The sequence below is a fragment of the Sphingobacterium paramultivorum genome, from assembly GCF_014109745.1.
Taxonomy (GTDB): domain Bacteria; phylum Bacteroidota; class Bacteroidia; order Sphingobacteriales; family Sphingobacteriaceae; genus Sphingobacterium; species Sphingobacterium paramultivorum.
On record NZ_CP058555.1, the window covers coordinates 1,326,444 to 1,382,974 of the forward strand.

Annotated in this window: 60 protein-coding genes and 1 pseudogene (2 of these 61 cut by a window edge); 37 read left to right on the forward strand and 24 right to left on the reverse strand. The window is 42.9% G+C overall.

Annotation, left to right across the window (positions count from 1 at the left end; all coding sequences use genetic code 11):
• Both HS960_RS05605 and HS960_RS05610 read right to left on the reverse strand, forming a co-directional pair.
• Positions 1-302 carry the 5' portion of a cyclic nucleotide-binding domain-containing protein gene (locus tag HS960_RS05605; RefSeq protein ID WP_182331695.1) on the reverse strand. Its footprint begins 238 nt before the window's first position, so 302 of the gene's 540 nt are visible here — the first part of the coding sequence; its start codon is at positions 300-302; the stop codon falls past the left edge of the window.
• A gap of 9 nt (positions 303-311) precedes the next feature.
• Positions 312-686 (reverse strand): hypothetical protein, encoded by a 375-nt coding sequence (locus tag HS960_RS05610; protein ID WP_182331697.1) that lies wholly within the window; start codon positions 684-686, stop codon positions 312-314.
• A gap of 312 nt (positions 687-998) precedes the next feature.
• On the opposite strand from HS960_RS05610, the gene HS960_RS05615 reads away from it, so the two are divergent.
• Complete coding sequence (locus HS960_RS05615) at positions 999-1,865, forward strand: hypothetical protein (protein ID WP_182331699.1); 867 nt, start codon at positions 999-1,001, stop codon at positions 1,863-1,865.
• Positions 1,866-1,910: 45 nt separating this feature from the next.
• Here HS960_RS05615 and HS960_RS05620 read toward each other — a convergent pair whose 3' ends face one another.
• A complete protein-coding gene (locus tag HS960_RS05620) occupies positions 1,911-2,111 on the reverse strand; it encodes a hypothetical protein (protein WP_120333975.1) in 201 nt (66 codons plus the stop codon).
• A gap of 382 nt (positions 2,112-2,493) precedes the next feature.
• Between HS960_RS05620 and HS960_RS05625 the strand changes: the two genes are divergently transcribed.
• From HS960_RS05625 to HS960_RS05640, 4 genes are all read left to right on the forward strand, one after another.
• Entirely contained in the window at positions 2,494-3,255 is a 762-nt protein-coding gene (locus HS960_RS05625; protein ID WP_182331701.1) for a hypothetical protein, read from the forward strand.
• A gap of 4 nt (positions 3,256-3,259) precedes the next feature.
• Positions 3,260-3,664: a DUF5675 family protein gene (locus HS960_RS05630; protein ID WP_182331703.1), complete on the forward strand. Its 405-nt coding sequence runs from the start codon at positions 3,260-3,262 to the stop codon at positions 3,662-3,664.
• A 323-nt stretch (positions 3,665-3,987) separates the two neighbouring features.
• Entirely contained in the window at positions 3,988-4,242 is a 255-nt protein-coding gene (locus tag HS960_RS05635) for a hypothetical protein (RefSeq protein ID WP_182331705.1), read from the forward strand.
• Positions 4,229-4,399, forward strand: coding sequence for a hypothetical protein (locus HS960_RS05640; protein WP_182331707.1), 171 nt, complete (start codon positions 4,229-4,231; stop codon positions 4,397-4,399). The genes HS960_RS05635 and HS960_RS05640 overlap by 14 nt, the downstream gene beginning before the upstream one ends.
• Positions 4,400-4,460: 61 nt before the next feature.
• On the opposite strand, the gene HS960_RS05645 is transcribed toward HS960_RS05640, so the two are convergent.
• Genes HS960_RS05645 through HS960_RS05655 form a run of 3 tightly spaced genes read right to left on the reverse strand, consistent with a single transcriptional unit; the run spans position 4,461 to position 6,431 of the window.
• On the reverse strand, positions 4,461-5,396 hold the full coding sequence (locus HS960_RS05645; protein ID WP_182331709.1) for a 1-phosphofructokinase family hexose kinase: 936 nt from the start codon (positions 5,394-5,396) through the stop codon (positions 4,461-4,463).
• A gap of 22 nt (positions 5,397-5,418) precedes the next feature.
• The gene (locus tag HS960_RS05650; RefSeq protein WP_182331711.1) at positions 5,419-5,985 is read right to left on the reverse strand and encodes a hypothetical protein; all 567 of its coding nucleotides are present in this window, start codon (positions 5,983-5,985) and stop codon (positions 5,419-5,421) included.
• A 56-nt stretch (positions 5,986-6,041) separates the two neighbouring features.
• Positions 6,042-6,431, reverse strand: a complete 390-nt coding sequence (locus HS960_RS05655; RefSeq protein WP_182331712.1) for a DUF1398 domain-containing protein — start codon at positions 6,429-6,431, stop codon at positions 6,042-6,044.
• A 157-nt stretch (positions 6,432-6,588) separates the two neighbouring features.
• On the opposite strand from HS960_RS05655, the gene HS960_RS05660 reads away from it, so the two are divergent.
• The 15 genes from HS960_RS05660 (at position 6,589) to HS960_RS05730 (ending at position 20,081) form a co-directional block, all read left to right on the forward strand.
• Positions 6,589-7,164 carry a Crp/Fnr family transcriptional regulator gene (locus tag HS960_RS05660; RefSeq protein ID WP_182331714.1) on the forward strand — a complete coding sequence of 192 codons (576 nt, stop codon included), beginning with the start codon at positions 6,589-6,591 and terminating at the stop codon, positions 7,162-7,164.
• Between the two features lie 66 nt (positions 7,165-7,230).
• Complete coding sequence (locus HS960_RS05665; protein WP_075992971.1) at positions 7,231-7,674, forward strand: carboxymuconolactone decarboxylase family protein; 444 nt, start codon at positions 7,231-7,233, stop codon at positions 7,672-7,674.
• A 307-nt stretch (positions 7,675-7,981) separates the two neighbouring features.
• Positions 7,982-8,896 (forward strand): oxidoreductase, encoded by a 915-nt coding sequence (locus HS960_RS05670; RefSeq protein ID WP_182331716.1) that lies wholly within the window; start codon positions 7,982-7,984, stop codon positions 8,894-8,896.
• A 10-nt stretch (positions 8,897-8,906) separates the two neighbouring features.
• Complete coding sequence (locus HS960_RS05675) at positions 8,907-9,881, forward strand: SDR family oxidoreductase (RefSeq protein WP_182331718.1); 975 nt, start codon at positions 8,907-8,909, stop codon at positions 9,879-9,881.
• Between the two features lie 29 nt (positions 9,882-9,910).
• Positions 9,911-10,717, forward strand: a complete 807-nt coding sequence (locus tag HS960_RS05680; protein ID WP_182331720.1) for a helix-turn-helix domain-containing protein — start codon at positions 9,911-9,913, stop codon at positions 10,715-10,717.
• A gap of 307 nt (positions 10,718-11,024) precedes the next feature.
• On the forward strand, positions 11,025-11,582 hold the full coding sequence (locus HS960_RS05685; RefSeq protein WP_182331722.1) for a hypothetical protein: 558 nt from the start codon (positions 11,025-11,027) through the stop codon (positions 11,580-11,582).
• A 48-nt stretch (positions 11,583-11,630) separates the two neighbouring features.
• Positions 11,631-12,098: a lipocalin-like domain-containing protein gene (locus tag HS960_RS05690; protein WP_182331723.1), complete on the forward strand. Its 468-nt coding sequence runs from the start codon at positions 11,631-11,633 to the stop codon at positions 12,096-12,098.
• A 5-nt stretch (positions 12,099-12,103) separates the two neighbouring features.
• Positions 12,104-13,072, forward strand: a complete 969-nt coding sequence (locus HS960_RS05695) for an NAD(P)H-quinone oxidoreductase (protein WP_182331725.1) — start codon at positions 12,104-12,106, stop codon at positions 13,070-13,072.
• Between the two features lie 46 nt (positions 13,073-13,118).
• Complete coding sequence (locus tag HS960_RS05700) at positions 13,119-13,592, forward strand: Dps family protein (RefSeq protein WP_182331726.1); 474 nt, start codon at positions 13,119-13,121, stop codon at positions 13,590-13,592.
• Between the two features lie 71 nt (positions 13,593-13,663).
• Positions 13,664-14,359, forward strand: a complete 696-nt coding sequence (locus HS960_RS05705) for a LytR/AlgR family response regulator transcription factor (protein ID WP_182331728.1) — start codon at positions 13,664-13,666, stop codon at positions 14,357-14,359.
• 76 nt (positions 14,360-14,435) lie between these two features.
• Positions 14,436-16,628, forward strand: a complete 2,193-nt coding sequence (locus HS960_RS05710; RefSeq protein ID WP_182331730.1) for an ATP-binding protein — start codon at positions 14,436-14,438, stop codon at positions 16,626-16,628.
• 180 nt (positions 16,629-16,808) lie between these two features.
• A complete protein-coding gene (locus HS960_RS05715) occupies positions 16,809-17,630 on the forward strand; it encodes an alpha/beta fold hydrolase (protein WP_120334018.1) in 822 nt (273 codons plus the stop codon).
• A gap of 338 nt (positions 17,631-17,968) precedes the next feature.
• Complete coding sequence (locus HS960_RS05720) at positions 17,969-19,015, forward strand: cupin domain-containing protein (protein ID WP_182331732.1); 1,047 nt, start codon at positions 17,969-17,971, stop codon at positions 19,013-19,015.
• 96 nt (positions 19,016-19,111) lie between these two features.
• The gene (locus HS960_RS05725; protein ID WP_182331734.1) at positions 19,112-19,567 is read left to right on the forward strand and encodes a redoxin domain-containing protein; all 456 of its coding nucleotides are present in this window, start codon (positions 19,112-19,114) and stop codon (positions 19,565-19,567) included.
• Between the two features lie 7 nt (positions 19,568-19,574).
• Positions 19,575-20,081, forward strand: coding sequence for a DsbA family protein (locus HS960_RS05730; RefSeq protein ID WP_182331736.1), 507 nt, complete (start codon positions 19,575-19,577; stop codon positions 20,079-20,081).
• Positions 20,082-20,150: 69 nt separating this feature from the next.
• On the opposite strand, the gene HS960_RS05735 is transcribed toward HS960_RS05730, so the two are convergent.
• Positions 20,151-20,489, reverse strand: a complete 339-nt coding sequence (locus HS960_RS05735; protein ID WP_182331738.1) for a winged helix-turn-helix transcriptional regulator — start codon at positions 20,487-20,489, stop codon at positions 20,151-20,153.
• Between the two features lie 103 nt (positions 20,490-20,592).
• Here HS960_RS05735 and HS960_RS05740 point away from each other — a divergent pair, with 103 nt between their 5' ends.
• A complete protein-coding gene (locus tag HS960_RS05740) occupies positions 20,593-21,339 on the forward strand; it encodes an SDR family oxidoreductase (protein WP_182331740.1) in 747 nt (248 codons plus the stop codon).
• Positions 21,340-21,483: 144 nt separating this feature from the next.
• Here HS960_RS05740 and HS960_RS05745 read toward each other — a convergent pair whose 3' ends face one another.
• The 3 genes from HS960_RS05745 to HS960_RS05755 all read right to left on the reverse strand — a co-directional run bounded on the left by HS960_RS05745 (position 21,484) and on the right by HS960_RS05755 (position 24,306).
• Entirely contained in the window at positions 21,484-22,236 is a 753-nt protein-coding gene (locus HS960_RS05745; RefSeq protein WP_182331742.1) for an SDR family oxidoreductase, read from the reverse strand.
• A gap of 134 nt (positions 22,237-22,370) precedes the next feature.
• Entirely contained in the window at positions 22,371-23,237 is an 867-nt protein-coding gene (locus HS960_RS05750) for a helix-turn-helix domain-containing protein (protein WP_182331744.1), read from the reverse strand.
• Positions 23,238-23,343: 106 nt separating this feature from the next.
• A complete protein-coding gene (locus HS960_RS05755; protein WP_182331746.1) occupies positions 23,344-24,306 on the reverse strand; it encodes an aldo/keto reductase in 963 nt (320 codons plus the stop codon).
• A 105-nt stretch (positions 24,307-24,411) separates the two neighbouring features.
• On the opposite strand from HS960_RS05755, the gene HS960_RS05760 reads away from it, so the two are divergent.
• Positions 24,412-24,753, forward strand: coding sequence for a winged helix-turn-helix transcriptional regulator (locus HS960_RS05760; protein WP_153848237.1), 342 nt, complete (start codon positions 24,412-24,414; stop codon positions 24,751-24,753).
• 107 nt (positions 24,754-24,860) lie between these two features.
• Here HS960_RS05760 and HS960_RS05765 read toward each other — a convergent pair whose 3' ends face one another.
• From HS960_RS05765 to HS960_RS05775, 3 genes are all read right to left on the reverse strand, one after another.
• Positions 24,861-25,904, reverse strand: a complete 1,044-nt coding sequence (locus HS960_RS05765) for an alpha/beta hydrolase (RefSeq protein WP_182331749.1) — start codon at positions 25,902-25,904, stop codon at positions 24,861-24,863.
• 5 nt (positions 25,905-25,909) lie between these two features.
• The gene (locus HS960_RS05770; protein WP_145326946.1) at positions 25,910-26,323 is read right to left on the reverse strand and encodes an OsmC family protein; all 414 of its coding nucleotides are present in this window, start codon (positions 26,321-26,323) and stop codon (positions 25,910-25,912) included.
• Between the two features lie 109 nt (positions 26,324-26,432).
• On the reverse strand, positions 26,433-27,290 hold the full coding sequence (locus tag HS960_RS05775; protein ID WP_075992952.1) for a helix-turn-helix domain-containing protein: 858 nt from the start codon (positions 27,288-27,290) through the stop codon (positions 26,433-26,435).
• A gap of 303 nt (positions 27,291-27,593) precedes the next feature.
• Here HS960_RS05775 and HS960_RS05780 point away from each other — a divergent pair, with 303 nt between their 5' ends.
• The 5 genes from HS960_RS05780 to HS960_RS05800 all read left to right on the forward strand — a co-directional run bounded on the left by HS960_RS05780 (position 27,594) and on the right by HS960_RS05800 (position 35,174).
• Complete coding sequence (locus HS960_RS05780; protein ID WP_182331751.1) at positions 27,594-28,673, forward strand: PAS domain-containing sensor histidine kinase; 1,080 nt, start codon at positions 27,594-27,596, stop codon at positions 28,671-28,673.
• 230 nt (positions 28,674-28,903) lie between these two features.
• Positions 28,904-29,272 carry a hypothetical protein gene (locus HS960_RS05785; RefSeq protein WP_182331753.1) on the forward strand — a complete coding sequence of 123 codons (369 nt, stop codon included), beginning with the start codon at positions 28,904-28,906 and terminating at the stop codon, positions 29,270-29,272.
• 79 nt (positions 29,273-29,351) lie between these two features.
• Positions 29,352-30,740, forward strand: a complete 1,389-nt coding sequence (locus HS960_RS05790; RefSeq protein WP_182331755.1) for a TolC family protein — start codon at positions 29,352-29,354, stop codon at positions 30,738-30,740.
• A 6-nt stretch (positions 30,741-30,746) separates the two neighbouring features.
• On the forward strand, positions 30,747-33,920 hold the full coding sequence (locus tag HS960_RS05795; RefSeq protein WP_182331757.1) for an efflux RND transporter permease subunit: 3,174 nt from the start codon (positions 30,747-30,749) through the stop codon (positions 33,918-33,920).
• Positions 33,921-34,085: 165 nt separating this feature from the next.
• The gene (locus HS960_RS05800; RefSeq protein ID WP_153848230.1) at positions 34,086-35,174 is read left to right on the forward strand and encodes an efflux RND transporter periplasmic adaptor subunit; all 1,089 of its coding nucleotides are present in this window, start codon (positions 34,086-34,088) and stop codon (positions 35,172-35,174) included.
• Positions 35,175-35,348: 174 nt separating this feature from the next.
• Here HS960_RS05800 and HS960_RS05805 read toward each other — a convergent pair whose 3' ends face one another.
• Positions 35,349-35,726 carry a hypothetical protein gene (locus HS960_RS05805; protein WP_182331758.1) on the reverse strand — a complete coding sequence of 126 codons (378 nt, stop codon included), beginning with the start codon at positions 35,724-35,726 and terminating at the stop codon, positions 35,349-35,351.
• A 138-nt stretch (positions 35,727-35,864) separates the two neighbouring features.
• On the opposite strand from HS960_RS05805, the gene HS960_RS05810 reads away from it, so the two are divergent.
• The 9 genes and pseudogenes from HS960_RS05810 (at position 35,865) to HS960_RS05850 (ending at position 44,609) form a co-directional block, all read left to right on the forward strand.
• Positions 35,865-36,938 (forward strand): hypothetical protein, encoded by a 1,074-nt coding sequence (locus HS960_RS05810; protein WP_182331760.1) that lies wholly within the window; start codon positions 35,865-35,867, stop codon positions 36,936-36,938.
• 330 nt (positions 36,939-37,268) lie between these two features.
• On the forward strand, positions 37,269-38,648 hold the full coding sequence (locus HS960_RS05815) for a L,D-transpeptidase family protein (protein WP_182331762.1): 1,380 nt from the start codon (positions 37,269-37,271) through the stop codon (positions 38,646-38,648).
• A 344-nt stretch (positions 38,649-38,992) separates the two neighbouring features.
• Positions 38,993-39,553 (forward strand): helix-turn-helix domain-containing protein, encoded by a 561-nt coding sequence (locus HS960_RS05820; protein WP_159726317.1) that lies wholly within the window; start codon positions 38,993-38,995, stop codon positions 39,551-39,553.
• Positions 39,554-39,674: 121 nt separating this feature from the next.
• The gene (locus tag HS960_RS05825; RefSeq protein WP_153848226.1) at positions 39,675-40,340 is read left to right on the forward strand and encodes a BON domain-containing protein; all 666 of its coding nucleotides are present in this window, start codon (positions 39,675-39,677) and stop codon (positions 40,338-40,340) included.
• 316 nt (positions 40,341-40,656) lie between these two features.
• Positions 40,657-41,118, forward strand: coding sequence for a hypothetical protein (locus HS960_RS05830; RefSeq protein ID WP_182331764.1), 462 nt, complete (start codon positions 40,657-40,659; stop codon positions 41,116-41,118).
• Between the two features lie 15 nt (positions 41,119-41,133).
• Positions 41,134-41,355 (forward strand): annotated as a pseudogene (locus HS960_RS05835) (NAD(P)H-hydrate dehydratase); the annotation flags it as partial.
• A 65-nt stretch (positions 41,356-41,420) separates the two neighbouring features.
• Entirely contained in the window at positions 41,421-42,113 is a 693-nt protein-coding gene (locus tag HS960_RS05840) for a DUF1003 domain-containing protein (RefSeq protein WP_182331767.1), read from the forward strand.
• Between the two features lie 223 nt (positions 42,114-42,336).
• On the forward strand, positions 42,337-43,752 hold the full coding sequence (locus HS960_RS05845; protein WP_182331769.1) for an aldehyde dehydrogenase family protein: 1,416 nt from the start codon (positions 42,337-42,339) through the stop codon (positions 43,750-43,752).
• Positions 43,753-43,814: 62 nt separating this feature from the next.
• Complete coding sequence (locus tag HS960_RS05850; protein ID WP_182331771.1) at positions 43,815-44,609, forward strand: helix-turn-helix domain-containing protein; 795 nt, start codon at positions 43,815-43,817, stop codon at positions 44,607-44,609.
• Positions 44,610-44,613: 4 nt separating this feature from the next.
• Here HS960_RS05850 and HS960_RS05855 read toward each other — a convergent pair whose 3' ends face one another.
• The 10 genes from HS960_RS05855 to HS960_RS05900 all read right to left on the reverse strand — a co-directional run bounded on the left by HS960_RS05855 (position 44,614) and on the right by HS960_RS05900 (position 55,780).
• Positions 44,614-46,098: a DHA2 family efflux MFS transporter permease subunit gene (locus HS960_RS05855; protein ID WP_202883762.1), complete on the reverse strand. Its 1,485-nt coding sequence runs from the start codon at positions 46,096-46,098 to the stop codon at positions 44,614-44,616.
• Between the two features lie 78 nt (positions 46,099-46,176).
• A complete protein-coding gene (locus tag HS960_RS05860; RefSeq protein ID WP_182331773.1) occupies positions 46,177-48,153 on the reverse strand; it encodes a PAS domain-containing sensor histidine kinase in 1,977 nt (658 codons plus the stop codon).
• A 119-nt stretch (positions 48,154-48,272) separates the two neighbouring features.
• Positions 48,273-48,881: a flavin reductase family protein gene (locus HS960_RS05865; protein WP_182331775.1), complete on the reverse strand. Its 609-nt coding sequence runs from the start codon at positions 48,879-48,881 to the stop codon at positions 48,273-48,275.
• 17 nt (positions 48,882-48,898) lie between these two features.
• Complete coding sequence (locus tag HS960_RS05870; RefSeq protein ID WP_182331778.1) at positions 48,899-50,317, reverse strand: SDR family oxidoreductase; 1,419 nt, start codon at positions 50,315-50,317, stop codon at positions 48,899-48,901.
• Between the two features lie 285 nt (positions 50,318-50,602).
• Positions 50,603-51,595 carry an ABC transporter permease gene (locus tag HS960_RS05875; RefSeq protein WP_182331780.1) on the reverse strand — a complete coding sequence of 331 codons (993 nt, stop codon included), beginning with the start codon at positions 51,593-51,595 and terminating at the stop codon, positions 50,603-50,605.
• Complete coding sequence (locus HS960_RS05880) at positions 51,558-52,559, reverse strand: ABC transporter ATP-binding protein (protein ID WP_310441216.1); 1,002 nt, start codon at positions 52,557-52,559, stop codon at positions 51,558-51,560. The genes HS960_RS05875 and HS960_RS05880 overlap by 38 nt, the downstream gene beginning before the upstream one ends.
• A 21-nt stretch (positions 52,560-52,580) precedes the next feature.
• Entirely contained in the window at positions 52,581-53,435 is an 855-nt protein-coding gene (locus HS960_RS05885; RefSeq protein WP_182331782.1) for a COG1470 family protein, read from the reverse strand.
• 208 nt (positions 53,436-53,643) lie between these two features.
• The gene (locus HS960_RS05890) at positions 53,644-53,934 is read right to left on the reverse strand and encodes a hypothetical protein (protein ID WP_182331784.1); all 291 of its coding nucleotides are present in this window, start codon (positions 53,932-53,934) and stop codon (positions 53,644-53,646) included.
• 76 nt (positions 53,935-54,010) lie between these two features.
• A complete protein-coding gene (locus HS960_RS05895; protein WP_153848215.1) occupies positions 54,011-54,457 on the reverse strand; it encodes an Hsp20/alpha crystallin family protein in 447 nt (148 codons plus the stop codon).
• A 261-nt stretch (positions 54,458-54,718) separates the two neighbouring features.
• A complete protein-coding gene (locus HS960_RS05900; protein WP_182331786.1) occupies positions 54,719-55,780 on the reverse strand; it encodes a fatty acid desaturase family protein in 1,062 nt (353 codons plus the stop codon).
• 447 nt (positions 55,781-56,227) lie between these two features.
• On the opposite strand from HS960_RS05900, the gene HS960_RS05905 reads away from it, so the two are divergent.
• A protein-coding gene (locus tag HS960_RS05905; protein ID WP_182331788.1) for a hypothetical protein crosses the window boundary here: on the forward strand, positions 56,228-56,531 show its 5' portion. 149 nt of this gene lie beyond the right edge of the window; the window shows 304 of its 453 coding nt (coding positions 1-304); its start codon is at positions 56,228-56,230; its stop codon lies beyond the right edge, outside the window.

The following is a 56,531-nucleotide window of genomic DNA, read 5'->3' on the forward strand; positions in this document are numbered from 1 at the left end:
GCCCTTAATACAAACAAAACGCAGGGTTCCACACTGACAAAGCTATAATTGCTCTGATCGGATGGAAATATGCCAAAATCTCCCTCAAGCATAAAATGGGCAATATCGCCACTGAGTTGATTCTCCTTTTTCAGTATACCTGAATGGAGAAAGAAATTATCCTTCTCATGCAGCGATAAATAATGGTCTCTTTTGATACGTTTGATAAAAATATTGGACAGTAACTGTTCCTGCATCGCTGGAAGCAAGGATACATGTTGCATAATGGTCTGAATAAGTTTTTCCGTCGGTTCCTGATTCATAATCTATATTTAGCTGATAAAATAGTTGACTCCACCAGCGACAACATCGTCCTGGCCAGGTTCGGAAGTAGCTGATACGTTTTCTTCACGACGGATAAATTTTGAACTGCGTTGAGCAAGATCTCCTTTGGTCAACGTGACCTCGAGTCGGTGCCGAAAACAATAGGCGAGCACCTGGCCGTTTTTCAACGCAAATTCCAAACCGAGCGAATACAAATAAATAATCTGGTCTTCGGTTAGGGTGAAGGTGTTGATGATCCAATCGAAAAAATTGTCTTCAACATAGTCGGCTTCCAATTCAACTTGGCTATCATCTTTTTGATAAAGATCATACATTTTTTCGTCGACACCGCTTGATGTTAATGGGTACTTTTTTGTAAACATGGTTTAGTTTATTAAATTGTTAAAAATGGGGTGAATTCTTCCTCTTCTCAAAACTAATTAAAGCCCGTTTTTCCCGAAAATGGGTTTCCCAGATCATGATAAATTGGGACAATATCTGTAAATTAGGGACATTGTTTCTCGATAAAACTACACTATTGTGTAGTTAAGGTTATATAATTTATTGAATAAGCATTTGAATTGCTTATAATGGTTTTTATTATGCTTTATTATTAAATTCAATTCTGTATCTTAGCACCGACCCAAACTAGATCTTCTAATACAAGTTTTCTTATTTATTTAAAAGAATTTTCTATGCAACGTTTATACAAGCGACGGAAAGCTATTTTTAATGTTGGCAGATTGACCGTATCTTTTATCGGCTCCTATATTTTACTGGCCTATGGCGAACCAGAGGGCTTCTTTAAAATTTTTTTTGAGCCTGGATTTCGTTTGCAGCTTGCTCTGAACACAGCCGGGTTTTATCTCTTGTCTCTTCTGATCAGCTGGCTAATGGGCCAAAAAGTACCGTTGATTTCCAGGTTAAAATATAGTGCTCGCAGCTGGTTTTTGTTATTATTGAAAGGTATTTTCATTCCATCAATTGCGCTAGTCGTACTTTCCTATATTTACTTTTGGGTCCATGGGCAACAATTTAATTTTATCAATAACCTCAAGGTGATTTTTCCGATTTCCTTTTTGATGATAATGGTTTTTTTCGGATTTGAACTTACTATTCTTGGTATATATTATGGTACTGTATTCGCGCGAAACCTTAATATAAATCAGGTTAAGAAAATACAGGCACAAGAACAAAAGCATGATGATATTTTGCTGGAAAATGAGTTTGATTTCAGTCCATATCTATTGATCGAACTGGAGGAAAGACGTGTTATAGGACTGGATGCTGATGCCGTAAACCATAAATTGCCCTATTCGACCTTAAAGGAGGTAAAGGAGTTGCTAGCTGGCGATAATCGATTTTTCGCCACAGGGATCTGGTTGCTGCAGTATAAGGGGATTGGTTCGATAGAAAGGGAGGCCAACAGCAGAAATTGGAAAGTTTACCTTAAAAAACCTTGTGTCGGCTACCTTAAAGTAAATAAAAATGATCAGAAGCGGTTTGTATCCTGGTACGAGCAATGTGAAAAGCTAGAAGAAGAAAAAAGGAACACAAGATAAACCGAAATCATGCTCAAAAGAATTTCCTGTTGCGGTATGTGCCGATCAATTTTTCAGGCACCGGCTACGGATGGTTTCTACATCGATGCCGGTATAGGCGGCAAATTCCTCCACGGTGATGTACTGATTAAGTTCTTTGCCATAGGCATCTTTGATGGTCCGAAGAATACGGACCGCTTGTTTGTAACTCTTTCCCAAGAGGATACTCACGTCTTTTGCATAAATGCAGACACGTTGATTGCTCATAATTTATATTTACTTAATTGTTAAAAATAGCTTTTTAATCGGCTCATCAATCGTTGATCCTTAAGCACCCTTCAAGTAGGATAGAAGCACCATTTAAGTACATTTTTCCATGTCATAGTTTAGTACTATACCAGTACTATAGCTGTGCTTAACATGTGCTACAGCTGTACTGCACAATAAATGGTTATATGTATCGCTTTTTACCATCGGGAATGACCTGCTTTTTATTAACCTAAAGTTAGGTAATGTTATTTATATGTAAAATAGACAAATGATCCCATTTAACCCCATTTGGATACATGTAAGCCCACATCAGCCCATTCGAGACAAGCTCTGATTTTTGTCTATGCACCTTTGTTTCGTAATCCAATGATAAACAATCATGGCAAGACAAGTAAGTTTAGTAAAATTTGAAGGCAAGATCGGGGATCTTTCCTTCTACAAGGACAAACGCGGTTATCAGGCACGTATGAAAGGCGGCCCGTCCAAAGAACAGATCAATTCTGATCCGCGGTTCCAGCGAACAAAAGAAAATGGCCAGGAATTTGGTCGTGCGGCAAATGCTTCCAAAAAACTGCGTGAACAGCTACGCGAAGTCCTCAGCCAGGGCTCGGATGCAGCCTTTAGTAACCGCCTGACCGGACGTATGAATCGCGTCCTGCGCGCAGATGAAATCAATGGCAGGGGAGATCGCCAGGTGCTCGCCGCCAACCTTGGTCAATTGGTCGGCTTGGAGTGTAATCTCAAGGCGCAGCTCAAGGATGTTTTTTTCCTAAAAATCCGACCGACCTACGATCGTGCTACGGGTGACGGTTACATTGAAATACCGGCTATCATCGCAAAAAATGTGATCAAAGGGCTGGAAGGAGCTACGCATGTGCAGATCCAGCTCGTGGCGACGGAGTACGATGCTCAAAATCCGGATGCGGACGAAGTAGCCATTGCGCGGTCTGCGTACATGGATATCGGGAAGAGTGATTTGACAGCGGCGCAGAACCTAATTTTGACGTTGGAGCCTCAGCCTGAATCTGCCGTGTTGATCCTGATGGGTATCAGTTATTTTCAATTCGTCAACGGCGGATACTACCCTTTATCCAACGGTATGTACAATGCGTTGACCTTTGTTCAAGTGATCCAGCCGTAATCCTATGAAAACTAGGCACACCCTCAAGCTCGTGCGGAAATACGGGGATGAGGGAACAAATGGAACGATCACCTTCAATGGCGAGCATATCTGCCATACCATCGAACTGCCGGATCGCAACAACATCCAGCGGATCAGCTGTATTCCGATCGGTCAATATAAGCTCGAAAAAATCCGCTATCAGCGGCATGGCGAGCAGATCGGTATCCCGCATGTACTCAACCGCGAAGGTATTCTTATTCATGCGGCCAATAACGCACAGGATGAACTGCTGGGTTGTATCGCTCCAGTGACGACGCTCAGGGGGGAAGGCAAAGGTGATTACAGCGGCAAGGCATTGGCAAAGCTCAAAGCCCTGGTGTATAGCCTGTGGGATATGGGGGATGAAGTGTATTTGAGTATTCGTTAAACATGAAGGGCTGGAATAATCAATTGCTTTCTTTTGTGTCATCTTTTTAGTTCTCTGGCTATATGAATCAAACTCGCTACACTCGGACAGTGATTCATATTTACGCCAGATCCCGTCAAAGCTTGACAGTCAAAAAGCTATATTTTTTATTCCTTGCCCTTCATTTTAATCGATTTGGATGTTGGAGGCGGGATTGGCAGTCGGAACGCAAGGCTTTCAATTCCATGATCTCCTTAGATTAACGAAAGGTGTGTAGGTGGTGAAAGGGCAGGGTTGTGGTCAGCAGCGAATGACCAAAATCCTGTCTATCTAACGTAACAGAAATGAAAAAGATCTTTAACAAAATAGGACAGGTGCTGCAGCTGGTGCTGGCGGCTCCTGTTAAACTACCAGGAAAGGTAGGCAATGTACTGAAATATTTGGCATTGGGGCTGGGAATCGTGGAAACGGTATTGGATGAAGCTAAATCGCAACCGGAGGTGAAAGACAAAAAATCACCATCGGAAGCCGATTTAAATGCGGCAGACGGTAATGCCGAAACTGCGGCTGAAAGGAGTGCAGGGGATGAAACTGAATGATATCCGCATATCGGCTATAGGTGGTACCCTCTGTTCCCTCTGGGCCAGTATCTCGCTGGGTGATGTACTGCAAACCGCTCTTACAGCTGCCTTGGGTACCCTGGTCAGTTTCGCAACGAGTAGGCTACTGGCCAAATTGGGTAAACGGAAGAGATAAATTGGAACAAAAAGGCGCACAGGACAGTGCGCCTTTTTGTAACAGCCAAATCTTTACTTTTTTATCTTCTTTTTATTTCCGAAAACAGCCTATCGACATCTTTCTTAGCGAACAGTCCGGTTCCCTGCGCCATCGTGGTCGCCGAGCCACATGCAATTCCCATCTGAAGGACATGCTCGAGATCGCCTTGTTGGGCTAAAACAGACACCATTCCGGCCACCATACTGTCACCAGCTCCCACAGTACTACGTACTTTTACCACTGGGGAAGGCAGCTGGATTTTTTCTGTTTTTGAATATAATATAGCGCCCTGTGCACCTAGCGAGACCACGATTAAAGTTGCTTTACCCTCCGAAATTAGCTGCTGGGCGGCCATATCCAGATCGGAATGCCCCAATTCCTCTTTTCCCACAAGAGCAGCGAGCTCGCCGGCATTCGGTTTGATTAAATAGACACCTTCATCCAGTGCAAGGCGAAGTGCATCGCCAGATGTATCAATAATTATTTTACTGCCCTTCGTTTTGTACGTATTGATCAGTGATCGTGTAAACTCGGGCGGCATACCAGCAGGCATACTACCGCTGATAACGACAAAATCCGGAACATAAGTGAGTTCCTCAATTGAAGTCCTAATCCCCTCCAGTTCGTTGGATTCAAACTCTTCGCCTGGAAACCCGAATCGATATTGCTGATTCGTTGCGCTGTCAACTACAATAAAGTTTTCGCGGGTCTCGCCATTCACCCGAATAGGATCTATAGCAATATCTTCCAGCTGCAATAAGCTTTCGAGCAAACTGCCTGTCTTTCCCCCAGATGTAAAAAGAGCAGTGGAAGCCAGACCAAGTCTTTTCAGGGCACGAGATACGTTAATTCCTCCGCCACCAGGCTGATATATAGGTTTTTCACAGCGCAATTTCTTTTCAGGAACGATATGTGGTACGCTGGTACTTTTGTCTACGGATGGATTCAGGGTGATTGTTAAAATAGATTTTGCCATTTGTTTATATTATAAATGTGAATCATTGCTGTTGGTAGACGAGGTCTTTGCTCAGGCAGTGTTCTTCCCAGGGTAGTGTTATAAGCCGGCTATGCGCTTTAGGGGGAATGATACTTTTTGATGTTGGCAGGTAAAAATAATTTTTATTTCCACTGCTTAAGGTATCGCGTAGATCGGGGATCTTTTTGAGGCTGCGCTGCAAGGCTGCAAAAAATGCTTTTGCGGATTTGTCCGCTTGCTTCATGATCTGCCGTAAGTGGATAATTTCTCTTGTCCGGTCCGTTTCATAACCACCGCTTCCTGCAATGGTATATTCGGCTACAGGCGAGTCATAGAAGACACCTGAATCTACGCTGGTTTCCTGATCTGAAAAAGGATAGGTGGATAGGAAAAAACCATGATAATCCGCTGATGAAAAGCTTTTCAAAAATGCCGACTGATTTTCCTTGTTATATTTCACATAATTCCGTTTGCCTGAACGACGGTTTATCTTCTCAACATAGGCATGCGCCCGATGTTTTTCCATCGTTTCTCCGCAATGCTGAAAAAATAGCTCCGCTGGTATAGCAATCCAAAAGTATTGGCCCATTTTCTTTCCTATATTTAATTTAACTTCGATGTGTATTTGCGCAATTGCGGATCGTGTTACTGCGGTATTTCTTCCACCAGAATTTCATTCCCGGCATTATCATAATACGCACAGGTCATCTTGTCAAGAAAGACAGTCCATTTTTCGATACCACACGTTGCGCACATTGCCATAAAAGTGGGGTAATCTGTTTTGCCCTGTTGATGCTCTTTTAAACCTTTTTTGAACGGTTCAGCGTCAACAGTACCACCAATAGTCAATGGTTCATGACTAGCTGGTGAGCTGGTTTTGTAATGATTATCACCATAATAATCAGAGTGCCCCTCTGCAACAAAAACGTCGTAAGCGGTAACCCCTAATTTTTTGATCTCCTGGATATAGGCAGGAAAGTCCGCGCCTGATTTTACTTGGTTATGCGCTGTTTTAATTTGTTCTATTGTAAACATATTTTCTTGATTTACAGTGTTAACCCCTCTCAAATATCCTCCCATTTGGTAGTTAAGTAAATAAACTAAAGAAACAAAGCGCCAACCGAGGTTGCAGAAGTTATCTTATTTTTTATTATCTTAATTGAACTAAAGATAATGAAACAGACGTACAATAATGCTTGAACAGTTCAAAAAACACCTGGATAAATTTATAATAATTTCCAACGATGAATTTGTCGATATAACCGGATATTTTGAGCGGCAGCGCCTTAAGAAGAAAGAAAACGTATTGACCGAAGGGCAGATCTGCAAATCAAGTTATTTTGTACTGGATGGAATTCTGCGAAAATTTTTTATCAATGAAAAGGGTGTGCAGCAGACAACTGAATTCGCCATTGAAAACTGGTGGATGACAGAGACCTTCTCTTATATCAATCAGACCGCCACAGAATTTTACATCCAGGCTGTACAGCCTACGGAAGTGCTGGTCATTCGCCAGCATGCCTTCGATGATTTGCTGGAAAAGCACCCGGTCATGGAGAAGTATTTTCGCATGGTGTACCAGAAAGCGTATGCTGCTGCACAGATGCGTGTCAAGCTGCTTTACGAGCACTCCAGGGAGGAGCTATACCGTCAATTCCTCAAGAACCAGCCTGCATTTCTGCAGCGCGTACCTCAATATCTCGTAGCTTCCTATCTGGGCTTTACACCGGAGTATCTCAGCGAAATCCGCAAAAAGAATTTTTCTTAAACCCGTTTAAGTTTTTCCGGCTCTCCATTTTCCAAATTTGTAGTATCAAATTAAAAAATAAGAATCATGGAAAAACGAATTAACATCAGCACAACGGAACCACTGGCATTCAAAGCAATGTTAGGATTGGAAGGTTATCTTTCAAAAATTGAGATCGCGCAAACGCTTAAAGAGCTCGTCAAAATCCGTGCATCACAGATCAACAACTGTGCGTACTGTATCAGCATGCACACCAAGGATGCCATTAAAAACGGTGAAAGACCCGAGCGTATCTTTTTGGTGAGTGCCTGGAGGGAAGCGACCAAATTTTTTACCGAAGAGGAGCAGGCCATACTGGCAATGACCGAGGAAATAACCCTTATCCACCAGCAGGGATTAAGTGAAGAAACCTACAGCAAGGCGTCCCAATTTTTTAATGAAAATCAAATTGCTCAGATCATTATGCTCATCGTCACCATCAATGGCTGGAACCGCATTGCCTTGAGTACGCATCTGGAAATAGAAGATTAGAGCTCAGGAATACAGGGAGCTGTAGCAATAAACCAGAAGTATTCCGTTAGCTCCCTCTATTTAAAAATTCCTAAAGGACACAGGCATATCAAAACAGGGTATTTCAAAGATTTGATCGGCAGTGATATCCAAAAATTAGGGCAAGGCCCGGTAACAGCATTGGAACGGTAGGAATTCTGGTACAACATCGCAAACCTTCGGAATAGAACGGAAAGGTGAACTCCACAACAAAGAAAATTTGAACTTCACAACAAAACGGCGTAACAGCTATTCCACGAATTTTGTAGAAGAATAAAAACAAAGGGTTATGTGGATAAAAAATAACATTCCTGATTTATCAGGGAAAATAGCAATCGTTACCGGATCAAATACTGGTATCGGATTCGAAACAGCAAAAGCATTGTTTGCAGCAGGCGCACAGGTGACCATCGCTGCACGAGATGTACAAAAAGCAAAAAATGCGATCCAAAAAATCCAATCCCACACGGCAGGGACCGGAACATTGGACTATGGAAAGCTGGACCTCGCAAACATTGGACAGGTTCGAGAATTTGCAGATCTCTTTATGCAAAAGCATACAAAACTGGATATTCTCGTCAACAATGCCGGAATAATGGTGCCCCCAGCTGCTAAAACGGATGACGGATTTGAATTGCAGTTCGGTGTAAACTTTATGGGGCATTTTGCGCTGACAGGATATCTGCTGCCGCTACTTAAGCAGACTGCCAACGCCCGGGTAGTGACACTTTCCAGTGGGGCGGCTACGTTGGTGGATAGCATAGATTTTGACAACCTCAGATTGGAAAAGAGCTATGACGAATGGCGTGAATATGCGGTGAGCAAACTGGCAGATATCTTGTTCAGCTATGAGCTGGACAGGAGATTCAAAAATGCTCGTATGTCAGCGATTTCTGTGGCGGCGCACCCGGGTGTTACGCGAACCGATTTACAGCGGAATATACCGGATGAAAATCTGGAAGGCATGTTTGCTGCATTTGATCAGGTGATGGATCCCTGGCAGGGAGCTTTGCCCAGCTTATTTGCAGCGACAGATGCGTCGGTTGAAGGCGGGAAATTTTACGGCCCGGATGGTCCGAAAGAATATGCGGGATATCCGGCGCTATCAAACCATCATACCGCAGCGATGAACGATGAAGCGCTTGCCAAAATGCTCTGGGAATATGCAGAAAATGCCATACAGTTGACCTACAAATTCAAATAATTCATCCGAAATGAACAATCAAACAGTTTTAGTAACCGGTGGTACCGGATTTTTAGGCGTTAATACTATTCTTGCACTACTTGAGCGGGGATTTACCGTAAGAACAACACTGCGCACGCTCGCCCGCAAGAACGAAATCTTGGATGCGCTGAGCGAAGGCGGCATCAGCACGTTTGATCAGCTATCTTTTTATCAGGCCGATCTGCTTTCCGACAGCGGTTGGGATGAAGCGGCGCAGGGATGTGACTATGTCCTGCATGTGGCCTCGCCATTTGTCGCCGATCAGCCCAAAGACGAAAACGAGCTGATTATCCCTGCCAGAGAAGGTACGTTGAGAGCCTTGAAAGCCGCGAAAAGGGCAGGCGTCAAACGTGTCGTGCTCACATCCTCTTTTGCTGCGATCGGTTATAGCATCGATCCCAAAAATCATGTTTTTACGGAGCTCGACTGGACCGATGAAAACGCACCGATACAGGCCTATATAAAGTCAAAAACAATTGCAGAAAAGGCCGCTTGGCAATTTATGGAGGATGCTGCCACAGCTATGGAGTTAACGGTCATTAATCCCGTCGGAATTTTTGGCCCCATCCTCGGCGGTATTTCCTCGGCCTCGCTGGATACTGTCGTTAAGGGTATTGTTGACGGACTCGTCAAGGAAAATGCACCATTTACATTTGGTGTGGTAGATGTACGCGATGTCGCTGATATCCATATCAAAGCGATGTTACACCCTGAAGCGGCCGGACAGCGATTTCTGGCAACTTCGGAAGGGGCTATGTCTTTTTATGATGTAGCCGAACTGATCAAAAAGGAACGTCCCAAACTGGCCGGAAAAATTGCTGCCCTGCAGCCTACACCACCCCAAGAGTATACAAAGATGTCCAACAAAAAAGCGGCAGAAATGTTCGGCTGGCACCCGCGTGCGAAAGAACAGGCGATACTTGCAAGCGTGGACAGTTTAAAATTTAGTCAGGTACAGGATTAAACGTTAGGGATCAGTATATTTGGTAAACCATGAAAGTAAATAACATCCAATCCTGTCACTTGGGTCCAGAGATCTCCCCCGAAAACTATATACCGGAAAACTATTTTCTATATTTATTGAGGGGAGATATGAAGGCTTATGACGGCGAAAAAAACTACAGCATGAAACCGGGCGACTATTGTATCGCCCGGAAAAATCATTTGGTACGTTATACAAAATATAAGGACAATGATGAATTTGAAAAAATCATCATCACCCTGGATGAGGAATTCCTGAAGCGCTTTCTTGAACGCCATGTTTATGAAATTCGGCCATCAGCCATAGGCGACTCCTTTATTTTCATACCGGAAAATAGGCTTATCAAGAATTTTATAACATCCCTGGAACCGTATTATACCGGCGATCTGGAGATCAGTGCAGATTTTGTTGATGTCAAGAGAGAGGAATTACTGATTATTCTGTTGAAATCGAATCCTGACCTCATTCATATATTGTTCAATTTCTCGTTACCTGACCGGATTAATTTAAAGGAATACATGAACAAAAATTTTAGGTTTAACATCAGCCTGCAAAAATTTGCATTTTTTACGGGGAGGAGCCTATCGACCTTCAAGCGGGATTTTCAGCGTGTATTCGGAATGGCTCCGGGCACCTGGCTCAAGAAAAAAAGATTGCAGGAGGCCTATTTTCTAATTGCCGAGCAATCCAGAAAGCCGAGTGATGTCTATCTTGAAGTAGGTTTTGAAGATCTGTCGCATTTTTCTTTTGCGTTCAAGAAAGAATTCGGAAAGACACCAAATGAGATAGCAAAGCCCGTTTCAAATCGGATTCAATAACAAGTAGCAAAAGTCCAACTATAAAAAACCTCCCCCTGACATTTCATCTACAATGCTGTTCTTGATGCTGAAATAATCGTTAAGGAAACCATCAGATTGCAGAAGAACATTTACTGACACCCTGAACGTAAAAAACATAGAGCCGCCGCGCGTTTTGCAGATTACTTCATCCTTCATCGCCTCAACGATTAATATTCCCTTTTTAACGATACTTTATGCCCGTCCGATGGAAAGTGAATTCGGCGGACGGTAAATAGGCCTAGATTTACATCAGTAAACACAAATCAATCATTCAAAATTTAATATTATGGAAATTATTCAAACCTCAGAAAACGCATTGTCACATTCAGCAGTTACAGCAATCATCAATGCACCAATTGAGAAAGTAAATATCGCCGATTGGTTATTGAACCTGCCCGACGCAGAATATCAGAGATGCTCTACCCAGCATATCGGTGCAGCAATATCCACAACATTTGACGGAGAACCGGTTTCACTTAATGTCGAAACAATAGGAGACGCATTAATGGTACAGCATTACGTAGCCGTTGTCCATGAACCGGATTACTGTCGGATGCTTTCGATTTCAGATTCAATCACCAAAGGAGGCCGTACAAAAGTTCAGGTGCTTTGGGAGCTTAAGGCCACCAAAATTGACGATAACTCCTGTCTTTACACCAATGAGATCCATGCAACTGCTACTCCTGAAATGCTGGCTTATATCAAAGAAAATGGCATCAATCTTTCGGATGCAGCTGCAGCAAGACAGGCCGCTTCGGATGCACACAACCATGAGGAGACTCCGAACTTTGCTAAAAGTATCGAAAATAAAGCCCTTACAGGAAAATACAATCAGCCTTTCTAACAGCAAGTAGGCGTACCATTAATTGCGCCTAATAAAACTCTTTTAAAAATGGAAGCGACATTATTTAAACGACTGATCGGTACCTGGACTTTGGTGGAACTGATCGAAGTGAGGCTCGAAAATGGTGATATTTCATATCCGATGGGAAAATCACCCAAGGGTCTCATCATATATAATCCTGACGGTTATATGTCAGCACAGATTATGAATCCTAAACGGAAGAACTTTAGTCAAGAGCACTGGACCGGTGCTACTGCAGGAGAGTATGTGCAGGAAAGCTCTACCTATTTAGCCTATTCTGGTCCATTTGATACTGATGAAGTAAAACAGACATTAAGTCATACGATGTTTATTTCGCTTTTTCCAAACTGGACCGGTCAAACACAGAATAGGTTGATACATTTTGATAATGAATATCTGTTTTTGGAAAGTGGCAAACCTTTTCTCTCAGCGGGAAAAGAAGTTGTGCACAAACTGAAATGGAAAAGAGCTGAAAATTTAAGAACAAATAATTGAAACATATGAAAGCGGTCGCAATAACAAGCTACGGCGGGCCCGAGGTCCTGCAGCTGAGAGAATTTGAAACGCCAATACCCACAGCAGACCAAGTCCTGATCGAAGTAAAAGCGGCGGGGCTCAATAGATCTGATATTTTTCAACGGGAGGGCAATTATCCTCCTCCTGCCGGTGTACCCGCAGACATACTGGGACTGGAAATAGCTGGTATAATCGTAGCATGCGGTCCACAGGTCGCAAACTTTAAAGTGGGCGATAAGGTTTGCGCACTGCTCGCTGGTGGCGGGTACGCCGAATTTGTAACTGTGCGTGAAGGGCAATGCCTTGAAATACCCGCTGATCTCACTTATGCTGAGGCTGCAAGTTTACCAGAGACAGTTTTTACCGTATGGTCAAATGTCTTTCAGAGAGCGGCATTGAAGCCTCGTGAAACTCTTCTGATCCACGGAGGTAATAGTGGAATTGGTATTACAGGCATACAGTTGGCGCATGCGCTTGGGTCACGCGTCGTTGTGACCGTGGGCTCAGATGAAAAAGGTCAGAACTGTATTGACCTGGGGGCAGATTTTTATATCAACTATAAAAAGCAGGATTTCGAGAAAGAACTGATGCAGGAAGGTGTAGATGTTATCCTGGATATGATCGGCGGGGACTATGTCCGAAAGAACATCAATATCCTTAAACCTGAAGGGCGGCTTGTCTATATCAATGCTGTATCTGGCAGTCATGTGGATCTTGACATCTGGCAGATGATGATCAAGCGTCTAACGATCACAGGGAGTACCTTAAGAAGCCGGGATTATGAGTTTAAGAAATATTTAACAGCCGAAGTTAAAAAAAACGTATGGCCGCTGCTTGAATCAAAAAAGATAAGACCTGTCATTTTTCAGACATTTCCCTTTAGCGAAGCTATTCAAGCACATAAGCTGTTAGAAGAAGGGACGCACACAGGTAAAATTATTCTTGTTCGATAGCGCAGGTCATTTACATTAGAAAAATAACACTAAAAACATTCATATTATGAAAGCAAACATTGGAATAAACGAAGTAAGCAAAGATGCTGTTGCTGCACAATTGGCAAAATTATTGGCTGATGAAACTGTCCTTTATATCAAGACCCGAAATGCACACTGGAACGTTACGGGAGACAATTTTCACGCAAACCACATATTCTTTGAGGAGCAGTACAAGAAGCTGGACGAACTTATTGACAGCGTTGCTGAACGCCTGCGTAAAATCGGGCATTATGCACCAGCAACCATGAAGAGCTACCTGGAATTGACACACCTTACCGAGTATAGTGACAGGACAAATGATGGTCTTGGCTACATGAAAGACCTGCTGGCAGACCACGAAAGTATCATTGAATTTTTACGTGGAAATATTACACCTTTTGCCGAGGAATATAAAGATTATGGAACCAGCGACTTCATTACGGGACTGATGGAAAGCCATGAGGAGATGGCATGGATGATCCGTTCCTATTTTAGATAGGAGCTATTGGTTAGTGATAAAAAAAGAAAGTAATAAGTATATTTGTCATAATAACATATATACTTATTACTATGAAAGCTCTGATTGTTGACGATAATGATATTGCTAGAACGACCTTGGCCCATTTGGCAAAGCAGGTTCCGGATCTTACCATCGTGCAGGAATTTTCAAACGCTATGGAGGCCTACCATTTTATTCAGAAAAACGAGGTTGACCTGCTCTTTCTAGATATTGAAATGCCTGAAATGACAGGTATTGAGCTTACCAAAAGTTTATCTGGTAAAGATACAATCATCATTTTCACTTCCTCCAAAAAGGAATATGCAATCGAGGCTTTTGAGCTTAATATCGCGGATTATATTTTAAAGCCCATTTCTCCTGTCCGGTTTTTACAGGCCGTAGAGAAAGCCCAGGCAATCCTGGATAGCCGAAAAGACCATGTGCATATCAGTAACGATGAATTTTTGTTTGTCCGAGATGCTAACGTGACAAGACGCCTGAAGCTTGAAGATATCTTTTACGCAGAGGCAATGGGAGATTATGTAAAATTTTATACAAAAGAAAAGATGTTTGCCATTCATGGCAAGATGAAAACTGCGGAAGAGCGTTTACCGAAGAATGATTTTATCAGGGTGCATCGGTCCTTTATTGTATCAATCAGTAAAATAGATACTTTACAGGACGGTGGTATTGTGATAAACGGTACATTCATTCCGGTAGCAGATGCGTATCGCAAGGCTTTAAATACAAGAATGAATGTATTTTAAATCACCTGCTGTTTTTATTCTTAAGGTATTACTTAACCAATCCTCTTAACTTTTGTTTATGACAAGTAATTCTATAATGAACAGTAAACGGTTTAGCTACTTTATAATTCTGACATTTATAGCGGGAACAATACTGCTGATTGCCGTTCAGGTCAATTCGGCCAGAAATACAGAAGCACTTATTCATAACAATAACACACTGCTGAACGAGTTGCGTGCGAGCAATCATCTGCGGGAAATCGATCGCGATATCCTTGGTGTGGAAAGTAGGATCAGAGCATCAATAGCCACTAACGATACGACCCATCTGGAAGGTATCGATAAAAAGATAAATCAGATCGAGAACTTTCTGGATTCCTTGTCCAGGGATAATTCCGATCCTGTTGAAGAAAAGCTGATACAACGGCTGGGCGTCCTTGCAATGGACAAAAAAATAGTCCGGGATAGGCTTTTGGCACGGTATAATTCTCTTGGAAACATGGATGATCAAACCTCAATTGCCAATCCAAGAGCCCGAATCATTTCCAACGAAATTACGGGAATAACAGCTAAGATCTATAGAAGTAGGCAATTGCACATGAGTGAGCTCAGCTTGCAGAGTGAGGAAATGGGCAGAAAAGCACGGCTATACGATATTTCCCTATTGGTTTTATTGATTTTGAGCGGTTCGGTAGTCGGTTTCCATATCCTACGCCAGTTTCGCCGGCAACGTGTGCTGATCGAGGAATTGGACGCTGCTGAAAAGAAAGCTTCCATTGCCGCGCAGACCAAGGAGAACTTCCTTGCCAATATGAGCCACGAAATCAGAACCCCACTCAGTGGAATTCTCGGATTTACAAACCTGCTGCAAAAAAGAAACCTGGACGCGACCTCTTCTGAGTTTGTTTCCTCAATTCAACAGTCGGGAGAGAATCTAATGACGATCATCAACGATATTTTGGACCTATCCAAAATCGAGGCCGGTATGATGCGTATTACTGTCGGTACATTCAGTATCAGTGGGTTGTTAAATTCTGTAGAAACCTTCTTCACTGAAAGGGCAAAAGAAAAAGGGCTTTCGATTTCAAGTAAGGTCGATGTCTCCATTCCCGATACACTGACAGGGGATGCAACCAGGTTAACCCAGATTTTGGTAAACTTGATTGGAAATGCCATTAAATTTACCAAACAGGGCAGTATACATATCGAAATTTACCAAAAGAGCAGGAGCGAAAAGGAAGTTGTGGTTGGATTTGTCGTCACAGATACCGGAATTGGAATTGACAAGGAAAAACTCAATGAAGTTTTTGAACGCTTTAATCAAGGCGAAGATTCCATTACCCGCAATTATGGCGGAACAGGACTCGGCTTGTCTATCGTAAAAAACCTCGTACTACTCCAGCATGGCGACATTGAAGTACAGAGCGAGCAGGGAAGCGGCACAACGTTCAAGTTTTTTATTCCCTACGGTATAGCACAAGAGCAACTAGTAATAGCACCCCTGGCTCATACTGATTATTTTAAAGATCAATCCAATGTACCGCTTCATATTTTGGTGGTTGATGATAATATGATGAACCAGAGCCTGATGAAGCATCTGCTCGGACAATGGAATGTAGATTTTGACATTGTTTCCAATGGACAGGAGGCCGTAGAGTATCTAAAAAATAATCACGCCGACCTTGTGTTGATGGATTTACAGATGCCCCAGATGGATGGTTATGCTGCAACGCAACACATCAGGGAAGTGTTGCAATTGGATATTCCGATCATTGCCATGACTGCGCACGCTTTGGCAGGTGAACGAGAAAAATGCCTTAGCAGAGGAATGAACGAATATATTTCCAAACCCATCAATGAAGAAGAGCTCTTTAAGCTTATTTCACATTTTGGCATCGGATTCCAGCCTACAGTGCAGTTTGAAGAAATTGCGGATAAGGGGAAGTATACTTATTTGGACCTTGCTTACATGCATTCGGTAAGTAGGGGGGACGCCGCTTTCGAGCGGACAGTCACCCGCCAGTTTATCGACAAAGTTCCAGGCCAGCTTCAGGAGCTAAAGGCCGCTTACGCAAGTCAGGACTTCTCCAGATTTAAATTAAGGGCACATGATTTTAAAACCAGCGTCGCCATTATGGGATTGCTTCCTGTGCTTGATGATAAGCTGGGAATACTTGAACTGACAACCGAACAGAACACCTTATCGGAAGGTGTTTTAACCGAAGTCGTACAGATCCTTACCACAGCCGTCGAAGAAGCTCAACGTTTATTAGCAAGCTATACGAACTAAGTTCTACATGAACAATACGTAATTGAAAAGATCATCAGGTCATGCTTGATGATCTTTTTTGTTGTCTTTTTAACGACTCATTTTGCCCATTCGTCGAATGATTTTTGAAATTGGCTAATTGTTCGTGTAGTTTTATAGTAGCAAAAAGAAAATACATATTAACATTTAAACCAAATAGCTATGAGCACTTTAAATCTAAAAGACGGAACAGAAATTTTTTACAAAGATCAGGGACAGGGACCAGTATTGATGTTTCACCACGGCTGGCCATTATCTTCTGATGACTGGGATGCACAGGTGATTTTCTTCCTACAGAGAGGGTATCGCGTAGTCACTCATGACCGGAGAGGGCATGGCAGATCGAGTCAGGATATTTATGGACACACCATTGAGCAGTACGCTGCTGATGCTGCCGAACTTGTTGAATTCCTTGATCTCAAAGATGTCATTCATATCGGTCACTCAACAGGCGGAGGTGAGGTCATTCGTTACGTGAACAAATATGCTAATGGAAGAGCAAAGAAAGCTGTACTTATCAGTGCTGTTCCTCCGATCATGGTACAAAATGAAAGTAACCCTGATGGTGTGCCAATGGAGGTATTCGATAATATCAGGGATCAGACTTTGAACAATAGACAACAATTTTATATCGATCTAACACTTCCTTTTTACGGTTATAACAGAGCGGGAGCGGATATTAAAGAAGGAATTCGGAGAAACTGGTGGAGACAGGGTATGATGGGGGGAATTGTTGCCCATTATGAGGGTATCAAAGCTTTTTCTGAAACAGATTTCACAGAAGATTTGAAAGCAGTTGATATTCCTGTCCTGGTGCTGCACGGTGAGGATGATCAGATTGTTCCTTATGAAAATGCCGGCGTTAAATCTGCTAAACTCTTAAAGAATGGAACCTTGATTACTTACCCGGGCTTTCCGCACGGTATGCCTACAACAGAGGCTGCGACGATCAATAAGGATATTTTAGCCTTTATTGAATCTTAAAACTTCCTTACCAAAAAATATAAAAAGTGAGCTGCATAGCTCACTTTTTTTGTTAAGGAGTAATTAAGAATGGTACCTCAATTTTATAAGCCTTTCAACTAAACAAAGTTTTCTTGCGCTAATGAACGAGTACCATGCTATCTCAATAGATCAACTTTTTAAAAAATAAGTCTAAAAGCTACTCCAATCCATAATAATGTGAATGACGAATGTTTTGTTACATGACTCGTTCAACGATCATATTTGCCTGTTCACCGAAAGCCAGTATCACTCGCGTCCTTTCTTCGGTAAATTTACTTTAGTAACAAACAGGAATATCAATCGTTAAAAACAATATTATGAAAACGACATCATTAAGCTTCAAGTACGAATTAGAAAAAAAAGAACCACGCACAAATGATGGTGGTACCACCAGAGGTGCTTCTGTAACCGACTTCCCGGCTTCGATCGGAATTGCGGGTGTATCGATGCGATTACAGCCGGGCAGTATGCGAGAGCTCCATTGGCATGCAAATGCTGCTGAATGGGCCTACGTCATTTCAGGAACCGTTCGTACGACCATTATTCATCCGGACGGTCATAGCTATACCGACAATTTTGAACCGGGTGATGTATGGTATTTTCCGAAAGGCTATGGACATTCGATCCAGGCAACAGGAACTGAAGAGTGTCACTTCATCCTGATATTTGACAACGGTAATTTTTCCGAAGACCACACGTTTAGCGTAACTGACTTCGTTGCCAGTATGCCTCCAGAAATTGTCGCACAGAATTTAGGGTTGACATTGGAAGAAGTTGCTGCGCTGCCGAAAAAAGAAGCCTATTTCGCCGCAGGTATTGTCCCGGATGAATTGTCGTTTAATGCTGCTGCAAGACCAGAAGAATCTGACATAGAACTTACCAATTTACATCGTTATCCGCTTCACGCCCAGCAGCCTAGAATCATTCCCGGGGGTGGTCTTCAGCGATTGGTTACAAGTAAGGAATTTCCGATCAGTACGACCATCGCCGGTTCTATTCTTGAATTGCAGCCTGGGGCACTTCGGGAAATGCACTGGCATCCGAATGCCGACGAGTGGCAGTATTATATTTCGGGCCAGGGGGAGATGTCTGTTTTTCTTGCCGAGGGTACTGTAGTCACCGAAAAGTTCAATGCAGGTGACGTAGGCTATGTACCCATGGGAGCTGGACACTACATTAAAAATACAGGTGATACGGTATGCCGTGTTCTTATCGGATTTAACAACGGGAAATATGAGTCTATTGATCTGAGCGAATGGCTTTCAGGCAATCCTAAAGATGTCGTGGTGACAAACTTTGGCTTAGCAGATGGTGAAATTGAAAAATTTCCATCTAAGAAGATTTTTATTCAACCTGAAAAATAAAACTTATGCTGCCTGAAAAGAAAGTTTTTCTACGAGCGTTCTTTCTACTTGCATCTGCATCCATATTGCCTATATCAATTATTAAACAATAAAATTATGTTAGAACAAAATACTGTTGCACCAAATTTTACATTATTTGCAACACCAGACCAGAAAGTTACATTATCCGAATTTAAGGGCCGTAACGTGATTTTAGCATTCTATCCTGCCGATTGGAGTCCAGTCTGCAGTGATCAGATGGCACTGTATAATGAAATGCTCAAGTACTTTAAAAAGTATGACGCAGAACTGTTCGGAATTTCCGTGGACAGCAAATGGTGCCATCTGGCTTTTTCGCAGTCGCGTAACCTACACTTTCCGCTACTTGCAGACTTTGAGCCAAAGGGTGAGGTAGCAAAAAAATACGATGTCTATAATGAGCATGAAGGTCAGTGCAACCGCGCTCTTTTTGTAATCGATAAAGAAGGTATCATCCAATGGTGCTACAAATCACCAACGGCGGTAAATCCCGGTGCAGATGGAATATTGGAAGCTCTTAAAATCTTAAAATAAAATAGTTATGTCATTAAAAATACCTGTCAGTATAACTGACCACGCCCAAGGCAATCTAGATGCCGATTTAGTTATCGTAGAGTATGGTGACTATCAATGTCCTTACTGTGGAGCCGCTTATCCGGTGCTAAAGAAGCTCTTGAAAAAATTTAGCGGAGAGGTGAAATTTGTATTTAGAAACTTCCCGCTTTCAGAAATGCATGAATATGCGCTTCCGGCCGCGATCGCTGCAGAAGCTGCTTCTTTGCAGGATAAGTTTTGGGAGATGCACGATGCCATTTACGAAAATCAGCGGAAGCTTGACGACCAGTATCTTTTTAAAATAGCAGAAAAAATAGGATTAGATATGGAAAAGTTTAAGTCCGATATACAAAAAGAGGAGCTGGTGAATAAAATTGATGCCGATTTTCAGGGCGGAGTTATCAGCGGAGTCAATGGGACACCATCGTTTTATGTGAATGGCAAGAAGTTTAAAGCTGGAGCTGCAGACCTTTTCAACCTTTTCATTAGATAACTTGCTAAGCATTTCATATGTACTACCATCAGCAGCTTTTTAGCTGATGGTAGTACATATAATACAATTCTAAACCTTATCCTCCACAATCATTTTTCGATGTTCTCTACCCCAGTTAATCATTTCCAAAATAATATTCCCGAAAGTTCTGCAATATGCAGTGGGTTCATATTCAATTAAAACAGGCGTATCGGGATAAACAGTTCGTTTAACCAACTTATTTAATTCCATATCTTTCAGTTCTTTTGAAAGCATTCGTGTGGTAATCCCGGGGATACTTCTTTCAATTTCGCGAAAACGTCGGTTGCCGTTGCAAAGCGAATTAATGACAGGGATTCTCCACTTGCCACCAATGAAATAAAGGGTGTCCTGCAACGCTCTAAGTTCTTCTGTCTGATCTCTTTCCATGGTCACAAAGTTAAGTGATATAATTCATGATACTGATATACTCAGTTATACTGATAACAAAAGTATACCATTTCTCTGATAACTTTGAAAAAAAATTAAAGAAATGAAAAAGTTGAATAACAAATTAGCCATTGTAACAGGTGGAAACAGCGGAATAGGATATGCCACCGCAAAAGAGTTAATTGCCGAAGGAGCAAAAGTCATTATCACCGGAAGACGAAAAGAAGCCATTGAAAATGCTGCAGCAGCATTAGGGGCTAGTTCTTTTGTGGCAGATCAAGGGAAATTGGAAGATATTGAAAATTTCAAAACCCAAGTTGAAAAGCAATTCGGAAAAGTTGATATCCTGTTTATTAATGCAGGCATCACCGGAAGTTTAGGTCCGATCGAACATATGAGTGCCGAAAATTTTGACAATGTAATGGGTATTAATTTCAGAGGAGCTTATTTTACTTTGAGCAAATTTATTCCCCTGTTGAACGATGGTGCTTCAGTGGTATTTCTTTCATCCAACGTCGCGACCACCTCCAAACCAAATAGTTCGATTTACCAGGCAAGCAAAGCAGCATTGAATTCCATTGCGAAGACCGCTGCTGCAGAATTAGCACCAAGAAAAATCAGAGTAAATTTAGTAAGTCCTGGGCCTACAAAAACGGAGATTATGACCAAAGCAGGATTGGACGAAAAAACATTGGAAGGTCTTGATGAATGGTTAATCAGCGGAATCCCCTTACAAAAAATGGGAACTGCAGAAGATGTTGCCAAAGCTGTTATTTATCTGTCAGATAACCATGTGGCAAGTTTCATGACCGGAACGGAAATCCTTATTGATGGTGGAATGGTTTTATAATTGGGCATTTATTTTTTAAAATGTAAGTGCTGGAACCTCGAAAAAAATTCCAGCACTTTCTATTGACATACACCAACTACTGAGCGTATCGATCTTTAAGATATCCAGCTCAGCAAAGGTCGGTGATTCCTCTTTTTTGACTCCTTAACTTACAGCGGTATTTAGTGCCCAATCCTCAAAATGAGCCTTGCCGGCACAATACGCTCCAGCAGGTACGAGCAATGATTTAGGAACGATGAGATGCATATATTTGCTATCCTCATCAGAAACAACCTTTATAGGCTTTCCGGATATCTCGACATATTTTGCTACAAAATCGTCCATATTGGCCCTTGTAGGCCCCGCAATCTCGACTGTTCCATTTTTAGGCTCCTCGAGCGCAAACTGCACAATGTAGTCTGTGACATCTTCCAGGGCAATGGGCTGGTAGTCGATCTTGGAAACAAATACCTCGTCACCCTGGCCCTGAATGGCAATGATGGCATCAGTATGCTCATAAAACTGTGTCGAACGAATGATAGTATAAGGTATTCCGGAGTTCTTGATGTTGTCTTCCTGATATTTCTTTGCGCGAAGATATCCGATCTCCAGCGCATCGTCCGTTCCGACAATGGAAAGTACGAGGTGATGCCTGATGTTTGCAGCCAGCTCCGCTTTTACCAGATTCTTTCCTGCGGTCTGAAAAAAATGAATTGCATTTTCTTCTTCAGGAGAGGAGGAATTGGATAGATCGATGACGATCTCTGTATTTTTCAGCGCCTGGGAGAGACCTTCTCCCGTCATGAGATCCACTCCATGTGAAGGCGAGCCAATGTGCACCTGATGACCGAGATTTGCCAGTTTTTTTGTGACCAGCCTTCCAGTAAGACCTGTACCACCGATTACTAAGATTTTCATAGCTAAACTATTTAAATTTACAACTTATCTATAGTGCAAAATTGATCAAAAAATGAATGCCGGAAAACTGACAAACAAAGGTAAAAGGTGGACAAAAAAAGAAGCCGTGTTTGAGTTGAATAGTATAAGATTGTCTAATCCAGGTCTGGATTGGAGCGTAGTGTCTTTCTGTAATCACCCGGTGAAAGCTCAGTTTTTTTTGTAAAAAGCCTGATAAAGTACTTGGTGTCCTTATAGCCTAGCTGTACCGCAATTTCCTTAATACTCAATTGTGAATAATAAAGCAGGCGCTGTGCTTCGCTCAGTATTTCCTTTTGGATCAGTGCCGATGCGGATAAGCCCGTCACCATTTTAACGACATCGTTCAAGTGGGCCACGGAGATATTTAACTGTTGGGCATATGCTGCGGGGCGTTTAAGGCTGCGGTAATCACGCTTCACAAGGTTTCTGAACTCGTTGGCGATACTTATAACCCTGGGGCTGTGACTTATGGACCCTGCGGCGGATCTGCAATCGTGACAAATCACCGCCTGGGTTATAAATGCTGACAGCAGTGGCTGCTGCACTTCCTTATTGGCACTATAGTTTATACTGTCCAAATTTATTAGCGAGTCCAAGATGGAAGTAAACCATTGTTGCTCGGTCGCTGAGAGGGACAATACAATGGTTTCATTTAAAGATGCATCAAGCATATCTTTGGCTGACCTGGTCATGTGATGGCCTTCGAAGGAAATGTAATAACCGGATGCGCCTAAAACCGTGGTGATCTGATGGACCTGATGGGGAGGGCAGACAAAAAGCGTTCCCGCTGGCATGATCAGCTGTTCAAAATCAAATAGGACTTCCAGCTGTCCAGCTTCAACAAGCATGCAGGTATAATGGTCATGTCGATGCGGATTGAGCGCTTTTAGGATGCCCGTCGTTGAACCATCCCATATTCCAACAGCCATACTGCTGCTGGAATCCATGCTGTTCACTAAAATAGAATCTCTTTTTGGCATGCGGCGCAATTTTAAGTTCAAATTTAGTTCATATACTTTAAGAATTACTATCGATTACGTTTTATGTTTCTTCTTTCCTGTTTGTATCAGATTCAATCCTTCAAAATCAACCTCTTACCGTATTCAGTAGATCGTGCGGATACCCGAGGCTAATAGAGCTTAAAGCGTCCAGTTTGGTTAGCTCATCAGCTGTCAAATTAATTTCAGTAGCGCTAATAATTTGCTCAAATTGATTGATATTGCGTGCTCCCAGTAATGGAAATGCCTCTTTTGATAAATTCCACGCAAATGCAATCTGACCGGGTGTTGTTTCATATTTTTCCGCGATTAATACCAGTTCATCAATGATCAGTTTGGTTTTCTCGTCCTCCGAATAATCAGCGCCAGAAGAATGACTAATGCGCCCGGCTTCTCCTTTTCTATATTTTGCGGTCAGCAGTCCGCCAGCCAGTGGCGAGTACATCATCACACCAAGACCAAATTCCTTTGCCATCGGCATCAGTTCACGGTCTGCGGTACGTTGCAACAAACTATATTCAATTTGTAAAGCAGTGACTTTCGTTGCTGATGCAATGGCCGATGCTTTCCATGCCGGGAAATTGCTGAGTCCCGCATACACTATTTTCCCTTCGCTGACCAAATCTTGAAGTCCCAAAGCTATTTCTTCCCATGAAGTTACACCATCATCGTAATGCGGCATATAAATATCGATGTAGTCCGTTTTCAATCTTTTCAGACTTTGTTCAACAGCCTGTCGCATAGATTTACGGTTATTCCCAAAATTACTGATTGCAGGGTTGGGATCACTACTTCTAGTATATTTTGAGCAGACGATAAAATTATTTCGCTGTCCCTTTAAATAGTTGCCTACGATTTCTTCTGCCTCCCCAAATTGATAGACATCCGATATATCGATAAAATTACCTCCTGCATCTGCATAAGCTGTTAAAATCTTTTTTGATTCATCGGGATCGGCTCCATAGCCTTTTTTTGTCCCAAAGTTGGCGGCTCCTAAGATTATTTCACTGGCATGCAGTCCTGTTTTTGATCCAAATATCTTGTATTTCATATTTTTATATTTACTTTGCCGCTAAGTTAAGGGCATCAAGTAACCGTGTCAATTACGGATAAATTTATCTATACCCACTTTATGCCTTCGTAAAATATATCAGCTATGTACGAAAAAAAACTTCCGGTTAATTTAGATTGCGGTTTACATCTGTTTTTGCAGGTGGTTCAGGGCAAATGGAAAATAAACCTGCTCTGGGCCATTCATTCAGGTATCAAGCGTCCGGGTGAGTTGCAGCGGAAAATCCCCAATGCAACCCGTCGTGTACTTGATGTGCAGCTTGGTCAATTGATTGAACATGGATTAATCAATAAAGTCGTCTTTGATCAGCTTCCGCTGAAAGTAGAATATGAACTGACTGGGCTAGGGGAAAGCCTTATACCAGTCATTGCGGTAACGGCCCAATGGGGTGAGGATCATAGAAATGAATTGGAAAAGATTTTGTAAGAAATCCCGCTCATTAGGGGAAATACATGCTTAAGACGCTATTATAAACTTAAAAAACACCAAACAGTCGAACCATTTGGTGTTATTCTTTGGAAATGCAGGGTATTTTACTTCGCAAACAGTGCTTTTCGCAAAACAGTTGCTGCATCTAGCACCGATTCCTGTACAGCGTGGATATGCGCCAGCGGATTCAGCATCCCGTAATCATGAATAAAGCCTTTATACTCTGTAACAGTCGTTGGAACACCGGCTTCATCTAATTTTCTTCCATAGGCGACACCCTCGTCATGCAGAATATCATTCTCGGCCACCTGAACAAGTGCAGGAGGCAAACCTTTCAGCTCTTCCAGAGAAGCTTTCAGTGGGGACGCGTATTTGTTGTCGCGTTCTTTTAAGTCAGGCAGGTAATTATCCCACATCCATTTCATCAACGGCGTTGTTAAAAACCGTTCCTGTGCAAATTTTGTGTACGATGCTCTGCTGAAGTCGGAGTCTGTTACGGGCCACAAAAGTACCTGCTGTTTTAGCTTGGGACCATTTTTGTCTTTGGCCATCAATGCCACCACTGCAGCCATATTTCCACCGACACTGTTTCCGGCAACAGCAAGCCTGCTCGCGTCGACCCCGATTTCTTTTCCATGCTCGGCAACCCATTTTGTTGCGGCATAAGCCTGATTGATGGCTACGGGAAATCTGGCTTCCGGAGATGGCGTGTAATCCGGGAACACGGCTACTGCACCACTGTTGACAACAAGGTCACGAACCAGTCTTTTGTGGGTAGGGTAGTCTCCCAATACCCATCCGCCGCCGTGAAAGAACATAAATACGGGTAGGCCAGCTTGGGCACCTTTGGGTTTTACGATATGTATTTTTAGGGTCTGCCCGTCCTGGGTAATGGTTCTGTCTGATTCCTGGATATCGGAATAATCGAAGCTTACTGATTTTTGAGCGCCTACCAACACCAGTCTAGCCTCTTTTGGTGAGAGGGTTTCCAGCGGTTTTCCGTCGCCGCTGTTCAAAGCTTTTAAGAATGCTCTTGTTTCCCGGCCAATGTTGGGGTCTTGAGATGCGGGGTTTGATTGTGCCATGATATTGGAATTTGTGATGGCGAGTGCCGCCAATGTTAAAACTGTTGAATAGATTGTCTTCATCGTGATTATTTTTTTAGGTTGATGTTTAAGATGATTTTGAAGCTGAATGCTGCGCTTACGGGACAGGTTTTTTCGGCCTCTCGGGCAATTTTTTCAAATTCTTCCGCTGAGATGCCATCTACTTCTGCATCAAGTAGAAGTTCCGACTGTGTGATTTTACCATTATCCAAGGTAATAATGGACTTTGTTTCGAGTCTTTTAGGGGGATAACCTGCCTGTGTGAGATCAAGGCTCAGCTTCATTGTAAAACATCCTGCATGGGCAGCAGCAAGCAGTTCTTCGGGATTTGTACCGACACCTTCAGCGAAGCGGCTGTTGAATGAATACTGGGTCTGGTTCAGAACGGAACTTTGTGTGGTCAGATGTCCGTTTCCTTCTTTGATGGTGCCGTTCCAAACGGCGGTAGCATTACGTTTCATACGCTTTATTTTTGATTGTTAATTTCTTATAGGACAAAGGTATGTCATATAGGCAATCTAAATAAAGAGCAAAAAGTCGATATAAATTGTATTTTTTTCCTTTTCTAGTCTAATTTTTAATTTCTTTCCGAAAAGCCGCAGGAGTTTTTCCTGATTTCTGCGTAAAGATCCGGTTGAAGTAAGCTGGGTCCTCATAACCCAATTGATAAGCGATTTCCTTTATGGTAAGCTCACTGTAAAGGAGCAGGCGTTTGGCTTCAAGGACGATCCTGTTTTTGATCATCTCGTTCGGATTTTCAAGGTTGAGTTTATGGAATTTGTTGGAAAGCGTTTTCGGGGCAAGGTTCAGTAGGTCTGCATAATCGGCTACGCTGTGTTTTTCCCTGTAGTGAATATTGACCAGTCGGCTGAAGTTTCTGAAAAAGTCCTGATCCATGCTGACGAGGTCGAGCGTTTCATTTTGGAGGTTCTGCTTTTTCCACTGCCGCGTTGCACGGATGATAATCTGCTTGAGGTACGTTCGGATCATTTCTTCCGAAGAGCGGTCCTGAAAATCAAGCTCATTGCTGATCTGAGCGAATAATTGGGGTATGGCGTGCAGCTCATCGCCGGACAAGTCCACTATCGGATTCTCAAAAATATTATTGAACAAGAGTCCGTCACAGGCAACCTCCTCATCATGAATCTGAATACAGTAGAAATCCCTGTTGTAATGGATTAAAAAGGCTTTATTTTCATTGGCCGACTGAATGTCAAGATATTGATTGGTATTGATGAAAAGCAAGGTGGGATTTTGGGTTTCATAAGCAGTGAAGTCCACCGTTAGTGCGTAACCAGCTGGAATGAGCAATATTTTAATGTAATGGCGGAACGTTTCGCCGTTTACCAGGTCCAGCGAGGATGAATCGAAAGAAATCAGGCCTAATTTTTTATGGTTCGATTCGAAAATGGAAGTAGCACTGTTCATAGGGACTTTTGTTTATGTTCAAATGTATCTCTTTTGCTGATAAAACTAAAATAAACCTCACAATCTGCAGCATCAGCAAAATCATCCTGCTCCAGTTATGCGTAATCGTCTCTAGATGAATTCATGTGTAAATAAATCTTGGTTAGCGTGGAATAGTTTTTTTTTGCCCGTTTTGCTGACTAAATTAGCCGACAGACTTCCCGAATTTTATAGGTTAATATTAGGTGTAAAATAATAATGCTAATATTCTTACAATAAGTATCTTTACGTAATTGAAAAGCACTTTTAAATCCTAACAATTGTATGATTAACTTGCACGGTGCGGATTCTACCTTTACGGTATCCCAAAAACATCTTGCGCAGGCGCTCGCACAGGCCCGTATCGGCTTCTGGGAAGTTAGCCTTCGGGAAAAAAATTACATGTCCTGTACCGATCAATGCAAAAGAAATTTTGGGTGGGATACGGCAAAGGATTTTAGCTATAGTGATATGTTGGGCTGTATTGTAAATGAAGATCGGGAAGCAATGCAGGCAAGTGTTACGAGGGCTATTGAACGGCATGTACCCTATACTGCACAATATCGTGTAAGGCATGGTGATGATAGCATCCATTGGATTGAGGCACGTGGATGGGTTACTTATGACGAGAATGGCTGCCCGCAGGTAATTTCAGGAACGACGCTTGATATTACAGAGAAAAAGGAGCTTGAAATCTTGCGCGATGAGATGTTGAGCATCGCCATGCATGAAATCAAGACGCCATTATCATCTGTCAAAGGAACTTTGCAGATTCTGGACAGGCAGTTGGCAGGGCAAGAAAATGCCCTGTCAAACAAACTGGTTCAAAATGCAGTCAAAGCCACCGACCGTATTAATCGTCTCCTTAATGAGATGGTCGCTCCAGTAATGGTAATGGCCAAAGGAATCGAACTCGATAAATCCAAGATAGATTTAACGCAGCTTATCCTTGAAATAAGCCAAAATGCTGCGCTCATATTTCCCGATAGTGATATTCATTTGCATTTGCCCGATGATAGTGTATTTCTTGAAGCTGATGGTTATCGTATCGGACAGGTAATTGCCAACCTGATCAATAATGCAATTAAATATAGCGATAAAAAATCACCCGTACACATCACGATGACAGCTGATCAGCATGCAGTATCGGTACTGGTAAGCGACCTTGGGATGGGAATAAAACCTGAGGATAGGAAAAAAGTATTTGAGAAATTTTATCGCTCCAATGGTCACAATCATATTGAAGGTTTCGGTATCGGACTCTTTCTCTGCGCCGATATTATATTGCGGCATGGTGGTCAGATCCATGTGCTCGATAAAGAGGGGCCGGGCACCGATATCGCTTTTACCCTTCCGCATAAATGAAGGGAAATCTTCCATTAAATAAAACCTACCGAGCAGACTACAAGAAAAACCGGAGCAAGATTCTGGTTCACATTGCTAGTATTATTGGATTTTTGTGAGAGGCAATGTAATTGCAACATGATGTTTACAAAAGCTTTCGCTACGTCAATGTTACATTAGGCTACTGCGTCATTGTTTATATTTGTAATGTACGTAAATCAAAATGCTGTGCTTTAGATATCATACAACCTATGTTAAGACGAGTCATATTTCAATTTCTCTTACTGGTAAGCGCGATGCTGCTGATCGTGAAGCCTTTGATCGGATTTTCATTGTATCATCAGGCAAAGACACAGGGCGAGAATGAGTTTATCACCGTTATCAAGGCCTTTAGTAAACGAAAACAGGAATACCTGGATTGGGTTGATGTTAAAGATAGTGTCTGTCTGACGCTCTCGCCAGTTCGTCACTTTGTCGCTAAAGTAAGGGAGTTTTTTATTACCCACTTTTTCAATACCTTCTTTCCGAATTCGGATACGTTTTCGATTGGTAACTTGCTATCCAAAATAATATTGCCGCTCGAACGGCTATACCTGCGTAATCTTCAGCTGACTTTATGATAAAAAAGCCATTTTAATCGTATTGAGTGGGGCCCTATGGGACCGCAAACATTCATTTATTTTAAAATAAGCTTTTTATATGTTTCAAAAACTTGTCCTTATGGGGCATGTGCTGCTCTGCTGTAGCTTCTTTAGCTATGGACAGGAGAGTCATGTGCCTATCAAACTCAACCAGCTGCTGTCTTCGGTAACGCAGCATGCGCCATCCTTACGTACCGACTATGTACGTACACAGGTGCAGAAGGCGCGCGCCGCAGAAGTCAAAAACAACCGTCTGCCGAGCCTACAGCTGTCGTATCAGGCAGACGTCGGCTCCAATAATAATGTGCCGGGGCCATACTTCGGATTTGGTCTCGTGCCGACCAATAATGGCGGTATCCGTGCCGATAATAAGTATCAGGCCGTGAGCAGCAATCTTGGCATTGCTGCTTTTCAGTGGGAGGTCTATAATTTTGGTCAATTCAATGCCCAGGACCAACTTGCGCAGGCGGAGGTAGCCGTGGAGAACCGTCGTTTTGAACAGTCGAAGTATGACTTACAGTCCTTCACGATCTATAGTTACCTGCAGCTACTGAAATTGCATGACCTCATCGAAATCCAGTCGCGCAGTATAGCCCGTAATCAGGAAATACGGCAATCGATCTTTGCCCTGGTCAAAAGTGGTATACGGGCAGGCGTGGATACCAGTATGGCCGATGCTGAAATATCGCGTAGCCAACTTGGTCTCATTGAACTGGATAATCAGCAACAACAATTACAAATTCAACTGGCTACTTTGGCGGGTATGCCGCCAGCGCAGATTGTAGCGGATACCACTGCCGAAAAGATTCTTTTCGAACAGGTAAAGAACGCGCCGATTGAACTCGATGGCGGCCGTCAGCACCCTATGATCGCCTATTATAATGCGTTGTTCGACAAGACGAAGATGGAAGAAAAGCTGGTTGCCAACAGTTACCGTCCCAAGCTGTTTCTCTCGGGGGCTGTATGGGGCAGGGCATCCAGTGTACATAGCGATAATAGTTATAGTTCGCTCGCCGATGGCTTTGGGCTGCAACGCGCTAACTACCTTGTTGGTCTAGGAATCAACTACAACCTGTTTGATCTGCGCCGCAAAAAGGTAAAACTCAATACGCAGCGTCTTATGGTGGACGAGGCCGGGCAAAAGGTACAGGAACAACAGGCCAACATCGCCATGAATATTGCACAATCTACCACTGAAGTGGCAACCGCAGAAAGACGTTTGAAGGAAATTCCGCGTCAGACCAAAGCTGCCAATGCCGCCTACCGTCAGAAGTTTTCCCTATATAAAAATGGCCTCATCGATATTGTGGAGGTCAACGTTGCACAGAACATGCTCAATCAGGCAGAGCGCGATTACATCACCGCCAAGTATAATTATTATCTGGCATTGTTCCACCAGGTGGTGGCACAGAACAATGTCGATGGCTTTCTTCAACTTTTTAACTAATTACTTATGTCACTAGTCACAGCTGCTTTACGAAGGCCGATTACCACAGTGATCATCACCCTGAGCCTACTGCTCTTTTCGGTACTCGCTGTACTGAAAATACCGATTGATATCTTTCCGCAGCTCAATTCACCGACCATTTACGTTATTGAATCTTACGGCGGGATGTCTCCCCAGCAGATGGAAGGTTTTTTCTCCTCCCGGATGCAGGATCAGTTTCTCTATGTCAATGGAATCAAGAATATATCCGCCAAAAATATTCAGGGACTTACGCTCCTGAAACTTAGTTTTTACGAAAATACCGATATGGCCGAAGCCTCAGCGCAGGTAGCACTGCAGGTAAACCGCGCCATGAAGTTTTTTCCGCCAGGGGCGCTGCCGCCACAGGTGGTCCGTTTTGACGCTTCCTCCTTACCGGTGGGGCAACTGGTGCTATCTTCGAAGACAAGAAGCCTCAAGGAGATTTACGATATGGCGAGTACCCTGGTGCGGCCCATGTTTTCTGCGGTACCGGGTCTCTCTGCACCGCCACCTTTTGGCGCCAACTCCAGGACGATTACGGTCAATGTTGACCCCAATAAACTGCGGAGCTACAACCTGACCGCCGACGAGGTGGTGATGGCATTGTCGAAATTTAACGTGATGTCACCATCCGGTAACCTGCACCTCAACAACACGATGTATGTGACAACCATCAATTCACTGATCAAGAATGTCGCAGATTTTGCTGATATCCCTATTCTGACAAAAAATGGAATTCCGATTTATATCAAAGATGTCGCACGCGTATCGGACGCCTCGGACGTGACGGTAAGTTATGCACTGATCAATGGCCGGCGCTCTGTTTATATCCCTGCCGTTAAGACATCGGATGCGTCCACCTGGGCAGTGGTCAGCAACCTCAAGGCCAAGCTTCCGGAAATCCAGAATCTGCTGCCCGAGGATGTGAAGGTGTCTTATGAATTTGACCAATCAGTAGCGGTTATGAATTCGGTGCAGAGCCTTTTGCACGAAGGGGGGCTCGGTGCTTTGCTTACCGGTCTCATGGTTCTCTTGTTTCTGCGCGACTGGCGGAGCAGCCTGATCGTAATCGTAACCATACCGGTATCCATCCTGATCGGCGTCCTGCTACTGACATTGTTTGGCCAGACCATCAATATCATGACCTTGAGTGGTTTGGCCCTGGCCATCGGTATCCTCGTGGATCAGGCCACGGTGACCATCGAAAGCATACACCAGCATCAGGAACAGGGTACGCACAAGCGTAAGGCGATCTACAATGCCTGTCAGGAGATTGCCGTGCCGCTGCTTTTGATCCTGTTCTGTATTTTGGCCGTATTTGCACCTTCTTTTATGATGACGGGAATTCCCCGGGCGATGTTTCTTCCCCTTTCTTTATCCATTGGATTGACGATGATCGCTTCGTATTTTATGGCGCAGACTTTGGTGCCTATTTTATCCAACTGGCTGCTCAAAGAACATCATATCGGTCATTTCGAGTCAGACTCGCCGGGCTTTTTCGATAAGTTCAAAAAGCGTTATCGCTTCGGCCTATACCGCTCCATGCGCCATAAGGGCAAAGTCATCATCGGTTATCTGGTGCTTACGCTGGGGCTTGCGGCAGCGGCATTTGTGTACATCGGCAAGGACATGATGCCAAAAGTCAACAATGGACAGTTTCAGCTACGGATCAAAGAGCCCGATGGAACCCGGCTGGAGCGTACCGAAGAGTCTGTCAAACAGGTTCTACAGGTAATCGATAGTACGGTGAACCATCAGGTCGCCATCAGTTCGGCCTATGTTGGCCTGGTACCCAGCAGCTATGGAGTCAGCAACCTCTATGTATTCAATACCGGAACGCATGAAGCCGTGATCCAGGTGAACCTCAATGCAGACTACCATGTGAATATGGACGAACTCAAAGATGCTCTACGACGAAATATCCATTATAAACTGCCCAAATTGCGCCTTAATTTTGAGCCTATTGATATGACCGAAAAGATTATGAGCCAGGGTGCTGCAACGCCGATCGAGGTGCGCATAGCCGGAAAGAAAATGGACGAACTGAAGGTCTATGCCGATCAGGTTGTCAGCGCATTGCGGCACATCGATTATCTGCGGGATGTGCAGATCGCGCAACCGCTGCGGCTGCCAACCATTTCCATTGCCATCGACCGGCTCAAAGCATCCCAGCTTGGTCTGCAGATGGATGATATTGCTCGTTCGGTAACGGCCAGCACTTCCTCGAGCCGGTTTACGCAGAAGATACAATGGCTCGATGAAAACAATACTTATACCTATCAGGTACAGGTGCAGGTGCCTGAATATGTGATGAATACCATGGACGAGTTGCGTGAAATCCCACTCGTGAAGGGGCAGCTTACACCAACGTTGGGCGATATAGCCACTTTTAATACACAATATCTACCGGGTGAGTATGACCGGCAGGGGCCAAGGCGCTATTTAACCGTGATGGCAAATATCCATAAGAAAGACCTGGGGACAGCAACAGCGGATGTGCAACAGGCTATTCGTGAACTCCCGGCTCCACCGCGCGGTGTTGTGGTGGAAATGAAAGGGATGTCGACACTACTGCTCGATACCATGGGTAGTTTGCAGTTGGGGCTTGCCTGTGCAGTTGTTGTTATATTTCTACTACTGGCAGCGAATTATCAGAGTGTGAAGCTTTCGCTGACCGCATTGGTGACCATTCCTGCAGTGATCCTAGGATCCTTGGCGATGCTATTGCTCACAGGGTCGACGCTCAATCTGCAATCCTACATGGGGATGATTATGTCTACCGGGGTGTCCGTAGCCAACGCTATTTTGATCGTGTCCAATGCGGAAGCGCTGCGGCTGGATTTTCGCAATGCCAGGACGGCGGCGCTAGCCAGCGCAACAACGCGGCTACGTCCGATCCTGATGACCAGTATGGCAATGATTGCCGGAATGATTCCTATGGCCATGGGAATGGGGGAGACGGGTGAGCAGGCGGCACCATTGGGCCGGGCCGTGATCGGCGGTCTATTTGCCTCCACATTTGCTGCCCTTTTTATACTGCCGCTCCTATTTGTGTGGATGAAGGAAAAATCCACCTTCGATTCCGAATCACTCTTGCCGCAGGACGAACCCGATAATCAAAAGTTACTGGTGGAAAAAGACACGTATAGTGTAAACTAAAAAAAATGTAGTGTTCTTTCAGAATTGAAACCCAGCAGTATAAACTTGGGCGATAAAGATGGAAGTTGCTATGCAACAGGAAGAGAATCGTATTTAAAGATAAAATCGCCAATGGCAGTGATGCCTTAATGACACAATTGAGTAATGAATAAGAAAATAAAACGGATGAAAAAAATAGGCTATTTAATAGTACTGACGGGCTTACTTTCCGCTTGCGGTCAAACCGAAAAGCCGATTGACCTGACGCCGAAAAATCCGGCTAAGGCCAGTACCTATCAGACAACAGTCATACAAGAGAAAGTCATGTCCAGCAGTGTGCGTTTGCCCGGTAAGCTCAAACCCTTTAATGAGGTAAATATCTATGCCAAGATGAATAGCTTTGTTAAGCATATCTTTGTGGACAGAGGTACAGTTGTTAAAAAGGGGCAGCTGCTGATGCAGCTGGAGGCGCCAGAAATGCTCGCTGCGGTACAGGCCGCACATTCACGTTTTGTACAAGCACAGGAGACCGCTTCTGCGAGTAAAGATAAATATAAAAGGCTCAAAAATGCCGCACAGGAGGAAGGTGCAGTATCCCCACTTGATCTGGACAATGCCCTCTCGAAGATGAAAGCTGACGAAGCAGTCGCCATGTCGGAAAAAGCAAATGTGGAAGAAGTTGAAATGTTGCAATCTTACCTGAACATCAAAGCGCCATTCAATGGTGTGATTGTACAGCGTAACGTCTCCGAAGGAGCACTGGTCGGACCGGGAAAAGGCAATGATCAACCTCTGTTGATCCTGCAGGATCTCAATAAATTACGGTTGGAAGTGCAGATCCCCGAGACCTATGTCGATAAAGTAGACCTCTCGAAAAAGGTTGCATATCGTTTTAATAATACCCCGAACAAGGTGTTTGAAGGGATGATAGCCCGTTCAGCGAATTCGTTGGGCGCCATGCAGTCTGAAGCAATAGAGGTCGATGTCGCCAACTCGGATAATAAGCTCAAACCGGGTTTATACTGTGAGGTCGATATTCCATTGTCTGCCGGAGCCAATTCGTTATTGGTACCTTCCAATAGTATTGTACGTTCTACAGAAAGGCAGTATGTGATCCAGCTCATAGATGGCAAGACACATTTTGTGGATATCAAAGAAGGGGTATCCACACATGATTCTACCGAAGTTTTTGGAAAGCTAAACAGGAGTGATCAGATCTTGCTGCATGCCAATGACGAAATCAAAGAGGGGGTCAAGCTACCTTTGGAAAAATAAGTATACATCTTTTATCTCCAAAAAGTATGAAAGGTCCTTTGGGGCCTTTCATTGCTTACATTGTATTTTATAAAGAAACGCTTGTTACTAGTTTAGGCCAGAAAAATAGGTCCGGCTCAAGTTGCAAGCATCATGAAACAGAGCTCGAAAAACTGGCTGGAGTAAATAATAAGGCTAGGCATTTCTGTACGCAATCCGTATATAAAGGGGAGTCGCTTCTGCTTTAGTTTCTCCATCTAGCCATTCGTCGAGTCCGTAAACACTAAATGCTGTGAAATCTGGATCCTCATCTTTCTTTTCGTCTTTTTGAACTTGAAGTACATTGTCCTGCATGAGGTAATTGCTGATCGCAGTTCCAAGTTTTTGACCGAGCTCAGCGGGAAGTTTTTCAAGTTGCTCCGTCTGATTTGAACTTAGTTTAAAGTTGTGCTCCATCCAGTTCACAAAATTATCTCTCATAAGCTGTAGCGCTAGTGCGCGATCTACCCTAGGTAGTGCGAGAAGTGTGGCAACTTTAGCTGCCAAACCGACATCGTCTAAGTTTTCTTTCATAAAAATTCTCTTTTGGCAAATATTTATTTTAGAGATTACTTAAGCGCATGCCGAAGAATAACCTCCGGGATTTTGGAGGATAATCCTCTTTTTCAAGATTGAATTTTGCTTAATACTTGATTAATTTTAATAAATTAGATGTTCAAACAATATAAACCTGAGCCTAATAACAGTACTTCGTGGAATGATATGAAAATGTTAAAATTATTCGTAGAGAGTTTTTTCGTTTCCTTGATTTTTAATCTTATTGGAAATAATGGATTTAAGTTAAATCGATTTTGGACGCCAGCCTATTGGACCTGGACGTTGGCATTTACTTTGGCAATAGTCGTTGCTGCGCTGCTCATTCGTGTTCGGTTGAAAGTTTTGTGGATCCATTGGCAGAAAAAATATCCGCAATTGCAATTATTTAGAAGCGGACGCGTGCAGACCAATAGTTTACCAAAATCAGAACTGGTATGGGCCATTCTGTCCACTTCCTTAGCAGTTTTAATGCTATACCTCTGCTTTATCTTTCTAATCGCTTTTGTACGTAGCGGTAGTACGTATATGCTTTTTATAAATTATTTGTTCCATTATACACCTTTTGTTGCTACAGGATGCTTGGTTTATGTAAGCTATGTTTTTATTGGAGGCCAATTATGGTGGCTTACGCCAACAAATGCATTGGCGCTTTTCAGCGATCTGTTACCAGAAAAAATAGTTCCTGTAGAAAAAGTGGTCACTATAGTGCCTCCAAGCGCATTGGATAAAAGTATCCCAATCGGATCACTCTATGATGTGCTTTACCTCCAAGCTCGATTCGATCTAAGTTCATTGCGAAAAGATGCTGTTCGTATGTTTGATGTTCCTTTCTATTTTTCTAAAAAAGGGAAAAAACAAGTTGTACTGATTGATGGTACGCGGCTAGAAGCCGATCATTTCTTGAAGGAGCTAGAAACTAGCGGACTTGACAAATGGTTTTTCCGTATAAGTAGCACCTGTAGAGTGAATATGATGCATATCCGTTTCCCAATTTCGCCTAATGCGACTCAACTTGAGTTTCGTAAGGAGGTGTTTCAAAGTCTGAGGTTGAAGATGACGGCGATGGAAATTGGAAACCTGCTGCAGGTAACCGAATGGATGCGAAAAGAAAAAAAGCTAAAAGATTTTTTGGATGATGTACATAATCTGCGGCATAAGGGCTGGGACCAACTTATACCACTGAACTGATAAATTCCACTATTATAAAGATGACGTTCCTTGAATTATTCTTGCGGATAGACGTAAGTAAATTTAAATAAATCTAATCATTTTTTTGAGCGTATGACGCGTTATCTACCGGGCTTGAAAAGAAGTTGTTATGTCGAAATACATTCACTTTAGTAACGTTGAATTACTACCAATTATATAAAAAATAGTTGATATTATATAACCTATAATAGATTATAAATCAGAACTTTGTTTATACTATTCGATCACTTCGAAGGTTTAGCCATCCTAACACAAATTCGGAGATAGGGGTGGGTGGATGTCGAAATTTTAAACAAAAAATTAGATATCATGAAAGCGGTTAAGTATTTCGTAGTTATTTTTTTCTCTATTTTCTGCACTGCGATCTGCGCACAGAATGTCAACATAGGTGCAGAAATTACTGCAGCACTAGAGAACAATACATATCTTTCCAAGCTGAATTATCCAAAATCGGTTTTCAGGTTCTATACGGATAATTATTCAGGATATCATTGGACAGATAGTCGGCAAAGGCAAGAACAATCGAAAATAGCGCTCTTACTGCTGACGAAGGCTGATCACTATGGCCTCTCACTGTCCGATTACCATCTAGAAGCACTTTCTTTGGAAAAATTAGAACAATGGGCAGATTTTCCCTCCGAAAAAAATCAGAAGGAAAGAACGCTCTTTGATATACTGCTCACAGATGGCCTAATTACCTTTATTAATGACCTTCACTTTGGAAAATATAATCCATTATACCAAAAAACTCAGATTGATACCAGCAGGATCAATGGATTTTGTGCAGATGAAATATTATCGACAGCGCGAATGCACACGGATTTCCAAGGAGCAATACTTAAGGCCCAGCCTAGTTTAAAAGCCTATAGTGATCTTCAGACTTATCTAGATCGTTCACACACGGCAAATGATCGTATTGTTTCTCAAACCGAAATGGGTAAGATCATCATAAATATGGAACGCCTGAGATGGATCAATACGCAAAGCGCCTACTATATTATGGTCAATATCCCTTCATATACATTGGAGCTACATCAGGGCGACGAGATGTTCGGCTTTAAGATTGTGGTAGGAAAGTCAACAACAAAAACACCTGTTTTGGAAAGTGAAATCAGTTATTTTTCAACGGCACCAGACTGGCGAGTTCCGCAAAGTATTTTCCGTAAGGAAATGCTACCCGAAATGATGAAAGATAGGAGCTACCTAGCTGATCATAATTATTCGATCTATGACGGATCAGGTAATAAAGTCACCGTGAATGCATCAAAATTGAGACAGATCAACAACAGTCCTAATAATTATAGTGTAAGGCAATCCTCGGGTCAGGACAACGCATTGGGTGCCGTTGTCTTTAGATTTGAAAATCCCTATGCCGTATACCTGCATGATACCGCTCAGAAACAATTTTTTGATCGCGAGAAAAGGGCGCTCAGCCATGGCTGTGTACGTGTGGAAAATGCGGATCGTCTTGCCGCCATGCTATTGGCTTACGATGGTTCAGAATATAAAGTTTCAGAGCTGGAAAACGCAATACTATCTTACGAAAAGAGAGATTTTGTGCTGAGTGAGCCCGTGCCTATTATAATTACGTACCTGACCTGCCTTATAGAAAACGGAAAGCTTATTTTGTACACAGATATTTACCAATTTGACAGATCGCTGGAAGGCAAATTTAATCAAAATAGATAACGGAATGAGGACAGCATAACATCGCAGCTTATATGAGCTATGTCTAAAATAAAAAGATTACTGCTTAGTCAAAAATAATAATGATCGTCGTAAAAGACATCAAAATCTGATGAATTAAACTGATTGATATAGAAACACATGAGTATTTATTCTTTTAAGGTACCTATTTTCTGATTTTTTGGAATATCTTAAAATATTGGAGAAGGGTACCAAAAGTTAGTCGATGTTTGTCTCATAAATATTTTGAAACAAATTGCCAGGCAAACATGTTTGTTTTATAGCTACTTTGTTTTTGTGATAGATAATTTAGCCTATTTATTATTTGTCCTATTGGACCAACAGACATGAAGATTATCATTCAAAATATGGTGAGCCGTCGTTGTAAAATGATGGTAAAATCCGAACTTGACAAATTGGGGATAGTCTATACATCAATTGAATTGGGCGAAGTCAGATTAGCACAGCCTATTTCTGAAAATATCAAACTAAAGCTCCAGGAAGCATTGCATCGATCGGGGCTGGAATTGCTCTACGACAAGAGAGCCGAATTGATCGAACGGATAATCAGTATTATTGTCGAAATGATCCATTATTCCAAAGAAGTCCCGGAAGTTAATTTTTCGACTTTATTGAGTGACAGGCTAAAAAAAAACTATCATTATCTGGCTGAGATATTCTCCAAAACAAAGGGGATCACGATCGAACATTTTATCATACTGCATAAAGTAGAAAAAATTAAGGAATTGATCCTTTACGGGGAATTGAACCTCACAGAAATATCATACCAGCTTCATTATTCGAGTGTATCGCATCTCTCCAGGCAGTTTAAGCAGGTCACGGGGCTGACACCTACATTTTTCAAAAAGCTTCCACTAAGAAAGCGAACAAACCTAGAAGATCTTTAATACTCCTCAGTCTACCTACCAATTATACAACAATCCATGCGAATTGTATAACCTATATTGTTTTATTAATCAGAACTTTATTAGGAAGCAATAATCTAGTTGTTTCGTAAATTTTAAGCTGATGAAAACAGATGCAGAATTGCAGAGAGATGTCGAGCGGGCAATCCAATGGGAACCCCAGTTGCATTTGGCGGAAATCGCTGTTACGGTTGATGAGGGAATTGTTTCTCTCGCTGGTTATGTGGACAGTTATGCAAAAAAACTGGAAGCTGAAAATGCCGCAAAAAGAGTTCATGGCGTGCGGGCATTGATTGAAAATATTGAAGTTCAATTTCCAACTAACTGGGCAAAAACGGATGCTGAAATCGCAAATGAGGTGTTGGCTGCTTTGCGGACAGCCTGGCTAGTTCCGAAAGACAAAATCGGGATTAAAATTGAAAATGGATGGGTCACATTGGATGGTGAACTGCAATGGAATTATCAACGGGAAGCGGCTAAACATGCTGTAATTTACCTTATGGGTATCAAAGGAGTAACCAATAATATAAAGGTTAAATCCGATACGAACAGCGCGATTGAGAAAAAAGATATTGAAGATGCTTTAAAAAGAAGCGCTATTGACGGTAGTAATCTCCTTGTGATGGTTTCAGGCAGCACGGTAACCTTAAGTGGAAAAGTAAATTCCTGGTATCAAAAAGAAGAGGCAGAACGGATCGCATGGAACACCCCTGGTATATGGGAAGTGAATAACGAGCTATCTATTGATTATGAATATGCCTTTAGTTAATAAGAGATTGTTTATAAGAACAATCCAATAGAAAAGAGCCACCATATATACATAATACTAAATGCAACTATATTTAAGAGCATCCGTAAGCGAGATGCTTTTAAGTATATTGTTCAACAACTGTTAACTTGATCTTTCATGCTATCCATTAGTGTTTTTGAACTACTTTACTAAAAGTGCGGCACTCATCCTATATCTTGTCTACGATATTCTTTTATGATCGGTAAAGGAAACACCTCTAATGGTATCATGCCGTTTTTTTATTTGAGCTGTGTACGCTATTAAATCCTTTGCAAAAATTATTCTATTTAAGAAAATGAAAACTTTAACACTAGTTCTGATTGCCATAATGACCTTATTGGGCTGCAATCAGTCCGCCGACAGGCGAGCCACAATGGTAAAACAAGAAACCAAAGATATCGAGACTGGCTCCGATACGGTTAAAACAAAAAGAATAGCAGTCTGGCACCGATTTAAACTGGAGTCTGACAGTGCTATTGCGAAAATGGACAATGACCTTTTGAATCTACAGGCTAAGTTGGCCAAGGCAAATTCGAAAGATAGAGCTAAGCTCGATGACGATTATAACAAATTAAAAATTGAAATCGCAAGATTGAAGGAGAAAATTCGCCAAAAGAATGTAGCATTCGACAACGATATGCAACATGCTAAAGATATGACATTACAAGAAAATGAACAGTTTAAAAAAGATGTGAAAAATGATATTGATAAACTCGGAAAGTCTGTCGATCAGCTTTTTAAAGATGACAAAAAATAAGCATTATTACTAGATGCTGATGCACTAAATATGATAGCAAGTAATAAAAAGCTATTGGACGAAATTTCTCCAGAGACAATTATTACACCTCATATCGCAGAGTTTGACAGGTTGTTTGGTGAACATCAGAATAACGATGAACGAATAAACACGGCCCTAGAGAAATCAAAAGAATCGATGATCATTACGGATATTATTAAAAATTTTGGAAATGGATTTAAGAAAATAAGAACGTAAATTATTTACAACCATTCCCGAAGATTTTGTCGGAAAATTACAGATATAGAAAATTATAAAATAGGATGGAAACCAGCCATATAAGTAAAAAGGAAATTTTACCTGGCGAAGAAATACAATGTAAGGACATCAGAACAGGTATTTTGAGTTTGCTGAAATCGGATTTTCCGGATATGTATAACGATGATTATATTTCTATAGATGAATTAAATCAATATAGAAGGCTTTATCTTACTTCGCTTGTTGTTCAGGAACGAGGAGAACTGGCGATTATAGATGAGGATGTAATAACAGCGATCCGAAACAATTCGATTCTCTCCGAAGATATACAAGAAGAGTTGGAGGCACAGCTAACTGTAGGTCAAAAACTTGCTGATAGCGTTGCAAGATTTGGAGGAAGTTGGATATTCATCATTACCTTTTTTTCATTTATCCTTGTCTGGATGATTGCTAATATTATTGTTCTAAGCAGGCAACCCTTTGATCCGTTTCCTTTCATTTTGCTCAATCTCCTGCTTTCCTGTTTAGCAGCAATTCAGGCTCCGATCATTATGATGAGCCAGAATAGGCAGGAGCAAAAAGATCGTATCAGGGGCGAACATGATTATAAGATAAATCTAAAAGCAGAACTGGAGATAAAACTGCTCAGTGAAAAAATAGACCATCTGCTCATTCATCAAAGCAAAAAACTGTTGGAGATACAAGAGGTACAAACAGATTATTTGGAAGATGTACTAAAAGAGCTAAAGAAAAAATAGCTGTAATCGTCGCGCACCCCGACGATGAGAACTTATACCACTGAACTGATAAATCCCGTTATGATAAAGATCAAACCTGTACAATACAAAAACGTTGCATCATTTCTCTGACCGACTATGTACCTTTTGTGGGACCTGAGCTTTTTTGCAAAGTATAATTGAGCTTTTTTACCAAGTTGAATAAAAAGGGTACCGCTAAATTTGTGCTATAAATAATAACAAAATGAAAACAGTCAATACGATTTATAGCAACGGGGAATTTGTAAGCCCGCACGGAACGGAAATTTATGACCTCATCAATCCGTCTACGAATCAAAAGATTGGTGAAGTCACTTTAGCAGATGTAACCGACACAAAAAATGCCATTGCAGCAGCAAAAGCTGCCTTCCGAACATTTTCAAAATCCACCGTTTCGGAACGTATCGGTTATTTAACAAAACTGAAAACTGCGATTGAAAAGAGAAGGCAGGATTTTATAGATGCGATGATTGAAGAGTACGGCGGAACGCATCAATTTGTCACCATGAGCAACGCACATACCGGAGCCTGGTTTGACAGCATGATCGAAGTGCTTAACACCTTTGAATTTGAACGGACAATTAACGCCGCATCGGTGCGATTTCAGCCTGTCGGTGTTGTCGCGATTATTACGCCCTGGAATGCCAGTAACAGTTCGGTGGCCAGTAAAGTCGCTACCGCAATCGCAGCAGGATGTACCGTAGTCGTCAAACCCAGTGAAATGAGTGCTTTGCAGACGAATGTGCTCACGGAAGCTTTTCACGAAGCCGGTTTACCGAAAGGTGTTATCAATGTGGTGACAGGTCTCGGAAATGTAGTGGGCACGGAACTTACCGAGAATCCCGGAATTGCCAAAATTTCATTTACAGGTTCTACAGCCGTAGGAAAATCCATCGCTAAACAAGCCGTAGATACCATGAAACGCATTACGCTCGAACTGGGTGGAAAATCGCCGAATATTATACTGGATGATGCAGACCTCGATAAAGCAATTCCGATGGCCGTATACGGCGCTTATATGAACAGCGGGCAGGCCTGTATAGCGCCGACAAGACTCCTGGTGCCGCAACATAAGCTCGATCGGGTAAATGCCCTAGCAAAGGCCACTGCAGAAAGTATGGTTGTCGGCCCGCCACAAAATGCCGATACCAACATCGGACCGATGGTGAGCGTGAAGCAGTTTGATAAAGTACAGCAGTATATAAAAACGGGAATTGAGGGAGGGGCAACCTTGTTGACCGGCGGATTGGGAAAACCTGAAGGCCTGGAGGAGGGTAATTTTGTGAAAGCCACCATTTTTACAAATGTCAGCAATGCGATGACCATTGCCCGGGAAGAAATTTTTGGTCCCGTTTTGTGTATTATTCCTTATCAAACCGAAGCGGAAGCCATAGAAATTGCCAATGATACGCCTTATGGACTAGCTGCCTACATCTCATCGGCGGATAGTGAAAGGGCAAAACGTGTGGCCGAAGAGATCGATGCTGGGCGGATCTGTATCAATGGATTCAGTCACGACCCGATGGTTCCGTTTGGCGGATTCAAGCAGTCGGGCATTGGACGGGAATATGGTGTATATGGTTTGCAACCTTACCTTGAAATCAAAGCCGTACTAAGCTAATTTTTTATACATTTGACAAAGCGTTGTCGTACGAACGGCGCTTTGTATTGATCGATAATCTTATGATAGAAAATTCGGATATTGTCTATTCCTGTTACCACCAGGTGAGCAGAAAAGGGGAAAATTTTGTGGCTCAGCATACGATTTCATATCAACTGTCGGGAAGTTTTATGTTGTCCGACAATAAAGATAAGCATACTGCGCATCCGGGCGATTTTCATCTCATCCGAAAAAACCAGCTGGTGAAATTTGCAAAAATTCCACCACCAAACGGCGCCTGTGAAAGTCTGAATATCTACCTGAGTGACGAAACGCTAAAGAATTTTGCGAATGAGTACCAGCTGAAATCCGAACATTCAACCGTGACGGAAGCGCTGGTTAAAATTGATGTCAATGCGGTTCTCGAAAATTTTATCGTGTCGCTGAAGGCTCTTCTCCAAAGTAATTTGAATAATAAATCACTCACCGAGCTCAAAATCAAGGAACTTTTGCTAATCCTCCTTCAGACGAAACCAGCGCTCAAAAATATCCTGTTTGATTTTTCTGAACCGCATAAAATAGACCTTGAAGCCTTTATGAATCAGAACTACAGGTATAACGTCAATTTAGAGCGTTTTGCCCGTCTAACAGGCAGGAGCCTTGCTACTTTCAAACGCGATTTTGAGAAAGTTTTTCAAACCTCGCCGCATCAATGGATTTTGAAAAAAAGACTGGACGAAGCACATTATCTGCTAAAAGAAGAAAAGCGGGCTGCTTCGGACATCTTTGTTGATCTGGGCTTTGAAGATCTGTCGCATTTTTCCCATGCGTTTAAAAAGCAGTTTGGCTACAGCCCGAAAAGCCTATCTAATATTTAAAAAACTAAGCGGCGTTCTGAACTTCTTTCTTTAAGGATATACCCCTTAAGTTGGCTCCGTCGCTTGGTTTAATTTTGAAATACTCGATTAAGGATAGCAGTGATAAGCCAGCAATTAGCTGCAAGGCCAAGCTGAAATCCCGCATCTGATAAACCGTATCCTGATAATAACTGCTTGCCAGGTGTAGTGTCACTGCGCCTAGGGCGATCCCCATACCAAGTGCCATTTGTTGTGCCGTATTGTACAGCGTATTTGCATTGCTCATCTGTTCATTGGGCACGTCTGCATAAGCCAGGGTATTTAGGCTGGTAAATTGGAGCGAGCGTGTAAGGCCCGAGAAAAAGAATACAATTGCCACCAGCCAGATCGGCGTTTGTATGGAAAGCAGGGAGAGTCCGGCGGTTACCAGTGTTAAAATAATACCGTTGCCGATCAGGACCTTGCGGAAGTCAAATCTGCGTGTTATCCACATGGCTACGGGTTTCATGCTCATACTGCCGAACATGTTGGCCATATAGAGGAGTCCGGCGTGAAAGGGGCTCAGTCCAAAACCCAGCTGTAACATAAGGGGCAATATAAAAGGAGCAACATTGATCACCATACGGGTAATGGAGCCTGAAAATACCGTAACTCGGAAGGTTTTTACGTTCAGAATACTATAATCAATCAACGGATACTTGATCCGTTTGGAGTGCCAGATCGAAACGGCCATCAGCGCAAAGCTCGCCACAATAGTCGCAACTGGTTTTGTATAATCGCCTTTGGCTGCACCGATCATTTCAGTTCCCAGCATAATTCCGGCAAGACCGATACCGCTGATAAAAAAACCGATAATATCAAGGGGACGGTTATTTTCGGAATCCATCGCTGGAATAAATTGATGCACTGCCCACAGCGCAAATACACCGACGGGTATATTGATAAAGAAAATCCAGTGCCAGCTAAAATAGGTTGTAAAAAATCCACCCAGCACTGGGCCGATAATGGGGCCCAATAACCCAGCCCAGGCAATATAACCGATCGCTTCAACCAGATCTTTCTTTTCGGTGTGCTTGAGTACAATAAGACGTCCCACCGGTACCATGAGGGCTCCGGCAGTACCCTGGCAAATACGTGCAATGACGAAAGATGTTAGGTTGGTACTCAGTCCACATGCGATTGAAGAAAGTATAAATCCGATAATCGCCAAATTGAAAACTTTTTTTGCGCCGTACCGGTCGGCAATCCAGCCGCTGATTGGAATAAATACAGCTAACATGACGGTGTAAGAGGTAATACCTGCACTGAGGTGTACAACATCACTCTCAAAATCATGTGCCATTTTGGGTAAGGCCGTCGATATCGCTGTGGTGTCGAGCATCTCCATAAGTAAAGTGCCACCTACAATGAGCGATATGATGCGCGATTCTTTCTCCATCTTGCTCTTCTTAAATCCCGAACGGGAAACATTTGCGACAAAAGTAAGCCTATCTAAAAAAAGAAAAGTCATATAAAGGCAATTAAATGACCAACATGCCCGCGTATGTGTTTTCCGAAGAACCGAAGAAAAGAATTTATAATATTACTATTACTGGGCTGGAAGCCGCACCTTAAATGTGGTTCCGCCCGCTGAATTGCTCTCCACAGTGATATGTCCATTATGCAGTTCTACAATTTCACGGCAGAGATAAAGGCCTATGCCAAATCCCGAAATTGTTCCGACCTTATCTTTTCCTGCCCTGTAAAATCGCTCGAAAATCTGATCCCGGTCTTCTTCGGCAATACCCATTCCTTGGTCGCTGACAAAAATCTCTACATCCTGATTTGCCGTGGGCAAATAGCCAAATGTAATCTGGGTTCCTATCGGTGAATATTTGGCTGCATTTTCTACCAGGTTTTGGACAACCTGCGAAATCTTATTCGGGTCAGCAGCAATGGATAGACTTTGCGTCAGGTCAGCGACGATCTGATGGGAGTTTATCCTCAATTTAAATTCATCTTCAAGTTCTGCAAATAATTCCTTCAGATCAAACACTTCTCTTTCTATCATCATTCTGCCGGAGTCGAACCGCGAGATGTTCAAGAATCCATTGATTAAGTTCTTCATATTGCGAACTTGTCGAAGGGATTTCATTGTAATGTCTTGATAACTCGTGTTTGCTGTAAGGAATGCCTGACGCTGCATCAATTGAAGATAGGCGTTTATAGAGGTCAGGGGTGTCTTCAGTTCGTGGCTAACGATGCTTATGAAATCATTTTTCCGCTGTTCCTCAGCTTTTTGTTCGGTAATATCCCGTAAAGTACCGTTCAGACTTACTGCTTTTCCCTTGGCATCGTAAAATACTTTACCACGTGCCTGCACGAGTCTGCCGTTCGGGGACTGCGCATGGGCAATACGGTATTCAATAAAGTAATTGCCATCCGACTTTTCGCTAAGTGCATCAGTTATGGCAGTCATTACACGTTGCCGATCCTCTTCTATGATGGAAGAAATAGCGGCTGATAAATCCAATTGATCCTTATCGGCTAAACCAAACCATGATTTTAACAGCGCATTTCCGGAGAACAGATTATTTTTGGGCTCGTAATAGAACGTCGCAAGCTCTCCGGCATCAATAGCCATGGACAGCATGTGTTGATCTTTTTCATTTTTCCGCCGTTCAAGGACTTGGTCGGTAATATCTTCCAGGATGATCAGAATTCCAGTGACTTTGTTGTCAGTTGAAAAAATAGGTTGATAGATCGAGTTTACGATAGCCTCTCGCAGTCCGTCATTGTGACGCAGCAATATGGAGAGTTCATTGTTTGTTTTACGTTCGCCTTTTTCGAACGCTTCCCGGAGCCACTGATTCACTGGCTGGCCTTGCAGTTCAGGCCTTGCGATTTCGTGGGGCCGGCCCTGCACATCCGCTAATCGATGGCCCCAGATTTTTAATATTGTTGGATTGGCTATGTCAATAATCAGTTCCGGCCCCTTAAGCATCGCTATGCCGACCGGTGCCTGCTCAATAATTGTCCGCACTTGTTCACGGCTTTCTGCCAGAAGGTGTAAGGAACTGTTGAGCTCATCATTTGTAGCGGTCAATTCTTCGAGCGTTGCCGCCATTTCCTCCATCAGCCCTTGTTCCTTTTTTTCTTTTTCCTGTATCTGTTGCTGATGCTGCCTTCTTAAAGTAACGTTGCGGGCAGTGTTTAAAATACACCATGTTTTATTGTTTTGGTCTAATAGGGCTCTATATTCATAATCAAAATAATCAGTCACCGGAACACCGTTTTTTATGAGTCTGGCTGGTGCCTCGGTAACGGAATAGGATTTGCCCGTACGCCAAACCTCTTGCAGAATGGCTAAGAACGGCTGGTCTTCCAGTTCGGGAATAGCACTGATCAGCGCTTTGCCGATAACGGAAGCGTCTTTTCCCCATAGGGAAAGCATGCCCTCATTTGCGAACTGGATAGTCATTTCTGGTCCGGTATAGATTGACGTCGGCTCAGGAGAACAGCTCAGCGCCTGTAAGATGAGGTCTTCGCCGAATGAGGCACTGCCAAATTTTTTCTTGATGTCCATTAGACTAAATATAAAGAATACATTCAATAGAGTTACATATTATCTTCCGCTCTGAGGAATAATATTTCAACCAAAGTCGGATCAACTGCTTTGTGTATAAAAATCTCAGCGAAGATTGTCTAAGGCTTCGCATAAGGTAATCGTTCAATCCGGCTTGTGGTATGATAGCTGTCAAGACCACTTGAGGTAACTGTCCCGGCTTCTTCGATATCGATATAACCATCCTCTTTTAAGCAGTTATCGGGCACTAAAGCTGTTTTTATTTGGCCGATGGTCAATGTTGTACCGTTCAGCTCAATAGCTGTTTTCTGAACAAAGCTGCAGGCGAATTTTATTTTACTTTCTTGAACAAAAGGGGCCGGAATATTTTCCAGGTATTCAGGGGTAAGTCCAACCTGTTCAAATTCGCTAACACCTTTTGGATATTTTGCACTACATTGGTGTGCCTCATGCACAAATTCGGGTGAGACATGATTAATCGTATACCATTTCTGCTCGAGGATATTATCCAGGGTGCTGCTAAAATCTGTCGCCGGCCGAAGTATAATGCCACAGAGTGCCGGATCTGCGCCCAGGTGGAACAAACTGCTGAACGTGGCAAGGTTTTCACTTCCGTCCCTGTTTTTTGTACCGATCAATACCAGGCTTTTAAATCCGCCCAGCGAGTTTATAAAATTTGCTCTGTATCTTCTTTCAAATGCCGCAATGGCCTGTTCATTATAAATCATCGTTTAAAAATACTTTTCTAAGTGTTAGCAATTCTATTAATCATGCCCCTAAATATGAAGCCGTGAAAAGGCCATACGGCATACCAATAGAGCCTTCCGGCAAGGCCCAGGGGTCTAAAGGTCGCGGTCTGCAGCAGGATATTATCTTCGATTTTAAATTCTAGCCATGCTTCTCCCGGGAGTTTCATTTCGGCATAGAGCAGTAATCGTTTTGTCTTTTTATCTGCGATCAGCACGCGCCAAAAATCAAGTGCATCACCTGCAGCCAGATCGCTTTTATTTTTTCGCCCTCTCCGCATACCCACTCCGCCGACCAATTGATCCATGAATCCACGGATTTTCCAGAGCCAGTTGCCATAATACCAGCCAGAATTTCCTCCAATGGACCAGATTTTGGTCAATGATGCTTCACTATTGTGAAGGGGAACCGAGCGGACATCTTTAAAGCAACCATAACTGGGCACTTCCAGCAGCCTGCTGAGCCCGCCCGATAAAATGTGACTGGTCTGTGCATCTTTCCAGCTGGAAACCACATTGTCGCTTTCAATTTTTTGAAATGCTAATTGGATGGATTGCCTGTAATTGATCAACATAATACCGAGTTCTTCCGCTAAATTATTGGGTTTACAGATCACTTCTACTTTCATGCTATCGACCAGGTTTTTGGCCAGGTTATAGGACGTCGAGGTAACAAAATAGAGCCAGTAGGAGGAAAGCCGCGGCGTCATGAGCGGGATAACAAAGATCTGTCGCCTCAGTTTTCGTTCGGCAGCATATTGCAGCAGCATCTCTTTATAGCTAAGGATGTCTGGACCGCCGATATCATAGCTTTTGTTAAAGGTATGCGGGTTGGCGATAACACCGATCATAAATTCGATCACGTTGCGTATGGCGATGGGCTGACATTTCGTTTGCAACCATTTGGGCGTAATCATAACCGGGAGCTTTTCCACAAGATCCCGAATAATCTCGAAAGATGCGCTTCCCGAGCCAACGATGATACCGGCCCGCAAGGTGGTGATCGGAACCCGTCCACTGGCCAGGATGTTTTCTACGTTTCTTCTCGAGTCGAGATGCTTCGATAAGTGATCTGAATTAATTATTCCACTCAGATAAATGATCTGTTGCGCGCTGGTTTTTTCCATAAAGTTGCGGAAGTTGGTCGCACATTGCGCTTCCATTTGCTGGAAATCACCTGACTGCGTCGCCATGGAATGGATCAGGAAATAAGCAATATCAATTTCAAGTGGAATTTCTTTCAGACTTTCGTTATCCAGGAAATCGACTTCAACAACTTGAACATGCCCCGGAATTGCCGAGGTATCAAAACGATTCTTATCTCTTACACAACAAATAATTTCATGTCCCTGTTCTAACAACACAGGCAAAAGACGTTTTCCAATATACCCCGTCACTCCGGTCAATAGAATTTTCATAGCCTGATTTGTTAAGTTCAGCTGTTATTTACTGTATACAAATATACCAAAATGCAACCTAATTTGTTTTTATTTGGTGTGTTTTTATTCTAAAGTAGAAATGGGCACGCTATTGATCTTTTATTTCTTCAGTAAGCAAAACTTGAATTGCAACATCATGTGTACAGCGTTTTTGGCTCTGCCCTGGCTTCGGCCAGCTCCAGTGGGGGATAATAAAGGCGCACGAGAGCGTGCGCCTTACAGTTTATGAATGCAGTTTTTGACAAGCTGCTTTGGTGGAAACACTTAACTTCTGATTTCCCTTCGCATAAAAATGTAATAGGACCAGGCAAAACAGACCATCATGGCTGCGCAGAGTCCACTGACCTGTGGCCAGACCATCAGAAAACTTTCCCGAAAGGAAAGCGGTGCGGGGATGGCACCGACCATCTGTTCCATGGAAATGGGACCTAAGCTGCGTACAGAGGGCATCAATAGGGTAGTGGTGGCATCGGTATAGAGCTGGCTCGGTGATAAGCGGAGCAGATTTAAGATGAGCTCATTATAGCCGATGTACTCCTGCTCCGAAATATAATTGGGGTTGGGCAAAAAGGGACGTATTGCCAGATTGACCAGGATAGGAAAGAATACCGTAAAAAACAACCAGATGCCGATAGCGGTAAGTGCTGAGGTGGCCGGCTGGCGAAAGCGTATCGACAACAGGATGGAAAGGCTCAGCCAGAAGGCAACATAGAGCACACTGATCAAGGTAAAACCGAAGATACGCAGCAACTCCTGGGGTTCTATCCGGACACCTGTACCCAGGAGACCGCCGCCGATCATCAGCATGACCAGCGCAACAAATAATGTGCCCACCACGGCCAGTGGCGCCAGAAATTTGGCGAACAGCAGGTTGTCTCGGTAAATTGGCTGCGCCAGCAAACGGGTGAGTGTTCCGTTGTTGTATTCTGCATTGACGGCGTCAAAACCCAGGGCTATGCCTAGTAGTGGCGCTAGAAAGTTTAAAAAAACATGAAATGGCGGAATGGAATTATCCGTTGTGGTCAGTAGCTTGAGATAAAGAAATGACTGATCAGGATCGCGCATATTGCTGACAGCGTCTTTGAGCCCCATGGATGAAACATAGAGGGATGCGCCGAAAGTCAGTACGATGAGCAGGATCAGTATAATAAAACGCCAGCTGCGGATATGTGCCGCAATTTCTTTGCGGACCAACACCTGCATCGGAAAGGATGGCCGTTTATTGGTATCTTTTGAAGAAACCCTTGGATTTTTCATAGGCATTATCTGTAGTTATGCTGTTCTCAAAATATGTATTATAAATATCGTCGAGCTGGTAGTCGTTGCGGTTCACGGAAACGATATCAGCGCCATTGTTTACCAGCATGCGTACCACTATTGCTGTCATATCACTGTCTGTCTTTAGTTCGATCGTAAATCCGTTCACTTTAAGATTACGGAGTCCGGGCAGGGCCTTTAATGCTTCTTCAAACCGTTTGGGGTCGCCCTGGGCATGGTCAAGGGTAATGACGGTACTGATACCTTTCTGCTGCTGCAGGTTTTGGGCAAGGCTTTCGAGCGATCCTTCAACCAGTAATTTTCCGCCAACAAAAATACCCACCCGATCGCATACACGCTGCACCTGGTGGAGGTGGTGTGAAGAAAGCAGTACCGTTAGGTTATGCTCCCTGCTGAGCTGCTTGATGAGCTCAAGGAATTCGTCAACACCCTTGGGATCAATGCCCAGTGTAGGCTCATCAAGGATGGCAACCTCGGGAGCCTTGATCAGCACTTCGGCCAAGCCTAGACGTTGTTTCATACCGCGGGAAAAAGCGCCGGTTTTTTTATGCATTTCCCGTTCGAGCCCCACGACATGTAACATGTCTTTTGCAGAAGCTTGTGCATAGGATTCTGTGAGACCATTTAATCTGGCAATAAAGCTTAGGTTTTCCAGCGCTGTCATATCCGGGTAGAAACCTACGTTGTCGGGCAGGTAGCCGACTTTTCGTTTCACGGCGATCGGATTGCGCGTGGCATTATGGCCACAGACATAGGCTGTGCCGGAAGTGGGTTCGGTCAGGCCCAGCATCATGAGGATGCTGGTTGTCTTGCCGGCACCATTGGGGCCGAGCAGGCCAAAGATCTCTCCGGGATAAATGTGCAGGTCCAACTGATCTACGGCGGTTACTTTGCCATAGCTTTTTGTCAGGCCTGTCAATAGAATGATAGGATCCTTCATCATGATAATCTTTTTGTAGCGCCCTTATCTGCGGCCGTATTTGCGGATGAGAAAATACACCAAACCAATGGCCAATACAATGACAAGCATACCGATCCACCCAGAAAGCAAAGAAGTTTTCACAATCATACGGAATGAAATGTCGGCGCTGCTGTTGGATGATTTGATCTCAAATTTGGAAGCATAGTCACCGGCAATAGTTTTGTCGGGAACTTTTAGGTTGACTTTGACGTCAATAGATTTACCTGCTTCGAGCTGTTTGATGTTCGACGGATCGAAGCTTGCCTCCCATCGGCTGGGTAATTGGGACGTCAGTTCCAAGGTATTGAGCGGCAGGGTGCCCGTGTTTTTGACTTTAAGTAGAATTTCTTTGCTGCTACCAGATACGACTTCGTCACTTAGCCGCCCACTGGGGGTGGTCAACTCAAGGGCATAGGAGCCTTTAATGACTGCTTCGAGCTCAAGCTTTAAGGTATCGGTTGAGGATATAGCCCGTATCGGAATTTTATATTTATCGGGCTTGGCCGTGATCGGACAGCTGATTTCAATGCTGATTTCCTGTGCCTTATTGGGCTGCATCTGAAGGGAAGTCACTTGCGAGCCTTCTACGCGGTAGCTAATCTGCCATCCATCGGGCAGCTGGGCATTCAGGTTGTAGTTAACCAATTGAGCGGATCCGTTGGTCAAGGTCGTCGTATAACGAAAAGGTTCGTTGCTGGGGGCCTCAATATTGATGAGCCTCGCTTCGAAACCAAATTTTAGGGGCTTCAAGGCTTGCCCCGATAGATAGAAACTGTTAGCCAGCACAATAAGTGCGATAAGAAATGGCCTGAAAGAAAAACGTCGGTCTGTGTTTGTAATTAGTAATTCTGTTAACATGATCCAATAACTAAAATTTATATTTAAATAGAATATTAGCTTTTAAAAAATGTCGGTTTGGGTATCAGCTACCTTTTTGAAAAACCGCACCCAAATTAAAAATCAATTTGATAAAAATCAAGATTGAAATAAAAAAATAGTGTAAAAAAATTGTGTTTAAATGGTCTATAGACTGATAGCTTGTGTTGTATGCTAAAGTGCACTTCCGTCAGTCAAAGTTTACTGAGCGGAAGGTTTTCTTGATGATAATCTTGGTATTCTCGGCCAACTCATCCAGTGTACAGTGGATGGATCGTAATTGTGTCCTCTGAATCGTAGCGTCGCTCAGGAGAAGATTAATGCGAAGACGTCTGCTGTCTGAGGCTTCAAGCTCACCGCGCAGTTCATCAAACAGTTCATGAATAATCTTTTCGCAGCTTTTTTGGTCAAAACTGGCGATAGTGATATAATGTCCGTGGCTGTACATCTGTAATTCAATATAGTAATTCGACGTTTTCATAATCTTAATATTAAAGACTGAAAAAATAGGTTAGCCTCCACGGGAGGCTAACCATTAAAATTTGCTATCTGGATCTTTAGGATATTTCGATCATCCGCGGTTCTTTCTGTTTGGCTTCTTCTTTCTTCGGTATTGTCAATCGGAGCATACCATTCTCATAGCGTGCCTGAATATTGTCCTGATCGACAACCTCCTTCTGAAGTTCGAAGCTGCGTTGGAAAGATTGGTAGCTGAACTCCCGGCGTGTGTAGTTGTCGTGATGTTCCTCGTTTTGTTCTTCCTTAGCCGAGGATATGGTCAAGAGATTGCCGTCGAGTGTCACCTTAAAATCGCCTTTGGCCATGCCAGGTGCGGCGACCTCCACTTCGAAGCTTTCTGCGTTTTCCTTGATGTTGACCGCAGGAACGGTGGTACTTGTTGATGAGTAATTTTTGTTGTCCCAGTTTAAAAGCTCGCGGTTAAAATTATCAAACATGGGCGAAAAAAGTGAAAAATTGTTCCAGTTTCTTTTTGCAAGTTTCATAGTAACCTCCTTTTAATGAAGTATAACAATAATTTAAATCTATCAGTCGGCCGACTGTATTAAAAATCTCACAAAAAAAGTACCGAGCTTAAAAAACTGAAATTTTTGCAGCAAAACTGTCAAATTTTACCTGATAAATTGACAGAAAAGATAGACGCTCTGTACAACATACCGAAAATTTGGTGGAAGCTACCAACTTCTATGGCACATAAAGGCCATAGGGAAGGGACAAAGAAATGAAGCGACGCGCTAATAACTAGGTTATTTTGACAAGGCCTCCAGCACTTTTAAATGCGATCTAAATGCTGTCCAGAAGCTCCGAAACTCGTTGTATTGTATTTTATATTCCTTGCAGGTCTGCTTCACAATCCTATTGAGCGCAGGATAATGAACATGGCTGATCTTTGGAAAAAGGTGATGTTCAACCTGAAAATTGAGACCGCCAAGCAACCAGGTAAGTACCTTGCTGCCCGTAGCAAAATTTGCGGTGGACTGAATCTGATGAATCATCCATTCTTCTTCGACCTTTGACTGGTCAATGGTTTTGAATTCGGTTTCTTCCACCACATGGGCCAGCTGGAATACTGTGGCCAGACTCATACCACACACCGTACCAGAAATCAGCAAACCGATAAGTGTGGGCAGCCACCCGACGAAAATGATCGGAATAATGACAAATAAGCTGAAGTGAATTAGCTTACTGACCCAAAAAATAATACGCTCTTTGACCGGAAAATGAAATTGCTCAGTTTTATGTCCCATGCGCCCACGGAAATATTTCTCATAATCCTGATAAAAGATCCACGCTAAATAGGAGATTCCATAGAGCAGCGGAAAATAAAAACGCTGATAGCGATGGTGTTTCCGAAGTTTCTGGTCGTGGTGTATACGCATAAACTTTACTTCGATATCGTGATCTTCGCCATCGATATTTGTATAGGTGTGGTGTGCAATATTATGTTTGAGCTTCCAAAAGTAGATATTGCCGCCCAGAAGATTGAGCGAGTAGGAGAGCACAGTGTTCAGGTTTTTATTGTCTGAAAAAGAATTGTGCCCAGCATCGTGCATAATGTTAAAACCAATCGCAGCGAGGTTAGCTCCGAAAATGATACATAATGCTATTGCAATACTCCAATGCAAAGGTGCGAATACCAGAAGGAGGTACAATACCGCAAAGCTGATCAGGAGGATAGCGGCTTTCAGATAGATCTTACGATTCCCGGTTCTTGGCTGAAGTGAATTTTGAAAATAGTTATTGATTTTTTGTTTTAACGTTTTAGAGAACAATGTATTTACATTGCTGAATTTTACAGACTGGGACATTTGGATTTTTACTCGAGAAATATGCTTAATATTTATTACGTTCCATCTTGAGCGATAGAACAATGTAAATATACGCTATAAAATTTGAAAGATCGCGGTAGTAAAGTTAAAGATTGTTAAAGGTCATTCTGCCATCCTTGATTTCCCATGGCCCGGAAGATATACCTTTTGAATTTTTGAAGCCTCCGAAAACAATATTATGACTCCCGATAAATTCCTTCAGACCCAATAAAATAGATACATATTGCCTCCGGTATTTATCCTAAGGTCGATGATCCAGGCTTTATTTTATAGACCTTCCCTTCTGGGAAGCAAAGGTTGTTGTGCGTCCAAGCTGCAGAAAGCAATTAGCGGTGGATTTGATTAAACTATTTTAGGCTGCACGCTGTTCTCAGAATAACTGTACATACATGTGACAGGCAGGATTGAAAACAAAAAGAACACCATATGAATGGATTCAATAAAAATATGCTGGGCGGACTGATCGGTGCGCTTGTACTCAATGTCGTCCATAGCGCGGCTAAAAGGTTTGATAATCAAGCGCCTGAAGTCGATAAAGTAGGCGAGGAAGCAATAAAAAAAACAGTTCGTTTTGCCGGATTTAAACCGCCAAAAGGCAACGCGCTGGTGGCAGCAACTTTTGGCACAGACGTAGCTTCCAACGCCATGTTATATACCCTCATCAGCTACGGCGGTCAGAAAAATCTGCTGCTCAAAGGAGCACTGCTCGGAACAGTAGTAGGCCTGGCGA

What these genes read in the sequence shown, in the direction of transcription:
- HS960_RS05830 (WP_182331764.1), top strand. Translation starts at nt 40,657, where the DNA reads ATGAAAACTTTAACACTAGTTCTGATTGCCATAATGACCTTATTGGGC.
- HS960_RS05650 (WP_182331711.1), bottom strand. Translation starts at nt 5,985, where the DNA reads ATGGGCCAATACTTTTGGATTGCTATACCAGCGGAGCTATTTTTTCAG.
- HS960_RS05745 (WP_182331742.1), bottom strand. Translation starts at nt 22,236, where the DNA reads ATGAAAATCTTAGTAATCGGTGGTACAGGTCTTACTGGAAGGCTGGTC.
- HS960_RS05875 (WP_182331780.1), bottom strand. Translation starts at nt 51,595, where the DNA reads ATGAAAAATCCAAGGGTTTCTTCAAAAGATACCAATAAACGGCCATCC.
- HS960_RS05720 (WP_182331732.1), top strand. Translation starts at nt 17,969, where the DNA reads ATGAAAACGACATCATTAAGCTTCAAGTACGAATTAGAAAAAAAAGAA.
- HS960_RS05885 (WP_182331782.1), bottom strand. Translation starts at nt 53,435, where the DNA reads ATGTTAACAGAATTACTAATTACAAACACAGACCGACGTTTTTCTTTC.
- HS960_RS05705 (WP_182331728.1), top strand. Translation starts at nt 13,664, where the DNA reads ATGAAAGCTCTGATTGTTGACGATAATGATATTGCTAGAACGACCTTG.
- HS960_RS05825 (WP_153848226.1), top strand. Translation starts at nt 39,675, where the DNA reads ATGAAAACAGATGCAGAATTGCAGAGAGATGTCGAGCGGGCAATCCAA.
- HS960_RS05690 (WP_182331723.1), top strand. Translation starts at nt 11,631, where the DNA reads ATGGAAGCGACATTATTTAAACGACTGATCGGTACCTGGACTTTGGTG.
- HS960_RS05715 (WP_120334018.1), top strand. Translation starts at nt 16,809, where the DNA reads ATGAGCACTTTAAATCTAAAAGACGGAACAGAAATTTTTTACAAAGAT.
- HS960_RS05660 (WP_182331714.1), top strand. Translation starts at nt 6,589, where the DNA reads ATGCTTGAACAGTTCAAAAAACACCTGGATAAATTTATAATAATTTCC.
- HS960_RS05620 (WP_120333975.1), bottom strand. Translation starts at nt 2,111, where the DNA reads ATGAGCAATCAACGTGTCTGCATTTATGCAAAAGACGTGAGTATCCTC.
- HS960_RS05815 (WP_182331762.1), top strand. Translation starts at nt 37,269, where the DNA reads ATGAAAGCGGTTAAGTATTTCGTAGTTATTTTTTTCTCTATTTTCTGC.
- HS960_RS05665 (WP_075992971.1), top strand. Translation starts at nt 7,231, where the DNA reads ATGGAAAAACGAATTAACATCAGCACAACGGAACCACTGGCATTCAAA.
- HS960_RS05795 (WP_182331757.1), top strand. Translation starts at nt 30,747, where the DNA reads ATGTCACTAGTCACAGCTGCTTTACGAAGGCCGATTACCACAGTGATC.
- HS960_RS05900 (WP_182331786.1), bottom strand. Translation starts at nt 55,780, where the DNA reads ATGTCCCAGTCTGTAAAATTCAGCAATGTAAATACATTGTTCTCTAAA.
- HS960_RS05800 (WP_153848230.1), top strand. Translation starts at nt 34,086, where the DNA reads ATGAAAAAAATAGGCTATTTAATAGTACTGACGGGCTTACTTTCCGCT.
- HS960_RS05685 (WP_182331722.1), top strand. Translation starts at nt 11,025, where the DNA reads ATGGAAATTATTCAAACCTCAGAAAACGCATTGTCACATTCAGCAGTT.
- HS960_RS05890 (WP_182331784.1), bottom strand. Translation starts at nt 53,934, where the DNA reads ATGAAAACGTCGAATTACTATATTGAATTACAGATGTACAGCCACGGA.
- HS960_RS05855 (WP_202883762.1), bottom strand. Translation starts at nt 46,098, where the DNA reads ATGACTTTTCTTTTTTTAGATAGGCTTACTTTTGTCGCAAATGTTTCC.
- HS960_RS05675 (WP_182331718.1), top strand. Translation starts at nt 8,907, where the DNA reads ATGAACAATCAAACAGTTTTAGTAACCGGTGGTACCGGATTTTTAGGC.
- HS960_RS05895 (WP_153848215.1), bottom strand. Translation starts at nt 54,457, where the DNA reads ATGAAACTTGCAAAAAGAAACTGGAACAATTTTTCACTTTTTTCGCCC.
- HS960_RS05860 (WP_182331773.1), bottom strand. Translation starts at nt 48,153, where the DNA reads ATGGACATCAAGAAAAAATTTGGCAGTGCCTCATTCGGCGAAGACCTC.
- HS960_RS05630 (WP_182331703.1), top strand. Translation starts at nt 3,260, where the DNA reads ATGAAAACTAGGCACACCCTCAAGCTCGTGCGGAAATACGGGGATGAG.
- HS960_RS05865 (WP_182331775.1), bottom strand. Translation starts at nt 48,881, where the DNA reads ATGATTTATAATGAACAGGCCATTGCGGCATTTGAAAGAAGATACAGA.
- HS960_RS05840 (WP_182331767.1), top strand. Translation starts at nt 41,421, where the DNA reads ATGGAAACCAGCCATATAAGTAAAAAGGAAATTTTACCTGGCGAAGAA.
- HS960_RS05790 (WP_182331755.1), top strand. Translation starts at nt 29,352, where the DNA reads ATGTTTCAAAAACTTGTCCTTATGGGGCATGTGCTGCTCTGCTGTAGC.
- HS960_RS05645 (WP_182331709.1), bottom strand. Translation starts at nt 5,396, where the DNA reads ATGGCAAAATCTATTTTAACAATCACCCTGAATCCATCCGTAGACAAA.
- HS960_RS05680 (WP_182331720.1), top strand. Translation starts at nt 9,911, where the DNA reads ATGAAAGTAAATAACATCCAATCCTGTCACTTGGGTCCAGAGATCTCC.
- HS960_RS05760 (WP_153848237.1), top strand. Translation starts at nt 24,412, where the DNA reads ATGTACGAAAAAAAACTTCCGGTTAATTTAGATTGCGGTTTACATCTG.
- HS960_RS05635 (WP_182331705.1), top strand. Translation starts at nt 3,988, where the DNA reads ATGAAAAAGATCTTTAACAAAATAGGACAGGTGCTGCAGCTGGTGCTG.
- HS960_RS05725 (WP_182331734.1), top strand. Translation starts at nt 19,112, where the DNA reads ATGTTAGAACAAAATACTGTTGCACCAAATTTTACATTATTTGCAACA.
- HS960_RS05770 (WP_145326946.1), bottom strand. Translation starts at nt 26,323, where the DNA reads ATGAAACGTAATGCTACCGCCGTTTGGAACGGCACCATCAAAGAAGGA.
- HS960_RS05730 (WP_182331736.1), top strand. Translation starts at nt 19,575, where the DNA reads ATGTCATTAAAAATACCTGTCAGTATAACTGACCACGCCCAAGGCAAT.
- HS960_RS05700 (WP_182331726.1), top strand. Translation starts at nt 13,119, where the DNA reads ATGAAAGCAAACATTGGAATAAACGAAGTAAGCAAAGATGCTGTTGCT.
- HS960_RS05735 (WP_182331738.1), bottom strand. Translation starts at nt 20,489, where the DNA reads ATGGAAAGAGATCAGACAGAAGAACTTAGAGCGTTGCAGGACACCCTT.
- HS960_RS05775 (WP_075992952.1), bottom strand. Translation starts at nt 27,290, where the DNA reads ATGAACAGTGCTACTTCCATTTTCGAATCGAACCATAAAAAATTAGGC.
- HS960_RS05670 (WP_182331716.1), top strand. Translation starts at nt 7,982, where the DNA reads ATGTGGATAAAAAATAACATTCCTGATTTATCAGGGAAAATAGCAATC.
- HS960_RS05640 (WP_182331707.1), top strand. Translation starts at nt 4,229, where the DNA reads ATGAAACTGAATGATATCCGCATATCGGCTATAGGTGGTACCCTCTGT.
- HS960_RS05780 (WP_182331751.1), top strand. Translation starts at nt 27,594, where the DNA reads ATGATTAACTTGCACGGTGCGGATTCTACCTTTACGGTATCCCAAAAA.
- HS960_RS05710 (WP_182331730.1), top strand. Translation starts at nt 14,436, where the DNA reads ATGAACAGTAAACGGTTTAGCTACTTTATAATTCTGACATTTATAGCG.
- HS960_RS05880 (WP_310441216.1), bottom strand. Translation starts at nt 52,559, where the DNA reads ATGATGAAGGATCCTATCATTCTATTGACAGGCCTGACAAAAAGCTAT.
- HS960_RS05765 (WP_182331749.1), bottom strand. Translation starts at nt 25,904, where the DNA reads ATGAAGACAATCTATTCAACAGTTTTAACATTGGCGGCACTCGCCATC.
- HS960_RS05655 (WP_182331712.1), bottom strand. Translation starts at nt 6,431, where the DNA reads ATGTTTACAATAGAACAAATTAAAACAGCGCATAACCAAGTAAAATCA.
- HS960_RS05615 (WP_182331699.1), top strand. Translation starts at nt 999, where the DNA reads ATGCAACGTTTATACAAGCGACGGAAAGCTATTTTTAATGTTGGCAGA.
- HS960_RS05820 (WP_159726317.1), top strand. Translation starts at nt 38,993, where the DNA reads ATGAAGATTATCATTCAAAATATGGTGAGCCGTCGTTGTAAAATGATG.
- HS960_RS05625 (WP_182331701.1), top strand. Translation starts at nt 2,494, where the DNA reads ATGGCAAGACAAGTAAGTTTAGTAAAATTTGAAGGCAAGATCGGGGAT.
- HS960_RS05845 (WP_182331769.1), top strand. Translation starts at nt 42,337, where the DNA reads ATGAAAACAGTCAATACGATTTATAGCAACGGGGAATTTGTAAGCCCG.
- HS960_RS05740 (WP_182331740.1), top strand. Translation starts at nt 20,593, where the DNA reads ATGAAAAAGTTGAATAACAAATTAGCCATTGTAACAGGTGGAAACAGC.
- HS960_RS05785 (WP_182331753.1), top strand. Translation starts at nt 28,904, where the DNA reads ATGTTAAGACGAGTCATATTTCAATTTCTCTTACTGGTAAGCGCGATG.
- HS960_RS05805 (WP_182331758.1), bottom strand. Translation starts at nt 35,726, where the DNA reads ATGAAAGAAAACTTAGACGATGTCGGTTTGGCAGCTAAAGTTGCCACA.
- HS960_RS05610 (WP_182331697.1), bottom strand. Translation starts at nt 686, where the DNA reads ATGTTTACAAAAAAGTACCCATTAACATCAAGCGGTGTCGACGAAAAA.
- HS960_RS05695 (WP_182331725.1), top strand. Translation starts at nt 12,104, where the DNA reads ATGAAAGCGGTCGCAATAACAAGCTACGGCGGGCCCGAGGTCCTGCAG.
- HS960_RS05750 (WP_182331744.1), bottom strand. Translation starts at nt 23,237, where the DNA reads ATGCCAAAAAGAGATTCTATTTTAGTGAACAGCATGGATTCCAGCAGC.
- HS960_RS05850 (WP_182331771.1), top strand. Translation starts at nt 43,815, where the DNA reads ATGATAGAAAATTCGGATATTGTCTATTCCTGTTACCACCAGGTGAGC.
- HS960_RS05870 (WP_182331778.1), bottom strand. Translation starts at nt 50,317, where the DNA reads ATGAAAATTCTATTGACCGGAGTGACGGGGTATATTGGAAAACGTCTT.
- HS960_RS05810 (WP_182331760.1), top strand. Translation starts at nt 35,865, where the DNA reads ATGTTCAAACAATATAAACCTGAGCCTAATAACAGTACTTCGTGGAAT.
- HS960_RS05755 (WP_182331746.1), bottom strand. Translation starts at nt 24,306, where the DNA reads ATGAAATACAAGATATTTGGATCAAAAACAGGACTGCATGCCAGTGAA.